The following is a 56,566-nucleotide window of genomic DNA, read 5'->3' as shown; positions in this document are numbered from 1 at the left end:
ACATGACGATCATCGCCCACACCAGTCCCAACGACATGGGCAATTTCGCCCGTGGGCCGGACTACTTCTACGGCTATGACAATGCCGAGATGACCGCCCTATGGGAGCAGATCACGACAGAGGTCGACCCGGCCAAGCGCGATGAATTGCTCAAGCAGGGCCAGCAGATGCTGTCGGATCAGTCAGTTCATGCTTTCCTGTTCCAGCTGCCACTGCTCGGTGTTTTCCGCGAGGGGGTAGAAGGCTATTGGTCCTCTTCGCCCGTGCTCTACATGCCGCTCAAGGGCGTCAGCGTCGCCAATTGACCTAAACCGGCTGCGGTGCCACGCGTGCTGCAGCCATTGGACCTGACCCCGTGGCCTATTTCCTTTTCCGCCGCACGCTTGGTTTCGTGCTGACTCTGCTGGCCGTGTCGGTCGTGGTCTTTGCCGTGATGAACGTGCTGCCGGGCGATCCAGCGCTGACGATCCTTGGGATGGACGCCAGCGAGGACGCGCTGGCGGCGCTGCGCGAGCAGTTGGGACTGAACGCGCCGCTGGTGACGCGCTATTTCTCATGGGTCTGGAACGCGCTGCAGGGGGATTTCGGCCTGAGCCATTCTTTCCGTGTCCCGGTCTCGGAACTGATTTCCGAGCGGCTGCCGATGACCATTTCACTCGCTGTGGCGGGGATGTTGGTGACGCTGGTGCTTGCCCTGAGCCTTGGCATCACAGCGGCGGCGCAGCATGGCCGCGCGGGCGACTGGGGGGTGATGTTCCTCAGCCAGCTTGGCATCGCCGTGCCGGCGTTCTGGCTGTCGATCCTCTTGGTGATGCTCTTTGCGGTGAAGCTGCGTTGGCTGCCCCCCGGGGGCTTTGCGGGCTGGGACGATCCGGTCGCTGCGCTGCGCTCGCTCATTCTGCCCACGGTGGCGCTGGCGCTGGTGCAGTCGGCGGTGCTGGCGCGGGTCACGCGGTCTTCGGCGCTGGAGGTGATGCGGCAGGACTTCGTGCGCACTGCGCGGGCCAGTGGGTTGTCGCGCCGGCGGATACTGTGGAGGCATGTGCTGCCCAATGCACTGGTGCCGATTGTCACCATTGTCGGGATGCAGTTTGCGGCGTTGGTGACGGGGACGATCGTAATCGAGAACGTCTTCTACCTGCCCGGCCTTGGGCGGCTGATCTTCCAATCCATCGCCAACCGAGACCTGCCCACGGTACAGGCGCTGGTGATGCTGTTCGCCGCCATCGTGGTCACGGCGAATTTCGTGGTCGATCTGCTCTATGTCGTGATCGACCCTCGGTTGAAAGCGCGGGCATGAAGCGGCTCCCGGCGAACTTCTTGTTGGGGGCGGTTCTTGTTAGCTTCGTGGTCGGGGTGGCGGCCCTGTCGCTGATCTGGACCCCGCATGACCCGCAGACCATGTCGATCTCGACCAAATTCGCGCCGCCTTCGGCAAGCCATTGGTTAGGCACCGATCAACTGGGCCGCGATGTCGTGGCGCAGCTTATGGCGGCGGCGCGCAATTCGATGACCGTGGCGCTGGTGGCGGTGCTTTTAGGCGGCAGCATCGGCGTAGCGCTTGGGTTGCTCGCCTCGGCGCTTGGCGGTTGGGTCGAGGATGGGGTGATGCGGCTTGCCGATCTCGGCTTTGCCTTTCCCGCGTTGCTCTTCGCGATCATGCTAGCAGCGGTTTTCGGGCCGTCGCTGACCAATGCGGTGCTGGCGATCTCCTTTATCAACATCCCGATCTTCGCCCGCGTCACCCGTGCCTCGGCCAACCAAATCTGGACACGCGATTATGTCGCCGCTGCACGCGCGGCGGGGCGGGGGCGTTTCGCGATCAGCCGCGATCACGTCCTGCCGAACATCGCCGCCGCAATCATCGTGCAGGCAACCATCGAGTTTGCCGTGGCGATTTTGGCCGAAGCGGCGCTGAGCTATCTCGGCCTTGGCGCACAGCCGCCCGCCTCAAGCTGGGGGCGGATGTTGTCGGAGGCGCAGACCTTAATGTATCTCGCCCCGCAACTGGCGATCTATCCCGGTCTTTGTATCGTCATTGCTGTACTGGGCTTTGGCCTACTGGGCGACGGGCTGCGCGACATCACCGACCCCCGTTTGGTGCGGGCGCGATGATTGAACTGAGCAACCTCTCGGTTCAGTTTGGCCATGCCGCCGCCCTGCGCGATGCCAATTTGGTGATCCGGCGCGGCGATCAGCTGGGCATCGTGGGCGAAAGCGGATCTGGCAAGACGCTGTTGGCGCTTTGCCTGATGGGCATGGCGCCTGACAGCGCGCGCCTTACTGGGCGGCTTCGCATTGACGGGCAGGACATGGCCAGCGCAACCGAGCGGGACTGGCAGCGCCTTCGCAGCCGCCGGGTGGCGATGGTGTTTCAAGAGCCGATGGCGGCGCTGAACCCGCTTAGACGCGTGGGCGATACGGTGATGGAGCCGATGTTGTTGCATGATGGCCTGACGCGCCGCGGGGCCCGCGCTCGGGCGCTGAGCCTGTTCGAAGAGGTGGGCATCCCAGACCCCGATCAACGCCTGCGGCAGTTCCCGCACGAGATGTCGGGCGGCCAACGCCAGCGGGTGCTGATCGCGCTGGCCTTGGCCTGCAACCCGATGCTGCTGATCGCGGATGAGCCGACCACCGCATTGGATGCCAATGTGGCGCTACGGATCACCGATCTGTTGCAACGGCTGGCGCGAGAGCGGGAGATGGCGCTGGTTTTCATCAGCCATGACCTCGCCGCCGTGGCGCGTGCCACCGAAGACATCGTGGTGATGTATGCGGGCGATATGGTGGAGCGCGGCCCGACGGCAGAGGTGCTTGGCGCGCCCGCGCATCCCTATACAAAAGGGCTGTTGGGCGCGCGGCCCGATGCCGGTGTGACGGGACGGGATGCGGATGGAAAACGGCGCAGGTTGCCGACCATTCCGGGCACGGTCCCGCCCCTGCATGGTCTGCCCGAAGGCTGCCGTTTCGCAGGGCGCTGTCCGGTCGAACTGCCCCAATGCGCCACGCAGCGCCCGGTATTTACGCAGACAGACGTCGGGCGCGGTGCTGCCTGTCACTTACTGACGGAGGCACGCCCATGAGTGACGTGCCGCTCTTGGAGGTCCGCAACCTCACCCGCCACTACAAGCTGCCACGGCAAAGCCTTCTGCGCCGGGCACCCATGCTGACGGCGCTAGAGGGGGCTGCATTTTCGCTGCGCGCCGGAGAGACCTTGGGCGTGGTCGGCGAAAGTGGTTCGGGCAAATCGACCTTGGCGCGGCTCATCATGGCGTTTGAGGTTCCGGACGCGGGGGAGGTGCTGTTTCAGGGCCGCGATCTGCACGGCCTGACCGCAGAGGAATTGCGTAAGTTGCGGCGCGGCTTTCAGATGGTATTCCAAGACCCTTTTGGCTCGCTCAACCCGCGCCGCCGCATCGCCTGGTCCATTGCAGAACCGCTGCGCGCCAACGGAGAGTCGGAGAATATCACCCATCGCGTCGCCGAAGCCTTGGAGCAAGTCGGGCTGCACCCAGCCGACGCAGGCAAATATCCGCATGAGTTCTCAGGCGGGCAGCGCCAACGTATCGCCATTGCCCGCGCCATCATCACCCGCCCCGCGCTGCTGGTCGCGGATGAGGCGGTCTCGGCCTTGGATGTCTCGGTTCAGGCGCAAATTCTTAATCTTCTGATGGACCTGCAAGATGATCTGGGCCTTGGCATGGTCTTTATCAGCCATGACCTTGCAGTGGTGGCGTCGATCTGTGACCGGGTGCTGGTGCTTCAGCACGGCAAGACGTTGGAAAGCGGTGCCGCCGCTGACGTGTTGCGCGCGCCTAAGCACCCTTATACGAAAACCCTGCTGAAAGCTGCAGGAGTACGCCCATGACCCGCTTTGTTCACCTGACCGACCTGCATATCTCGCACCCCGATCTGAACGACTCGCATCTGCAAAGTGACACGCCCGCCACGCTGCGCCGCGTGGTGGAGGTAATCAACGCGATGGACCCGCAGCCCGATTTCGTGGTGGCCAGCGGTGATCTGACCAACCAAGGCGACCGGGAGAGCTATGAGTTGGTGCGCGACATTCTTGCGCCGCTCCGCGCGCCCCTGGTGATGGCGCTTGGCAATCACGACAAGCGCGCCGGGTTCAACGCGGTCTTTGCGCCGGGGCTGGCCGATGCGCCCTATTTCCACGATGCGCGGCAGGGTGATCTGCATGTCATTACATTAGACAGCAGCGTGCCCGGCAAGGTAGCCGGGGCGCTGGATGACGCGCAGTTTGAATTCCTCGGGGCCGCGGTGCAGCGTCACCCCGAACAGCCGAAACTCTTGGTCCTCCACCATCCGCCGCGCATTGATCCCGAAGCCTTGGCATGGGGCAGTTTAGATGAGGCGAGCAGTGCGCGCTTGGCCGAGATGCTCAAAGGCCAGCGCGTGGCGGGGATCCTTTCAGGCCATGTACATGTGAACCGGGTGAGCCATTGGCACGGCATCCCGGTGGTGATCTCCAACGGGCTGCATTCCACCGTCGACCTGACCGAGACCCGCGATCTACGCATTGTCGAGGGCACCGGATTCGGGATCTGCGAATGGCGGCCAAGCGGGCTAAGCATCTCTTTCGCCCCGCTTGACCCGACGGCGCGTGAATTGGCGCGAATTGACCGGGATCAGTTAAAATCCTTTGAGTAGAACGACATCCACTGAATGTCGCTGCAGCCCTAGCCCCCGTGCCGCAGCGCAGTAAAAAAATTATTGTTGACCCTCAACCTTTTTAATTTCACACAGCGATACATGGAAAGGCTATACCCGGCGTCAGATCGGGTCGCTGTTCACGGGGAGGGTGAATTTGCCAACTGCCAATGGCGATACTGTATCCACGCTTGGCGCACGTATGCGCAAGCAACGTCACCGTTTGTCCCTGACACTGCAGCAGCTGGGCGAAGCCTCCGGTGTGTCGGTCGGCTATCTGAGCCAAGTTGAACGGGGCCGCGCGACACCGTCGCTGGGCACCCTGTCGCAGATCGCCGTGGCGCTTCAAGTTGATGTCAGCTTTTTCATCCACACGCCCAAGACCCAAGACAGCCTGACCCGCGCCGAAGAACGTCCGCGTTTTGCCGTGTCGGGGTCTTCCATCGAATATGAGAAGATCGGCGCTGATTTTCCGGGCCATGAGCTGTCCTCCTACATCATGAACGTGCCGCCGGGCTATGCCTCGGAAGAGGTCGTGCATGAGGGCGAAGAGGTGATCTATATCCTTGAAGGTGAGATCGCGCAGGTCGTCGATGGGGGGGAACATATCATGCGGCCCGGCGACAGCCTGCATTACCTCGGCAGCAGCCCGCATTCATGGTCCAACAAAACCGACAAACCCGCGCGCGTCCTTTGGGTGGGCCGCATGCAATACGAACAGGCCGCTGGCGCCAACAGAATACGTCCGAATGAAGGGGCAATAGCCACCGCATTCGCGTCGTCACGCCCGTAAGGGCGTATCACCTGCGGCGGACAAACCGCTGCCAAAAAACAAACCAATCAGGAGAGTGAAAATTATGTCTTTTAAAACAAAACTGGCCACAGGCGCCATGCTGGCGGCACTGGGTGCCACAGCCGCCTCGGCTCAATCGCTGGTCTATTGCTCCGAAGGCTCGCCCGAGGGTTTCGACCCCGCGCTTTACACTGCAGGCACCACTTTCGATGCCTCCAGCCACCCGATCTACAACCGTCTGGCCGAGTTCAAAGTCGGCACGACCGAAGTCATCCCCGCGCTGGCCGAAAGCTGGGAAGTCAGCGAAGACGGCATGAAGGTAACCTTCGAGCTGCGTCAGGGTGTGAAATTCCACTCCAATGACCAATTCACGCCGACACGTGACTTCAACGCCGACGACGTGATCTTTAGCTTTGACCGTCAGGGCAACGAGGAAAACCCCTATCATACCGTCTCTGGCGGCACATGGGAATACTACGGCGGCATGTCTATGCCCGACCTGATCGAGAGCATCGAAAAGGTCGACGATTACACCGTGGTCTTCAACCTGACCCGCCCCGAAGCGCCCTTCATCGCCAACATGGCCATGGATTTCGCATCGATCGTGTCCAAGGAATATGCTGACGCGATGATGGAAGCTGGCACACCTGAAATGGTGAACCAAGCGCCCATCGGCACCGGTCCGTTCCGGTTCCAAGCCTACCAGAAAGACGCGGTCATCCGTTACCTGCGTAACGACGAATACTGGGGCGACCCAGCCAAAGTCGAAAGCCTGATCTTCGCGATCACGCCCGACGCGTCGGTCCGTTACCAGAAGGTGCAGGCGGGTGAATGCCACGTGACGGCATATCCAAACCCTGCCGATGTTCAGGCGATGAAAGACGCCGAAGACATCGTGGTGATGGAACAGGAAGGCCTGAACGTGGGCTATCTGGCTTACAACACGCAGGTCGCGCCCTTTGACAACGCCAATGTCCGCAAAGCGCTGAACATGGCGATCGACAAACAGGCGATCATCGACGTGGTGTTCCAAGGTTCCGGCGAAATCGCCAAGAACCCGATCCCGCCGACCATGTGGTCCTACAACGACGCCATCGAAGACGACAACTATGACCCCGAGGCCGCCAAGGCGATGCTTGAGGAAGAAGGCGTCACCGATCTGTCCATGAAGATCTGGGCAATGCCGGTTCAGCGTCCCTACAACCCCAACGCCCGCCGTATGGCCGAGTTGATGCAGGAAGACTTCTCCAAAGTTGGCGTCGATGTTGAAATCGTCTCCTACGAATGGGGTGAGTATCTTGAGCGTTCCAAGTCCAAGGATCGTGATGGCGCGGTGCTGCTGGGTTGGACCGGTGACAATGGCGACCCAGACAACTTCCTCGCGGTTCTGCTGGGCTGTGACGGTGTCGAGAAATCCAACCGCGCTCAGTGGTGCAACGAGGAATTCGACGCGCTGATCCAGAAAGCCAAGGTTCTGCCGACCCAAGAAGAGCGTGCGCCGCTGTACGAAGAAGCGCAGCAGATCTTCAAGGATCAAGCCCCTTGGGCCACCATCGCGCATTCGGTCGTCTACATGACCATGCGTCCCGAAGTTGAAGGCTATGTCGTGCACCCGCTGGGGGGCCACATCTTCAACCAAGTTGGCCTGAAGCAGTAACCCTGCCGCTACGACCAAAGGGGGCGGCATTCGTGCCGTCCCCATTTTATTAACTTCGCCAGCCCGAAAGCCAGCCCATGTCCCCTTCACTGAATGATCGCCTCTCGGCCTATGCCGATATCGCCGCTGACCTATCGGTGGACGCCGTGGCGCTGGTGCCCGGCCCGAATTTCACGCGCGCCGTCGACCATGCCTTCATGAGCCACGAGCGCCCTTTTGTTCTGGTCATCCCCGCGCGCGGCCCCGCCGCCGCACTGGTGCCGAACCTAGAGTTGGGCAGCTGGGACTTGGTGGGCTTTGAGGGTGCCGTTTTTGATTGGCGCGACCAGACAGGCTATGACGATGCCTTTGCCGCGCTGACGCAGCATCTGAACATCACCTCGCTGGCCGTTGAGGGCCAAGTGATGCGCGTCTTTGTGCATCACGCGCTGAAGAAAGCGCAGCCCGATTTGCGGATCATCGACGCGGAGCGTGAAATCTCCGCACCCCGCATGATCAAGACCGAGGCCGAAGTCGCCGCCCTGCAAGAAGCCATCGACATTTCCGAACGCGCCCTGCGGGCCACGCTCGACTCTGTGAAGCTCGGTCAGACCGAGAAAGAGATCGAACAGAAACTTGTGCAGATGGTCTTTGCCGAAGGGGCTGATGATCTGTCCTTTGCGCCCATCGTCGCCGCAGGTGACGGCTCAGCCCGCCCGCATGCCAAAGCGCGCGAGGATTACCGCGTCAAAGCAGGCGATGCGCTGCTGATCGACTTTGGTGCGCGCAAGAACGGCTTTGCCGCTGACATCACCCGCACCGTTTTCCTTGGCCACGTCAGCGATGAGGGGCGCGAGGTTTATGACACCGTGCTGCGCGCCAACCTCGCCGGGCTGGAGGCCACCCGCGCAGGCGTCACGGCGCATGAGATCGACGACGTGGTAACGGGCGTGCTCGAAGCCTCGCCCTATGCCGACCGCATCCGTACCAAAACAGGCCACGGCCTTGGCCGCGATGTGCATGAAGCGCCTTATATCATGCGCGGCAACCATATGACTTTACCCGCCGGAACGGTGTACACCAACGAACCCGGTCTCTATGAGATCGGCAACTTTGGGGTGCGCATCGAAGATGACGTGCTGATCACCGAAGATGGCTACAAATCCCTGACCAACTTTCCGAAGGAACTGATGGTGCTCCCGTGCTGAAATATGTCTTGTCGCGCCTTGCGACCTTCATCCCGACCTTTATCGGCGTCACGCTGATTTCATTCGCTTTCATCCGCGTGCTGCCCGGCGACCCTATCGTCGTCATGGCGGGTGAGCGCGGCATTTCTGAAGAACGCTACTTGGAGCTGCAACAGCAGTTCGGCTTTGATCGGCCGATCTATGTGCAGTTCTGGGACTATTTTACTGGGGTTCTGCAGGGCGATTTGGGCAACTCTTTCGTCACCAAACGACCTGTTTGGGATGAGTTCTTCTCGCTCTTCCCGGCGACATTGGAACTGTCTGTCTGCGCGATGATCTTTGCGGTGGCCTTGGGCCTGCCCGCGGGGGTGATTGCCGCCGTGAATCGGGGCAAGTTCTTTGACCGGGCGCTGATGTCGACCGCACTGGTGGGCTATTCGATGCCGATCTTCTGGTGGGCGCTGCTGCTGATTATCGTGTTTTCGGGCAATTTGGGCTGGACGCCGGTCTCGGGCCGGATTGATCTGCTTTATTACTTCCCCGACGCCACTGGCTTTATGCTGATCGACAGTATCGCCTCTGGGCAGAAGGGCGCGTTTGTCTCGGCGGTCAGACACCTGTTGTTGCCGACCATCGTGCTGGGCACCATCCCGCTGGCCGTGATCGCGCGGCAGACCCGTTCGGCCATGCTTGAAGTGCTGGGCGAAGACTACATCCGTACCGCGCGCGCCAAGGGCATGTCTCCGGGCCGGATCAATGGGATCCACGCGCTGCGCAACGCGCTTATTCCCGTCATCACCGTGATCGGCCTCTCGGTCGGAACGCTGCTAGCCGGGGCCATTCTGACCGAGACTATCTTTAGCTGGCCGGGCATCGGCAAGTGGATGGTCGACAGCATTTTCCGCCGCGACTACCCGGTGGTGCAGGGTGGCCTGCTGCTGATCGCCGTCATGGTCATGGTCGTGAACCTCACCGTTGACATGCTCTATGGCATCATCAACCCCAAGATCAGGAAACGCTAATGGACGACGCACTCTCTGCCGAAGCCGAAATGGTACACGCGCGCCCCGGCCGCCTGCGCGAGTTCTGGTTCTATTTCCGCGAAAACCGTGGGGCCGTGATTGGTCTGTGGATCTTTGCTGTCTTCGCATTTCTGGCGCTGTTCGGTCCGTGGATCGCCCCGCATGACGCGACCCAACAGTTCCGCGCAGCCACGCTGCAACCGCCCGTCTGGCAGGACGGCGGCACATGGAGCCACATCCTCGGCACCGACCCGCTGGGCCGTGACATGCTTTCGCGTCTCATCGTCGGCGCGCGCTACTCCTTCTTTGTCGGCATCGTTGTGGTCTCCATCGCCGCCTCCGGCGGGATCATTGTGGGCCTGATCTCAGGCTTCGCGCCGAAATGGCTCGACAGCATCATCATGCGGATCATGGACATCATCTTGGCCTTCCCATCGCTGCTGCTGGCCTTGGTGCTGGTCGCCATCCTCGGGCCATCGCTGACCAACGCGATGATCGCCATCGCCATCGTGCTTCAGCCGCATTACGTGCGCCTGACCCGCGCAAGCGTGCTCTCGGAACGGCAAAAGGACTACGTGACCTCGGCCCGCGTTGTCGGGGCTGGCACCCTGCGGCTGATGGTCGTGACCGTGCTGCCGAACTGCCTTGCGCCGATCATCGTGCAGGCCGCGCTGTCGTTCTCCACCGCGATCCTCGACGCCGCCGCCTTGGGCTTCCTCGGCATGGGTGCACAGCCGCCCACGCCCGAGTGGGGCACCATGCTGGCCGAAGCGCGCGAGTTCATTCTGCGCGCCTGGTGGGTCGTGACCTTCCCCGGCCTTGCGATCCTCGTCACCGTGCTGGCGATCAACCTCATGGGCGACGGGTTGCGCGACGCCCTCGACCCGAAACTAAAGCGGAGCTGATTGATGTCTCTTCTGCGTATCCGCAACCTCTCGGTCGATTTTGCCACCGCCTCGGGCAAGTTCCGCGCCGTGGACTCGGTTGACCAAGATGTCGACACGGGCGAAATTCTCGCCATTGTCGGCGAAAGTGGCTCGGGCAAATCGGTGTCGATGTTGGCGCTGATGGGCCTGCTGCCTTGGACCGCCACTGTCACCGCCGATGAGCTGACCTTTGACGGCCACGACCTGCTCAAGATGAGCAACCGGGACCGGCGCAAGATCGTGGGCAATGACCTTGCCATGATCTTCCAAGAGCCGATGTCCTCGCTCAATCCCTGTTTTCCGGTGGGCTGGCAGATCAAGGAATCTCTGCGCTTTCACCTTGGCATGAACCGGGCCGAGCGGCACAAGCGGGCGATTGAGCTCTTTGAGCAGGTCGGCATCCCGGACCCGGAAAAGCGCCTGTCGGTCTTCCCGCACCAGATGTCGGGCGGGATGAACCAGCGCGTGATGATCGCCATGGCGATTGCCTGCAAACCGAAGCTGCTGATCGCGGACGAGCCGACAACCGCGCTCGACGTGACCATTCAGGCGCAGATCCTCGACCTGCTGACCTCGCTGCGCGAGGAGACCGGCATGGGCTTGGTCCTGATTACTCACGACATGGGTGTGGTCGCCGAAACCGCCGAGCGTGTGAGCGTGCAATATGCTGGCCAAAAGATCGAAGAGCAGCAGGTGCTGCCGCTCTTCCGCAAGCCGCATCACCCCTATACCTCGGCGCTTTTGGACGCGCTGCCGGAACGCGCGACTGAGAAACGCCTGCCGACGATCCCCGGCGTGGTGCCCGGTCAGTTTGATCGGCCTGCGGGCTGCCTGTTCTCGCCGCGCTGCAAGTTCGCCAACGACAAATGCCGCGCCGAGAACCCGCCACCGCTGAGCGAAGACCTCGGCAAGGCGCGTTGTTTCTATCCGCTCAATACCGATGAAAGGGTCGCGTCATGACTGCCCCCGTAATGACCGCCGACGCGCTGGAGCGTCACTATCAGGTTGGTGGCGGCTTCCTGCGCAAGACCCAGACATTGAAGGCCGTCGCGGGCCTCGATTTCCAACTGCACCCCGGCAAAACGCTGGCCGTGGTGGGCGAAAGCGGCTGTGGCAAATCCACGCTGGCGCGCATGGTCACGATGATCGAAGAGCCGACCGCAGGCTCGCTCACGCTCGACGGCAAGCAGGTGCGCCCCGAAGATTGGGCCGACCTGCGCCAGCATGTGCAGATCGTGTTTCAAGACCCCTACGGCTCGCTGAACCCGCGCCAGCAGATCGGCACGATCCTGCAAGAACCGCTGGTGATTAACCGCAAGGACATGTCGAAAAAGGAGCGCGAGGAGAAGGCGCGTGAGATGCTACGGCTGGTCGGGTTGCGGCCCGAACACTACGATCGCTATCCGCATATGTTCTCGGGCGGTCAGCGCCAGCGGATCGCGGTGGCGCGGGCGTTGATGCTGGACCCGAAGGTGCTGGTATTGGACGAGCCGGTCTCGGCTTTGGACCTGTCGATCCAGTCGGCCATTCTGAACCTGTTGGTGGACCTTCAGGAAAAGATGCAGCTGGCCTATCTGTTCATCAGCCACGACCTCAGCGTGGTGCGCCATGTCGCGGATGATGTGATCGTCATGTATCTGGGCCGAGCGGTGGAAAAGGGGCCGAAGGACGAAGTCTTTGAGAACCCGCGCCACCCTTACACCGCGGCGCTGCTCTCCGCGACGCCACGCGCCGATCCCGAAGGCGGCAAGGAACGCATCAAGCTGCAAGGCGAACTGCCCTCCCCACTGGCGATCCCCGAGGGCTGCCCCTTTGCGCCGCGTTGCTGGAAGGTGCAGGACGTCTGCCGGAAAGAGCGCCCCGTGCTTGAGGGGGCACCGCATCCGGCAGCCTGCTACTTCCCCGTCGACGAATGAGGCGTTGCAGGTGGTTCAGACCACCTGCGCCACCACACCGATGCAATCGCCCATCTTGACCAGCCCCGGCACATGCCGGGCGGTCAGGATGCCGCTCAGCTGCGCATGGGCGGTGATTGCGGGCTGACCGCTGCGGTCGCTGGGCCAGAGCCTGGCGATGGGTTGGCCCTCGGTCACTTCATCCCCCAGATCGACCAGCGGCTCCAACAGGGCGTTGGTCTCGCTGAAGGTGAAGCAGCGCCCATCGGGCATGTCGAGCATCACGGTCTCTGCCATCTCGGGCTCGCCAGCTAGAATTCCAGCATGGATCAACAGATTGCGCGCGCCTTTGCGGGCCACGGCGACGCTCTTGGCCGTCGACGTACCCGCGCCGCCGAGTTCGGTGGTGACGAAGACCTTGCCCTGTTCCTCCACTTCCGTGTCGAACATGCCGCGGTTGTCGATCTCTAGCATCTTCATGGAATAGGGCGCGTTGAACGCCTCCATCGCGGCCATGCAGGCGGCCTCCTGTTTCTTGTCGGGCAGGATATGCGCGGCGGCGAAGGGCAGGAAATCCAGCGTGCGCCCGCCGGAGTGGTAATCCAGCACGATATCGGCCAGCGGCACCAGTTCGGTCGCGATGTAATGCGCGATCTTCTGGGTCACCGTGCCGCCGGGGCTGCCCGGAAAGCTGCGGTTCATATTGCCGCCATCGATGGGCGAACAGCGGCGGCCAGCGGCAAAGGCGGGTTGGTTCATCATCGGCAGGATGATGACGCGGCCCGTGACCTGCGCCGGATCCAGCGTTGCCGCCAGTTCCTGCAACGCAATCGGGCCTTCGTATTCATCGCCGTGGTTGCCGCCTGTCAGCAGCGCCGTGGGGCCGTCGCCGCCATGGATGACAGTGATCGGCACCATGACAGAGCCCCAGGCGCTATCATCGCGGCTGTAGGGCAGGCGCAGGAAACCGTGATGCGCGCCGGGTTTGTCGAGCGGGATGGTCGGGGTGATGGGATTGCTGGTCATGCGGAAACAAACAACTTTCGCGGTGTGGTGCAGAAACATTCATGGCCGGTCTCGGTAATGCGAATGGGCTCGGTAATCTCAAGCCCGCCGTCGTCAAGCCAGAGCGCGGGCATGAAATGGAAGGTCATGTTCGGCTCAAGGATCGTCGTATCACCCCGCCGGAAAGAGATTGTGCGCTCGCCCCAGTCGGGCGGGTAGCTGATGCCAATGGCGTAGCCGCAGCGGCTGTCTTTCTCAAACCCGGCCTTGTTGAGCGTTTTGTTAAAAGCGTTGGCGATATCCTCGGCTTTGTTGCCGGGTTTTGCCTGTTCGAGCCCGGCGTCGATGGCATCTAGCACCGCCTGTTCGGCGTCTCGGTATTTCTGCGGCACATCCCCGAAAAAGAGTGTGCGCGACTGTGGGCATTGGTAGCGGCGGTGCGCGCCGGCGATCTCGAAAAACGTCGCCTCATTGGGCTGCATCGGCCGGTCGTCCCATGTCAGGTGGGGGGCGGTGGCGTCCATGCCCGAAGGGGCCATCGGCACAATTGCCGGGTAATCGCCCCAGAAGCCATGCGCGCCGCGGATGCCGGTGGCGTAGATTTCGGCCACGAGATCGTTCTTGCGCATGCCCGGCACGGCGACCTCGAGGATGCGGACGTGCATTTCCTCTACGATGCGGGCGGCGCGTTCCATATATTCGATCTCGCGCTCGGATTTCACGGCGCGTTCCCAGTTCACCAGTGCGGTGGCATCCATAAAGGTCGCCTTGGGCAGCTTGGACTTCAGCGTGTCATGGGCGCGGGCGGAGTAATAGTAGTTGTCCATCTCGACGCCGATGCGCGCCTTTTCCAAACCCATCTCTGTCAAAAGGCCTGAGAGGTCTTCCATCGGGTGTTTCTCGGGGTTTTGGACATAGCTGTCGTCATAGCCGCGGATGCAGTCGTCCTCCATGAATACCGTGCGCCGCGCCCCAAGCGCGTCCATGCCGCGGCCCCACCAAACCGGCTCGCCCTCATGGGTCAGGATCACCGCTTGGTAGACGTAGAAGGACCAACCGTCGTAGCCCGAGAGCCACGACATGTTGGACGGGTCGCTGACCACAATCGCATCCATGTTGCGCGCGGCCATAGTCTTGCGCGTTCGGTCAACCCGGCGCTGGTACTCGCTGTTGGTAAAATTCGCCTCATACGTGGTCATTGGCCAGCCCCTTTCATGTCTGGTTACCCGAATATTGCGATCCGGCCAGAGGGGCCGGGATCACGGAATGATGCCTTGTGCGTGGGCGGCTGGCATGTCGCAGTCGAACAAACGGCCATAGCCATCGGGGCGGCCCGTCAGCCCGCCCATCCGTTGCAAAGCCCAGCACAGCGCTTGGTTGGAGGTCACGACCGGTTTGCCCAAAGCGGCTTCGATCCGGTCGATCACGTCGACGCCGCGCAGGGCCGTGCAGGAGAGGAAGAAGGCCTCAACCTCTGGTCCGTCCAATGCGGCTGCGGCGCTGATGATGCTGTCGTCGTCGATCCGCGCCATGTCACGGTCGTCTTCGAGCCCAAAGGCCCCGTTGCGCATGACCTTGAGGCCCTGTTCCTCAAAATAGGCGGCGAGGGGGGCGGCGGTGTCGGGCAGATAGGGGGTCAGCATCGCCACGCGTTTCACGCCGAGTGCTGCAAAGCCCGCGATGGCGGCAGAGGCGGGGGTGATGACCGGCACGCCGGGGAGCCCTTCGCCGACGGCTTCACGCACCGCAGGATTGCCGATGGCAACAGAGGCAGAGGTGCAGCAAAAGGCCACTGCCGAAAGCTTCACGCCCGGCACCAGCAGCGATGCGGTGCGGGCCAGATCGGGGGTCATGGCGCGCAGGCGGTCGGGGGTGGTGGGGTTTTCAAAGGCGATGCGGGCTGAGTGAAGTGCGGCTTGGTCCGGGTCGATCAACCGCGCCGCGTCGCGCTCGAACGTCATATCGGTCGAGAGCAGGATGACGCCCAGACGCACCGGATCGTCCGCTCGCAAACGGCACTCAAGGCTCTCGCTTTGCACAGGGGGTGTCACCTGAAGATTCCTTTACGCTAAACGACAAGCACGGGGCATTTCGCCAGCCCCGTGACTTTGTGTGACACGGAGCCCAGCAAATAGCTATCGCCCGTGGCCCCCAGCCCGCGCGAGCCGATGACGATCAGATCGGCCTCGTGTTTTTTGGCAAATTCGGTCACCGCCCGCGCGGGCCGGCCCGAGCGGACAAAGGCGCGCACATTCTCAACGCCCGCGTCTTTTAGCAGTTGTTTGCCGTGGTTGATGATCTCGGTCGCATGGGCTTGCATCGCGTCGTCGATGTTACCCGGATCATTCACCCGCACCATTGATAGCGACGCCTCCAACATCGAATGATGCCGATAAATGGTTAGCAATGTCACCTTTGCCCCAGTCAGCTTGGACAGCTCAGCCGCTTTCATCAGCGCACGGTCGGCATTCACCGAACCGTCATAAGGGGCGAGGATATGGGTGAACATGACGCTCTCCTCTTATTTCGCAAAGGCCAGATCGCGCAGGAACAGGGCGATTTGTGGGAAGAAGATCAGCGCGACAGACACGCTCAGCAGCATGATGATGAAGGGCGGGGTGCCGCGGATCACCTCCATATAGGGCCGTTTAAAGACCGCGATGGCGGTGAAGATATCACAGCCGAAGGGCGGCGTGGCCGAGCCGATGGCAACCTGAAGCGTGATGACCGTACCGACCAGCACCGGGTCGAGGCCGACCGATTCCACCACCGGCGCAAAAATCGGCACGAAGACGAGGATCACCACGATCGGGTCCACGAACATACAGCCGATGAAAAAGGCGATGGATATGACGAAAAGCACGCCAATCGGCCCCATGCTGTCGATGCCGATGCCGGTCAGCACCGCTTGGGGGATCTGCGCGAAGGAGATCACCCAAGAGAAGGCCGCGCCCGCCGCAACAAGGATGAAGACCACGGCAGTGATCAGCCCGGTGGATTTCGCCGTCTCATAGATGCCAGCAAAGTCGATCTCACGAAAGACGATCATCTCAAGGAAGATGGCATAGAGCACACAAGCCGCCGCCGCCTCTGTCGGAGAGAAGACACCGCCGTAGATGCCGCCGATGATGATCGCCGGGAAGCCCAGCGGCCAAAGCGCTTGTTGTACCGCGCGGGCACGCTCGCCCCATGTGGCTTTCTCTTCGGTGGGGACGTTGTGGCGGTAGGCGTAGATCACCGAATAGACCGAAAACAGCGCGAGGATCAGCAGGCCCGGCCCGATGCCCGCGATAAACAGTTCTGCAATCGAGGTGTTAGAGACGACGCCATAGATGATCATCCCGATGGAGGGCGGGATCAGGAAGGCGATATCGGACGAGTTGACGATGAGCGCCAACACGAAACTGTCTTTATAGCCCGCCTTGAGCATCCGGGGCCGGAGGGGAGAGCCCACGGCAACAACCGTCGCCTGAGTAGAACCCGACACCGCGCCGAACATTGTACAAGCTGCTGCGGTGGCAACGGCAAGACCGCCCTTCATATGGCCGACGAAGGACATCACCATATCGATCAACCGCCCGGCAGACTGGCCGCGCGTCATAATGTCAGCGGCAAAGATGAACATTGGCACTGCGATTAATGAGGCTGGCCTGATACCTGCCATCATCTGCTGCACCATCGTCTCGAGCTGGCCGAAGCCACCGAAAAGGGAATAGAAACCAACGAATGCCCCGACGATCAGCGGGATCATCATGGGAAAGCCCAAGAGCAGAAGGACGACCATGACAGAGAAAATGGTAATGGCCATTGCTTAGACCTCCCGCTCGTTATCGTCATAGCCTTCAAGCACATTGGTCGAGAGGTAGATGTCCGGCTGAATGATGTTTTTGATCGCCGTCAGCAGATACTGTAGCCCGGTCATGAAAAAGCCGAAGGGGACCCAAACCAATGTCCACCAGACCGGCACTTGCAAGGCGGGCAGCAAGCGGCCACGTCCTGCTTGGGTCATGATGTATTGCAGCGCGTACCACGCAAGGCCGAACATGAAGACGGCGGTGACGAAGGCGATAAAGATCATCAGAACTTTGCGGGGACGCGGGGGCAGGGCGTCGAAAATCGCCGACATGCGGATATGCCGCCCGTGCCGCGCGGCATAGGATATGCCCGCAAAAGTGATGAGAATGATCAGGACGCGGTTCAGCTCTTCGGAGAAGAAGATCGAGCTTTGAAAGATGAAGCGTCCCACGACATTGGCAATGGTGTTGGTCGCCATCAACAAGACACCAGCGGCAAGCATCGCGGACTCAAGCCAGCTGATCGCATTGTCGATCGTGCCTAGAGGGCCGGGTAGGGTGGATTTATAGGGGCCCACAGGGGCGTCGTCGGTGCCGGTGGTATCTGTCTGCGATTGCAGTTGCGAACTGTGGTTGTCTTCCGTCACCGGCGTCATCCCGTGAATGGTTCAAAATGGATCGCGCTAAAATAGGCTCACCCCCCGGCAGTGCCGGAGGGTGAAGGGATGCGTTTATTTGACGGCTTCGAGGTCGGCCTTGAATTGCTCAAGAATCTCTTTGCCGCTGTCGCCTGTCATTTCGATGAAGGCTTCTTCGACGGATGCGGCCTTGTCTTTGAAGGGTTGGCGCTCTTCTTCGGACAGGATGTTGATCTGCATGTCGGGCTTCGCCTTGGCGATGTTTTCCAGCGACTTTTCTTGCAGGCCGGACTGGTATTCGAGGATATAGTCGAATGCCGCGTCAGAGGCGTTCTGCACAACCTCTTTGTCCTCATCGGACAGGCCGTCATAGAAATCCTTGTTGGCCATCACAGCGGTGGTGAAGTTGTTGTGGCCGATGCAGGTGATGACCTCGGTCACCTCATACATCTTGGTGGATTCCAGATAGAAGCCCGGGTTTTCCTGACCTTGGATGATGCCGGTCTGCATCGCGCCATAGACTTCGCCCCATGGCAGCGGTGTTGGCGTGGCACCAAAGGCTTTGTAGCTTTCCACCAAGAGCGGGTTGGTCATGACGCGGAATTTCACCTCGTTGAGGTCTTCGGGCGTTTTGACCGGCTCTTGCGTGGTCATGCAGACTTCGCCTTCGGGGAACATTTTGAGAAGCTCCAGACCCTGCTCGGCATAGAGCTCGGGGAACATCTCGTTGATCGCCTTGGAAGTGCGGAAGAACTCGTTGAGCTGCTCGGGGTCCTGCGGCAGCAGGTAAGGCACGAAGAACACCTGCGCCTCGGGGATCAGCGCGCCGGTGAAGCCGGGGGACTGGTCGACGAACTGAAGGATGCCGGCCTGCGCCTGCTCCATCGTGTCAACGGATTCACCCAAGGTGCCGTATGGGAAAAGCTGAACTTCGTGGTCGGAGTTCGCTTCAACTTCTTCTTTGAACTTCTGGGCGTATTTGCCCTGCACTTCGTCAAGCGCTTCTTCGAATGCATAGCGCCATGTGTCGGCAGAGGCCGCGCCTGCAACACTCGTCACGGCTGCGAGGATACCCCCGGTGATTACGGTCTTGAAAATAGCCATGTTACTCCCTTTCATTTATTGTCCGCGCAGCACAAAGGCCGCAGCGAAACTAATGTCCTGACTATTAGATCATTTAAACCGATCCCAATCATGTCAATGTGAATATTGATCCATGACAATTTGAGGCGCTCTCACAGTCACTCCGTCCTACCCCTGTTGCGTAATCTTGCATCGATCATGCGAATCCCGCGGGCAAATTCAGGAAAGGATTGCCCCCCGACAGCGATACGCAGGCCGGGGTGGCGGTCCGGCGGGCCGATGGCAAAGCTGGCTCCATTGGCCACGGCGACGCCGCTTTCGCGGATGGATTTGACCAGTTCGGCCTCTTCGTAGGTGTCGTGGCAGGGCAGCCAAAGATGCAGCCCGTTTGGGCTGGTGCGCATGTCGAGCCCGCGAAAGACGTTGGCGGCGAAATCGGCGCGGTCGCGCAGGGCCAGTTGCTGACGGTTGAGGAGAGTCTGGGCAGTGCCTTCTTCGATCCAGCGCCCCGCGATCTCGGTCATCATATTAGTGGCCATCCAATTGGTCACCATATGCCGGTTGCCCGCCGATGCCCCAAGGTGATCCGGCACCACCAGATAGCCGACCCGCAGCCCCGGCATCAGACATTTGGTCAGGCTGGTGAAATAGAGTACCCGTTCCGGCGCCATGGCTGCAATCGGCGGTGGCGGCGCGTCTTGCAGCGGCCCCCATGATTGGTTTTCGATGATTAGCAAGTCATGGCGTCTTGCCACCTCGATCACCGCGGCGCGGCGGCTTTCGGTCATGGTAAAGGCCAGCGGGTTGGCCCCGTTGGGGATCAGGTAAACGGCTTTGACAGGCTCTTTCGCGCAGACCCGCTCCAGCGCTTCGGGGCAGATGCCGCCTGCGTCGACGCTCACCCCTTGCACACGGATGCCTAAAAAGCGGGCGAGGGGCCGCAGCGTGTGATGGCCGATGTCTTCGCTCACAATCAGATCACCGGGTTGGGCCGCCGTCATCATCGCCACGGTCATCGCGCTGGTGCTGCCGTTGGTCGGGATCACCGCCATCCCCTCCAAATCCAACCCGCAAAGCGAGAGCCAGCGCCGCACCGCGCTGCTGCTGTCTCCGGCGCGGAGGTCTTGGCGAAACCCGCCCATCATCGCGCGGGGCAAGGAGCGTGCCAATGCGCGGAGCGTCTTTTGCATTGCCTCTTCATGGGCGTGATCCAGCACAGGTTTGAGGATCGACATATCCAGCAACCGCCCGGCGGCCTTGCGGCTGACGAAGGGCATGGAGATATCATCGCTCGCCGCACGCACAAAAGTGCCACGCCCGACTTCGCCGACGATCTTGCCCGCCTCGACCAGCTTGTCATAGGCGCGGCTGACCGTTTGCACGCTGAGCGACAGATCGAACGCCAGTTGGCGCTGCGTCGGCATCCGGTCTCCGGGTTTGAGCACGCCATTTTGAATCGCCGTTTCAATCGCCTGAACGAGTGATCGGTAGGCAGGTCGGGTCAGGGATCCGGGGTCTGGGCGCCATTTTGTCATGATCGGGATGATCACCACAATCATGACAATTGACAAGTCTGACCTGCGCTCGCATGAAACTGCCATGAGCTTTGTCAAACTGGATAAACGCGATATCGCGGTCCTATCGATCCTCTCTCGCGAGGGGCGCATCGCCAAATCTGCGCTTGCCGACAAGGTTCATCTTAGTCCCACCGCTTGCGGCGAACGGCTGGCGCGGCTGGAGTCTGCGGGCATCATTACCGGCTATCAGGCCCATGTCGCCCTGCGCCGCATCGCCCCGCATGTCACCGTCTTTGTGCAGGCCGAACTGGGCAATCACCGGGCCGAGGCGTTTCAGCGGTTCGAGGCCGTGATCGCGCAGCATGATGAGATCGTGCAGTGCTGGGCTTTGGGCGGCGGTTTTGACTATCTTTTGCAGGTCGTCACCCGCGACATCGACAGTTACCAGCGTCTGATGGATGCGCTGCTGGATCAGCAGGCCGGGCTGACGCGCTATTTCACCTATGTGGTCACCAAATCGGTCAAATCGGCACCGCTGCCTCTGTCGCTGCTGCTGCCCGAGGGCGAAAGCTGAGCCGCCGTAGTTTTTCCAGCGCGTAGGGTGCCGCGCCGCAGATCCTCCTGCCGATCGGCTGATATTCGGTCAAACCCGCGCCGCGTCGCACCGTACCTTCGGGGCAATTCATCACAAGGAGTTGCCCGATGACCAAGATGATCCCAACCCCGGCCGATGGTCTGCCCGCGCTGACGCGGGGCGAGTTGGCCCGCCATTTCGCCTATGTCGGCGGCGCATGGGTTGCTGGCGCGCAGAGCGACGACTTTAAGGTGACTGACCCGGCAAGCGGTGCGGTCTTGGGGTCGGTTGCCAAGCTTAACGCCGACGACAGCCGCGCCGCGGTGGATGCTGCACATGCCGCTTTCCCCCATTGGGCCGGGCTGTTGCCGCAAGAGCGTGGTGCCATCCTGCGCCGCTGGCGCGATCTGATGTTGGAAAACCGCGAGGATCTGGCGCGGATCATGACCGCCGAACAGGGCAAACCCATTTCAGAATCGCGTGGCGAGATCGACTATGCCGCGTCCTTCTTTGAGTTCTATTCCGAAGAGGCCCGCCGCCCGAACATCGAAGGCGTCACCTCGCATCTGCCGGATGCCGAGGTGGAAATCTGGCGCGAGCCGGTGGGCGTGGCCGCGCTGATCACCCCGTGGAACTTCCCCTCCGCCATGCTGACTCGTAAGGCGGGCGCGGCGCTGGCGGCAGGCTGTACGGTGGTGGCACATCCTTCGGCAGAGACGCCATTCTCGGCGCTGGCTCTGGCCGAATTGGGCGAACAGGCGGGGCTGCCGAAAGGCGTGTTCAACGTCGTCACCGGCAAAGCGCCGGAGATCGTGCAGCCGTGGATGGAGGACAACCGCGTGCGGGCCATCTCCTTCACCGGGTCTACCGAGATCGGCAAGCTGCTGTATCGTCAGGCATCCGACAGTGTGAAACGTCTGGTGCTGGAACTCGGCGGTCATGCGCCTTTCATCATGTTCGATGATGCCGATATGGACCGCGCGGTCGAAGAGGCGATCAAGGCCAAGTTCGCCACCTCCGGTCAGGACTGCCTCGGTGCCAACCGCTTCTTCATTGCCCGAGACAGCTATGCGACCTTCTGCGAGCGATTCACCGCAGCGACGCAGGCGCTGACCGTGGGCATCGGCGCGGATGATCCCGACATCGGCCCGCTGATGAACGAGAAAGCGGTCGCCAAACAAGAGGAACACGTCAAAGATGCGCTTGACCGTGGGGCGCGGCTGCTCTGTGGTGGCAAACGGCACGCAGCAGGGCCGCTGTTCTTTGAACCGACGGTGCTGGCGGATGTGCCTGCCGACGCGCTGATCATGCGTGAGGAAACCTTTGGCCCCGTGGCCGCCATCGCGGCCTTCGACAGCGAGGATGAGGCGATCACACGGGCCAATGACACGGAGTATGGGTTGGTGGCCTATGTCCACAGCCAAGACCCACGCCGCATCTACCGTGCCAGCCGGGCGCTGTGTTTCGGCATGGTGGCGGTCAACCGCACCAAGGTGACCGGCGCGCCGATCCCCTTTGGCGGCACGAAACAATCGGGGATCGGGCGCGAGGGATCGCGGCTGGGGCTCGAAGCCTTTACGGAAGTCAAATACGTCTGCCGTGACTGGGCCTGAGATTTGAAGATACGGCGCAAAGGCGCGTCGGAAGAAAGGAAAGACCAATGCTGAAGAACGATATGCTCGAACAATGGGACCGTGAGAATTTCTTTCACCCCTCCACCCATCTGGCGCAGCACGCCCGTGGCGAAAGCCCGACCCGTGTGATCAAGACCGCCAAGGGCAGCCATATCACCGACCGCGATGGCAACCAGTTGCTTGACGCCTTTGCGGGCCTCTACTGCGTCAACGTCGGCTATGGCCGGACCGAGATCGCCGAGGCGATTTCCGAACAGGCGCATGAGCTGGCCTATTACCACTCCTATGTCGGCCATGGCACCGAGGCGAGCATCACCCTGTCCAAGATGATCCTCGACCGTGCGCCTGCGGGCATGAGCAAGGTCTATTTCGGCCTTGGCGGGTCGGACGCGAATGAGACCAACGTCAAGCTGATTTGGTACTACAACAACATCCTTGGCCGCCCCGAGAAGAAAAAGATCATCTCGCGCTGGCGTGGCTATCATGGGTCTGGTCTGGTGACGGGCTCGCTGACTGGGCTGGAGCTGTTCCACAAGAAGTTCGACCTGCCGCTGGCACAGGTGGTCCACACCGACGCGCCCTATTACTACCGCCGCCCCGACGCGAACATGAGCGAAGCGGAGTTCACCGCGCATCTGGTAGGTGAGCTTGAGGCGCTGATCGAACGCGAAGGTGCCGACACCATCGCCGCTTTCATCGGGGAGCCGGTTCTGGGCACCGGGGGCATCGTGCCGCCGCCCGAAGGCTATTGGGCCGCCGTGCAGGAGGTGCTGAACAAGCACGACATTCTGCTGGTCGCGGATGAGGTCGTTACCGGCTTTGGCCGTCTGGGCTCGATGTTCGGCTCGGATCACTACGGTATGAAACCTGATCTGATCACCATCGCCAAGGGTTTGACCTCGGCCTATGCGCCGCTGTCGGGCTCCATTGTGGGTGACAAGATGTGGAAGGTGCTGGAGCAGGGAACCGATGAAAACGGTCCCATCGGCCACGGCTGGACCTATTCGGCCCACCCCATCGGCGCGGCTGCGGGGATCGCGAACCTCAAGCTGATCGACGATCTGAAGCTGATCGAGAATGCCTCGGACGTGGGCGGCTATCTGAATGCGCAGATGAAGGCCGCATTGGGCGACCACCCCAAGGTGGGCGACATTCGCGGCGAAGGGATGCTCTGCGCCGTAGAACTGGTTGAGGACCGTGAAGGCCGCACGCAGTTTGATCCATCGCGTAAAGTGGTCCCAACCATCGTTGGCGATATGGTCAAAGCAGGCGTCATCGCCCGCGCCATGCCCCAAGGCGACATCATCGGCTTTGCGCCGCCCTTCTGCCTGACCCGAGAAGAAGCGGATACGGTCGTGGGTGCCACCGCCGACGCGATCAAGGCGACCTTGGGCTGAGGCCTGAAAGAATGGTTTAAAGGACGGCCCGGCGGAAACGTCGGGCCGTTTGCGTTAGGGAATCATTCCCGTGCGGCGAACGGCAAGACGACCGATGAAAACTTAAAATTCGGTAATGACGGGCGTTCATGCGGATAAAATGCTCAGGAATGGAAACAGTGCCCCGGTTTGTCGCCTATTTACTAAAAATTCGCCCAAATTAGGCCACAGTTCACAGGGAAATTAGGGGAAAGCAGCGGCCTGAACAGTTTGGGGCCCAAAGATTTTGATCTGTGGAGAAATGCAATGAGAATTCTGGCGGTGGATGACGATCCGATTATCCTCGAATTGCTCGGGCAATTTGTTGAGATCATCGGCGCGCATGAACTGACGACCGCCTCATCGGCTCTGCATGCGCTTGATATGTTGGGTGATCCGAGCCTTGGGCCAGTGGATTGCTTCATGCTTGATATCCAGATGCCAGGGATGGATGGGATCGAACTGGCGCAGCGCATTCGCAATTCCTCGCGCCACGCTGATACGCCGATCCTGATGCTGACCGCGATGTCCGACAAACGCTACATCGACGCGGCCTTTGCGGCCGGGGCAACCGACTATGTGACCAAACCTTTCGAGATCGCAGAGCTAAAGTCACGCATCGGGCTGGTCGAAGGCATGGTGAAAGAGCGTCAGCAGCGGACAAAGAAAATCTTTGCCGCCAAGACAATCGCCGATCAAGCGACCCATATGGAGCTGTTTGAGCCGATCCCGATTTATGACGTCGACAATGTGATCGACTATACGGCGATGGAGAACTATGTGGCGCAGCTTTCGCGCAGCGCGCTTTTCGGCTCCACGGCCTTTGCCTTTACCATTCGCGAAGTTGACGCCTTCCACGCGACAATGACCTCTTTCGAGTTCTACAGCCTTGTGTCCGACGTGGCTGAGATACTGTCTGATACGCTGGTGGATCATCAAGTTCTGATGTCCTACGCGGGCAATGGCACGTTCGTTTGCATCACGGAAAGCGGCTGGCGTCCGGATATGCGCGGGCTGATGGATGCGGTTAACTTTGAGTTGTCTCAAACGGAATTGTTCGACAATAATGGCGAGCGCGTTCACCCGCGTGTCAGCGCGGGCGAAGGCGTTCGGCTGATCTGGAAGAGCGGCAACTCCGTCATGGACGCGCTGGCGCAAGCCCATGCAAGTGCAGAGGCAGCCAGTGCAGCGCATACGAAATCGCTCAATGACTTTTGGCAGAATGATCAACAGGCATGACTAAAATGTTAGCTGAACTTCCCGGCATAGAGCGCATCCGCAAGCGCTTTGTCGAAATGCTGACCGAGCGTCAGACGTTGATCGCAAGCCATGGACTGGCCGCGTGGGACGGGACGACCGTGGAAGAGATCAAGGGCAATTTGGCAAGCGCGCAGGCCATCCTGCACCAGATCGCAGGCAGTGCAGGGTCGCTGGGGTTTGAAGAGCTTGGCCGTTTGGCGCGGAAATGTGAGACGCAGATCGTCGACCATTTGGCCGGGCCAAGCGCCAACCGAGCGGATTGCCCGATCGAGATCATCTCGGAACTGGATGGGTTCGTCGCCCACTGCCGTCAGGAAATCGACGCCCACGCCTAATGGCGTGGCGAAAGTGCCTTGGCGGGCACGTCCTCATTCATTCAGTATCCCGACTAGCCGCCCTCATAGGCAGGCTGACGAGACGCAGGCTCAGGCGGCCTGCATCGCGGCTTTGACCTGATCAGCCAGAGCGATGGGGTCAAAGGGCTTGCTGATCACATCAGCGGCCCCCAGATCGCGCAGCTCTTCAATTTCGTTATGCTGGGCGCGGGCGGTCATAAAGATCGCCGGAACATCGCGCAGGCTATCCATTTCGCGCATCTTCTCAAGGGTCTGACGACCCGTCATGCCGGGCATCATCATGTCGAGCAGGATTACATCAGGCGTGTAGGACTGAACTTGCTTCAGCGCAGCTTCCCCGGTCTCGCATTGAACGACGTCGAAATCGCCGCTGAGCTCTAGCGCCATCAGCGCAATTTCCCGAATATCCGCGTCATCCTCGACGTGCAGCAGTTTGATCATTCCATACTCTCTCTAGGAGGCTTCGCGCAGCAACGAAGCCGGTTCCTCTGCCGCTACCTGAGAATTTTTCTTCGGCAGGGTAAAGTAAAATGTCGTACCAAATCCCTCGCGGCTGTCAAAACCTATTTTACCGCCAAGATTTTCAACGATTGCTTTGCAGACGCTCAGACCCAGCCCGGTGCCGCCCTTATCCGCCCGGTTGGAGTTGGACAGATCGGCAAACCGCTGGAAGACTTTATGCTCCTCGGAGGCGGGAATGCCCGGGCCGCGGTCCGTCACAGAGATGCGCAGTTCATCCTCATTCTCTTCAGCGCGAATGGTGATCCGCTCTCCGGGTTTTGAAAATTTGGCTGCGTTGGACAGGAGGTTGGTCAGCACCTGAATGACCCGGTTTGGATCCGTGGTGACCTGCATCGGGCTATCGTTATTCTCAACATGAATGCGCACGCCATGCCGCTGTTCAAGCGAGGAATTAGCCGCGCTGGTTTCGCGAAGAAGCTCTGCGATATCAGTTTCTTCGAGATTAAACTCCAACCGCCCGTTTGCGATTTTTTCCAGATCGAGAATGTCGTTGATGATCAACACCAAGCGGTCGGCATTGCGGTGCGATATCTCCAACAATGCGCGCGCCTTGCTGGGCAGTTCACCCGCCGCCCGTGACAAGAGCAGCCCCATAGACCCCTTGATCGACGTGAGCGGCGAGCGCAGTTCGTGGCTGACCATCGAGATAAACTCGGACTTCATCCGCTCTTCGTTGATGATGTCCGAGATGTCGTGCAGCATGATCAGAAAACGCCCCGCCGTACCGCCGATGGGCAGCAGTTTGATGGTAACCTGAAAGTGATTGCCAAACAGTTCGGTGTCAAACTGGGTCATCGTCTTGCCCGCGGTGGCGAGGGAGCGACAGGCATCCAGCACGGTTTGATTGCCGCTTTTCTTAGCAAGGTCTTCAAGCGTTCGCTTTGAGTAGGAGTCACTGTGCCAGCCGGTGCGGCTCATTGCGACGCGGTTCATATAGCTAAAGCAATGCGTCTCGGCATCGACGATCCAGATGTCATCGCGCAGTTCGTAGAGGGTTTCAGACGTGTCACGCTCGGCCAAAAGCTCATTCGCGTGGGTCACATCGGTGCGGGCAGAGATCGACCCGGCCCAAGCCCCTTTCTTGTCGAAAAGCGGCATCACTGTGCATTGCGTTTGGATCACCCGCCCGTCGGCGCAGCGCATCGGGGTCTCGCCCTGCCATGTCTTGCCTTGCATCAATGTCGCGCGAATTTTTGTAGCGAGTTCGCGAAACTCTTCTTGGTAAAGCATCGAAACAGGTTGGCCGATCAGCTGCGCGCGGGTATAGCCCGTCAGTTCGATAAAGCGGTCGTTTACCTGTTCCAGCAAACCCTCGGGATCGACAATGTTGACGATGGCATGGCTGTCAAAAGCCTTAAGCCGTTGTGCCATATAGTGTTTGCCAGAGACCCTATCGTCTCCGGGTCGCAATGCATTCACGGCAAGAGGCGTCAGCCCCGCCAGAACGATAGCGCCGACCACGGGAATAATTTCCCCAGTCTGGCCGGTAATTAGTGCGGAAGTTGCGGTGTACCAGCTGCCTGAAATGGCAGTGCCCAGAAAAAATGTGGCGGCGGTACGCTTGTTAAATGACTTTGACGACACTCGTAGATCCTCGCCCAGAAGCGGACATGCAGCTAATCGTAGCATGACTTATGCATTGTAATTTAATCAAACTGCCAAAGCATGTTGGCAATAATATGGCATGTCGCACTTTAGCGTCACTTCTCTGAGATGCCAGCATTCAAGATGCGCGTGCCGTGTTTCCAGTGATCGAGCTGACCACCGAACTGATGCCGCTCCGCGACTTGATCAGGTTTATCCCGACGCGAGGGTCAGGCTCGCGGTTGTTATCCGCAGATAGGCTGATGATCTTGGCGGCGGGGTGCAGCCGGGTGATGTCTTCCAGAAGGGAGCGGGCGTCTCCATCTGGCAGGGACCAATCAAGGATCACGACATCAAGCTCTTCCCGACCGATCATCTGCCGCGCCTGTGCAAGGTTGTTAACGTTGGTTACGTCCGCGACACTGTCCAACCCGGTGCGGATCACCTCCGCAAAGTCCAAATCGTCTTCGATGTGCAGCACGCGCAGCTTGGTATCCCGTTCACCAAAATGGGAATTGGGTAGGGACGGGGCCTGCGCGGATTCTGCATCGGCGATGGGGCAGGTGAACCAAAAGACGGTAACGCCATTTGGAATGCTCTCAAATCCGATCGTGCCGCCCTGACGTTTGATAATCTGCCGGGTGATGTTCAGCCCCAGCCCGGTGCCGCCCTTGGCGCGGGTGTCTGATCCATCTGCCTGAGAGAAGGCCTGAAAGATCCGCGGGCGGAAGTTTTCGGGCACGCCGGGACCAGTGTTTTGAATAAAGACAATCGCCCGGTCTCCCAACCTCTCCGCCCGAATTTGCACCTCGGACTCTGCATCGGAGTATTTGCAGGCATTGGAAATCAGGTTGGCCAGCACCTGCCGCGTGCGGCTTTCATCCACCCGGACCATCAGCGGGTTGTCGGGCAGTTGTACGCCCAGTGTGTTGTTATGTGTGATCGCAAAGGGCGACATTTCATTGACCGAGTCGTTGATCACGCTGCTGAGATCGACATCGTGAAAATCGAACAGCACTTCACCAGACGAGATTTTTTCAAGGTCGAGAATGTCGTTCACGATATGCGACAGCCGATCGGCATTGCTGCGCGCGATATCAATGAGACGGACATGCGCCGGTAGAAGGCGGGTGTTGTCCGTGGTGTCGATCAGGCCCAAGGCCCCTTTGATTGAGGTGAGCGGCGTGCGCAGCTCATGGCTGACGGTTGAGACAAACTCGCTCTTGATTTGCTCCAGCTTCTTTTGATCCGTAATGTCGTTGATCTGAACGATAAAGACATAGCCGCGGGCGTTTTTGTCGAAAGTCCAAGAGACGTTGAACAGCCCCCAGCGTTCATAGCCGAGCTTATGGGTGATGCGGTATTCTGCTTGATAGTTTTGCGAACTGCGGGATTCGACGAGCCCGCGCACCTCTTTGTAGAGCGTGTCTAGATCGCTCTCGGGCATCAGATCGCCCAGTTTGGTATTCGACAGCAGTTCTTCTTCGCTATAGCCACAAAGCGTGCAGAGCGCGCTGTTGACGCTGTTAAAGACACCGCCCTCGCCCAGGATCGCCATGCCGACGGGGGCCACTGCCAGCACCTGTCGGAAGCGACGTTCGCTGGTCTCAAGTGCGTTGCGCGCATGGACGATATCGGTCACATCCGTTTGGGTGCCGACCATCCGCAGGGCCATGCCATTTTCGTCGCGCCCAGTCACTACCGCGTCAGAGCGCATCCAGCGCCATTCACCAGTGCCGATCTTCATCCGGTATTCGGTCACAGATCGTTTTTGCTGCCCAGAGATGCAGGCCTGATCGGTTTGGGTAAGCAATGGCAGATCGTCGGGGTGAACACGTCGTAAAAATTCCGCCTGCGGGTCGGTCAACCGCTCGTAATCGGCCATCCCCAGAATGCGCCGCCATGTATCCGATACCTCGGATTTGCCGGTGCGCAGGTCGATGTCGAAGACACCAATCTGCGCACCTTCAAGTGCGAGGTCATAGAGCGCTTTGTTCCGCGCCAGCTCATCCTGCACCGCTAGTTCAGAGGTGAGATCGCGCACAATCGCGGTCACACGCCGCTCGCCGGTGTGAGTGGTCCAATTGTTGCGTTGCAGATCAAGCTTCAGTTCCTGGCCAAAGCAGGTCTTGCCCGCAGCATTGACCTGTTCGTGGTCGTGATCTTTAATCAAGTCGGTAACGAGGTCGGCGAAATCCATGCCCTTGAGCGCTTCACGTCCATAGCCAAAGCAGACCAGCGCCGCTTGGTTGGCGAAGAGCACGCGGTCCGTGCTGTCGAGCAGGAACACAGGCGTCACAGAGTTTTCGATGACCGAGCGGTTTTCCTCTTCATGGGCGTCAATTTGGCGTTCGCGCAGGACGGCAAGCTGGCTAAGCGCCGCGCTGCGTTGGCGCAAACTACGGAAAGCGACAAAGAAAAGGATCGCCAGCAATATACCCGAAACGAGCAATATCTCCGGCACGGCACTGTGCATGGCGCTATCGAAACGAGGCGTGCTGACATGGACCACGGTCCAAGGCCGGCCAAAGCGTTCGATCGTCTGGGTGATGCTATGGCGGCCAGTTTCGGCACCTTCCGGCGTGCTATCAAAAATGCGGTTTTCCGGCGCAGTGGTCAGCCCATCGAAAACTTTGATGTCATAGGCCTCTCCCTGCGTTGGAGTCAGCCCGTTCAAAAGGTTTGCACCAACAAAGGGAGCGTAGACCCAGCCGGCAAAGCCCGCCGTGCTCTGAGCTGGGCTGTTGGCGGCGGCAAAGACCGGGCGAAGCAGAAGGAAACCGGGCTGCCGGGTCTTATCCTGTACCAGCAGGATGCGCGGCGTTAACTGCGGCTCTCCAGTATCGCGAGCGCGCAGGGCAGCGCGGCGGCGGTCTTCGTTAAAGCTGATGTCGAGGCCCACGGCCTCCGCATTTGGGCCTTGGGGGTAGATGTATTGGATCACCATCTTCTCGGCATTGCCGGTATTTGGATGGATTCGGAAATTTTCGATGCCGAGCGCGGTAACCTCTTTGACGAAAGCATCCTCGGTCCCTCTGGCCACGGGGGCAACAAAGCCGATGCCATTGATGCCGGGCAAAAAGGTGTCGATCTCAAGCGTGTCGACGTAATGCGCAAAGTCGCGGGCGGTCACCTCGTTAGAGGCGTTCATAAAGGCGGCGATACCGTTGAGGCTTTGCAGGTAGGTATGCATGCGCGCGTCGAGGCTTTGCAGACTTTCTTCAGCAATTCGATCAAAGGCCCGTTCGGCGGCAGCGTCGTTGCTGCGACTGCTATAGAGGAACACCCCAAAGGTGATGGCGAGACATCCGAGAAACAATATAAATTCGGGTCGCCGCAACAGTTTCAACCTTCGTATGTGGCCACCAAAAGGCGACGAAGTTTTCTTCCCCCCGGGAAAAGTCTAGCGCCGTGGGGCAATATGTCCAATCCGGCCATATTCACCTGCGGGTCAAAAAAAGCAACAAACGGATGCAGTTCGGGCACGAAGAGCGAAGATTGTGGCTTTGGAGCAAAAGTCAGGTGGCGCGGGGGGGATAGCGCGAAATTACGGCAGGGATTGTGACCTGCCGCCCGGCGCTCTACCAATGTTGCGGGATATCGGGAGAGGGTCACCATGCACGATGAAACACAGCTAGAAGGTCGCTATGACTATATCATCGTCGGCGCGGGCACTGCGGGCTGTGTACTTGCCAACCGTCTCAGCGCCGATCCCGCCAATAAGGTTTTGTTGCTCGAGGCCGGGGGGGATGACAATTACCACTGGGTCAAGGTGCCGGTGGGCTATCTTTACTGCATCGGCAATCCGCGCACCGATTGGATGATGAAAACCGCCCCTGAGCCGGGGTTGAACGGACGCTCTCTGGCCTATCCCCGCGGCAAGGTGTTGGGTGGCTGCTCTTCGGTGAATGGCATGATTTACATGCGTGGGCAGGCGGCGGACTATGACCATTGGCGGCAGCTTGGTAATACCGGGTGGAGCTGGGACGATGTTCTGCCCTATTTCCTGAAGTCCGAAGATCACCACGCGGGCGATAATGACATGCACCGCACGGGGGGCGAGTGGAAGGTCAGCAAGCAGCGTCTGCGGTGGGACATTCTGGAGGCCGTGCAAGACGGGGCGCGGGAGTTCGGGATCGAACCGCGTGCCGATTTCAATGACGGCGACAACGAAGGATCGGGCTTTTTCGAAGTGAACCAAAAGGACGGCGTGCGCTGGAACACCGCGCGCGGCTTCCTCCGCCCGGCGATGCAGCGCCCCAATCTTCGGGTGATGACCCATGCCCATACCAATGGGCTGATCCTTGAGGGCAAGCGTGTGACCGGCGTACGTTTCACCCATAAGGGCCGCGCCCTGCGGGCCGTGGCCGAGGGGGAGGTGCTCTTGGCCGCCGGGGCGATCAACTCGCCCAAAATCCTAGAACTCTCGGGCATCGGGCAGAGTGAGCTTTTGAGTGGCATGGGGATCACCACGCTGCATGAGCTGCCCGGCGTGGGGGAAAACCTTCAGGACCATCTGCAAATTCGTACCGTCTACAAGGTGCAGAACACCAAGACGCTCAACACGATGACCCATTCGCTGTGGGGCAAGGGACGGATGGGGCTGGAATATCTCATGCGGCGCAGCGGTCCTTTGGCGATGGCACCCAGCCAGTTCGGCATGTTCACCAAGTCCGACCCCGCGTTGGAGACGCCCGATCTGGAATACCACGTGCAGCCCCTGTCGACCGACAAGCTGGGCGATCCGCTGCATCCCTTCCCGGCGATCACCGTTTCGGTCTGTAACCTGCGGCCTGAGAGCATCGGCAGTTGCCACCTGACCAGCCGCGACAGTGCCGTGCAACCCGACATTCGCCTCAACTACCTCTCTACCGAAAGCGACAAGCGCGTGGCGGTTACGGCGATGAAACAAGCGCGGCACATCATGACAGCAAAGGCGCTTCACCCCTACGCGCCCGAGGAAATCTTGCCCGGCCCTGCTGTGCAGAGCGACGAAGACCTGCTCGACAAAGCGCGCGATATTGCCACGACGATCTTTCACCCCGTTGGCACCTGCAAGATGGGCAGTGATCCGATGGCCGTGGTCGATTCCGATCTGCGGGTTCATGGGCTGCGCGGGCTGCGGGTGATTGATGCGTCGATCATGCCCAAGATCGTATCGGGCAACACGGCATCGCCCACGGTGATGATTGCCGAAAAGGCTGCCGACGCGATTTTGGCGGGGCGGTGACGGTATGTTAAGCACGCGATTGACCGAGCGGCTGGGGATCAGCCACCCCATCATCCAAGCGCCGATGGCCTTTGCGGCGGGCGGGCGGCTGGCGGCGGCGGTCTCAGGTGCCGGGGGCTTGGGGATGATCGGTGGCGCTTACGATTCCGGCGAATGGATTGCTGAGCAGCAGGATCTGGCGGGCAATCAGTCGGTCGGCTGCGGCTTCATCACTTGGAAGCTGCGCGAGCATCCGCAGGCGCTGGAGCAGGTCCTCGCCCGCGATCCGGCAGCGGTCTTTCTTTCTTTCGGTGATCCGGCAGAGTTCGTGCCCCAAATCCGCGAGGCAAAGGTACCGCTGATCTGTCAGGTGCAAACGCTGCGCGACGCGGTCCACGCGATTGACTTGGGGGCCGAGATCATCGTTGCGCAGGGGTCCGAGGCCGGGGGCCATGGTGAGAAGCGCGCGACTTTCACGCTGGTCCCCGAGATTGCCGATTACATTGCCCGCCACGCACCTGACACGCTGCTTTGTGCCGCAGGTGGCGTGGGCGATGGGCGCGGGCTGGCGGCAGCACTGATGCTGGGGGCCGATGGGGTGGTCGTGGGCTCACGTTTCTGGGCGTCAGAAGAGGCGCTGGTGCATCCCGCTATGCTTGAGGCAGCGATCAAAGCGAGCGGCGATGACACGCTGCGCAGTACGGTGACCGACATCATGCGCGGCTATGACTGGCCCGAGCGCTATACGGGTCGGGTGCTGCGCAATGCATTCACCGACCGCTGGCATGACGATCCCAAAGGGCTGCGCGCGGCGCTGGATCAGGAGTTGCCGCGCTGGCAATCGGCGGTGGCGAAGGGCGATGCCCGCACTGCCAACGCCTTCGTTGGAGAGGTTGCAGGGCTGATCCGAGATGTAAAACCCGCTGCAGATATCCTGCGTGATATCGTAGGTGGTGCAGAGGCCTCATTAGCGCAGCGCTTCTTGCGCTAGGCGTCCGGGCCGGTGCCGAGGGCACCGACCCGCTCCTTAGCCGACCCGTCGAAAACTGGTTGCCTGCTTAAGAAGCAATGTGGCTCAGTTCTCTACTTCCTCCCGGCCCGGCACATGCTCTCGGGCGGGGGCGGTTTCCCAATTGTCGATCACTTCCATCGCCTCATCCGCGCTTTCGACAAAGCGGAACAGGTCGAGGTCTTCGGCAGAGATCGTTCCGGCATCGGCCAGCGCGTCCCAGTTAATGATCTTTTCCCAGAACTCACGCCCGAACAGGAGGAAGGGCACGCGATTCATCCGGCCTGTCTGGATCAGGGTCAGCGCCTCAAACAGCTCGTCCATGGTGCCGAAACCACCGGGGAAGACGCAGATCGCGCGGGCGCGCATCAGGAAGTGCATCTTGCGGATCGCGAAATAGTGGAAGTTAAAGCAAAGCTCCGGCGTGACATATTCGTTGGGTGCCTGCTCAAACGGCAGCACGATGTTCAGGCCGATGGAATGGCCGCCTGCATCCAGCGCGCCGCGGTTGCCCGCCTCCATCACACCCGGTCCCCCGCCGGTGACGATGACGTTCTCCACGCCGCCGGTCTCCATAGACTTTTCGGTCATCAACCGGGCAAAGGTGCGGGTCTCATCATAAAAACGCGAAAGATCGGCCAGCGTCTTGGTGCGGGCGGTGTGTTTCTGTGCGGGTTCGGGAATGCGTGCCCCGCCGAACAGCACAATGGTTGATTGGATGCCATGGGCATCGAGCAGCAGTTCGGGCTTGAGCAGTTCCAGTTGCAGACGCACCGGGCGCAGCTCTTCGCGGCACATGAAGTCGTCGTCGGTAAAGGCCAGGCGATAGGCAGGCGCGCGGGTCTGTGGCGTGTCGGGCGCGTCTTCGGCCTTGGCACGGTCAACGGTGGCGCGGCGCAGCGGGTGGCGGTGGTCCTCGTTCATCCTCGGGTCTTTCCTTGGTCTAGGGCTTGGCTCAGGTGGCGCGATGGGCGTTCAGGTCAACATGCCTTGTTGGTCGCAGAATGACCACGCCTCACTTTGCCCGGCAATTGCACCCTTGGCGGTGCAAGGCTATAGCCCTCAAAAGGCCTTTTCACATTCGGAGACTTGCCCATGTCCAACGCCCAACTTGAAACCGCCATCGAAGCCGCTTGGGATACCCGCGACCAGATCACATCCGCCACCACCGGAGAGACCCGCGACGCCATCGAAGAGACGCTGAACGCGCTCGACAGCGGCAAGCTGCGCGTGGCCGAAAAGCAAGACGAGGGCAACTGGAAGGTCAACCAATGGGCCAAGAAGGCCGTGCTGCTGGGCTTCCGCATCAAGGATATGGAGCATCAAGAGGGCGGCCCGCAGGGCGCTGGCTGGTGGGACAAGGTCGACAGCAAGTTCAAAGGCTGGGGCGATGCCGAGTGGAAAGAGGCCGGTTTCCGCGCCGTGCCGAACTGCGTCGTGCGCCGCTCGGCCTTTATCGCACCGGGTGTGGTGTTGATGCCGTCTTTCGTGAACATCGGCGCCTATGTGGACAGCGGCACCATGGTTGACACATGGGCGACCGTTGGCAGCTGCGCCCAGATCGGCAAGAACGTTCACCTCTCGGGCGGCGTCGGCATTGGCGGCGTGTTGGAGCCGATGCAGGCAGGCCCGACCATCATCGAAGACAATTGTTTTATCGGCGCGCGTTCGGAAGTCGTCGAAGGCTGCATCGTGCGCGAAGGTTCGGTGCTGGGCATGGGCGTGTTCATCGGCCAGTCGACCAAGATCGTGGACCGCGAAACCGGTGAGATCATGTATGGCGAAGTGCCCGCAGGGTCGGTTGTCGTGGCGGGCTCCATGCCCTCCAAGAACAACGTGAACCTTTATTGCGCCGTGATCGTCAAACGGGTGGATGCCAAGACCCGCTCCAAGACCTCGATCAACGAGCTGCTGCGCGACTGATGGAACCAAATGCCTGGTCATGGCGTTGATCCCTGAATTTAAAGGAGATTAACGACATGACAGGTATCGGTTGGTTTGCCGCAATCATCGTAGGCGGCCTCGCAGGCTGGATCGCAGAAAAAATCATGAAGTCGGACATGGGTCTGATCATGAACATTATCCTCGGCATCGTTGGTGCCTTGGTCGCGAACTGGCTCTTGGTTCTGATCGTCGGCAGCACGCTGGGCGGTTGGTTCGGTCAACTTGTAGTGGGTATCATCGGTGCCTGCCTGTTGATCTGGGTCACACGATTGGTTCGCGGCAGGACCTAACGGCGGGGGGCGCGGCCCCTTTCCAAATCTGAGCGAAAAGGTTAGGGCTGCCGAAAGCAATCGGCGGCCCTCATCATGTCTGAACCCAAGAAAAACAAGAAACCCTCGCGCCAGCAGGTCTTTACCCTATTGGTTCAAATCGGCCGCAAGGATGGCGATGGCCTGCCCGACAAGGCGACAGGTGCTGCGCTGATGTGTTTCGCCTCTGGCATAGATGAGGCCGAGGCCGTGCGCGAGACCGTTGCGATCCTGAAACAGGCCGACACCAATCCGCTTGACGTGACCGGCTATGGCACGCTCGAAGAGCGTGAGGCCGAGGGTCAAGAAATAGACGCCGAAGAGCGTGAGCTGATGCAGCGCGCATTGGAAGAAAACTCAGTCATCGTCGCACAGATGACCCCGTTTTTCGATTGACGATAGCAATACACAGTGAATTGCATAGCGCCCCCTTGGCATCGGCGCGATTTGCCCACACAAGTTACCGGACAAGCGATAACCCCTGAAAAGGAGCCGATATGTCCGGTCTCGACCCTGTTGATCTCACCGCAAAACTGGTGCGCTGCGCCTCTGTCACCCCCGTTAACGATGGTGCGTTGGAAGTGCTGGAAGAGGTGCTGGGCGCGGCTGGGTTCGACTGCACGCGCGTGGACCGGGGCGGCATTTGCAACCTTTTTGCCCGCTGGGGCAACAAGGGCAACACCAAGTCTTTTGGCTTTAACGGCCATACCGATGTGGTCCCCATCGGGGATGAGGCTGATTGGTCGATGCCCCCTTTCGGAGCCGAGATCAAAGACGGCATCATGTATGGCCGCGGCACCACGGATATGAAATCCGGCGTGGCGGCCTTTGTTGCGGCGGCGGTTGATTTCGTCAAAGACACACCGCCTGATGGCTCCATCGTGCTGGCGATCACCGGGGATGAAGAGGGCGACGCCCTCGACGGGACCACGGCGCTGTTGGACTATATGGCCGAAAACGGCGAGCGGATGGATGTCTGCCTTGTGGGGGAGCCGACTTGCCCCGAGACCATGGGCGACATGATCAAGATCGGGCGGCGCGGGTCGATGAATGCGCATTTCAAGGTGACGGGCAAACAGGGCCACGCCGCCTATCCGCACCGCGCCAACAACCCGCTGCCCGCGATGATGCGGCTGATGGACCGTTTGGCGAGCCATGAGCTGGATCAGGGCAGCGATCACTTTGATCCTTCGACGCTGGCTGTGGTTACTGTCGACACCGGCAACAAGGCCACCAATGTGATCCCGGCGCAGTGTCGTGGCGCGGTGAACATTCGGTTCAACGACCACCATTCGGGCGCAAGCCTCAGCGATTGGCTGCGGAGCGAGGCGGATAAGATTGCGAAAGAGTTCGGTGTTCAGCTGGATGTGGAGATCACCATCTCGGGCGAGAGTTTCATCACCCCTCCCGGTGCGCTGTCAGATCTCGTCGCAGGCGCGGTTGAGGCGGAAACGGGTGTAAAGCCGGAGCTTTCTACCACGGGCGGCACCTCAGACGCACGCTTCGTCAAGGCACACTGCCCGGTGGTAGAATTCGGTCTGGTCGGCCAGTCCATGCACCAAGTTGATGAGCATGTGCGGGTTGAGCATATCGAACAACTCAAATCCATCTACACCCGCGTGCTGCAGAATTATTTCACGTGAAACCAACGCTCATCGTCATGGTGAAAGAACCGCGCCCCGGTCGGGTGAAAACCCGGCTGGGCCGCGACATCGGTATGGTGGGCGCGGCGTGGTGGTTTCGTCATCAAACGCGGGCGCTGCTGTGCCGGATCGAAGATCCGCGCTGGCAGGTGGTGCTGGCTGTGGCACCGGACGTCGAAGGGCTGCAAAGCCGCATCTGGCCCGCACATCTGCCACGATGGCCACAGGGCAGGGGCAATCTGGGAGACCGTATGGCCCGGATGCTGCGCGCGGCACCCGGCCCGGCCTGTGTGATTGGCGCGGATATTCCCGGTATTAACCGCAAGGAACTTGCGCGGGCCTTTGCCGCCCTTGGCAATCACGACGCGGTGTTTGGTCCCGCGCCGGATGGGGGCTATTGGCTCGTTGGCCTGAAGCACCCACGCCGCGCGCCGCCCAGCCTGTTTGACGCTGTGCGCTGGTCCGGGCCACATGCGCTGACAGACAGCCGCGCGACCCTGCCGGGCTACCGGATTGCCGAAGTCTCAAACCTGCGCGACGTAGATGAAATTCACGATTTGCCATGACGACAGGGGGGCTGCGTGCTACCTGCTGAATTATGAGCAAGATACCCAGCAAATCCGAGATCCTTAACTGGATCGAACAGAACCCCACGCTGACCGCCAAGCGCGACATCGCCAAAGCCTTTGGCATCAAAGGCGCGGCCCGGATCGATCTGAAGCGCGTGCTGAAAGAGCTGGAGGCCGAAGGCCATCTGGAGAAGCGCAAGCGCAGCTATCAGGATCCGGATCGCTTGCCGCCGGTCTCGGTGCTGTTGGTCACGGGGCCGGACAAGGATGGCGACATCTTTGCCAAGCCGATGGAGTGGCACGGCGAGGGGACAGAGCCTGTTGTGCTGCTGATCCCGCGCGACAGTGATCCCGCTCTTGGCGAAGGCGACCGGATTCTGGCGCGGCTGACGCTGGTGAAGGGCGAAGACCACCATTATGAAGCGCGGCTGATCCGCCGCATTGGCAGCAACCCGAAAAAGGTGCTGGGCATCTTCCGCAAGGCTGCCGAAGGCGGGCGGATCGTGCCGATCGACAAGGGCGCAGACCGCGAATGGCGCGTCGGTGCGGATCACACCCACGGGGCCAAGGACGGCGAATTGGTCGAGGCCGAGCAGGCCGGGCCAAAAGGCCGCATGGGCTCCCCCCGTGCACGGATTGTCGAGCGGTTGGGCGACCCGTCAGAGCCGCGCGCGGTGTCGCTTATCGCGATTCACCAGCACGGCATTCCGGACGATTTCCCCGATGACGTGGTGGCTGAGGCCGATGCCGCCAAACCGCAGGGCCTCAAGGGCCGCGAAGACCTGCGCGATCTCCCCTTGGTCACCATCGACCCGTCGGATGCGCGTGACCATGATGACGCCTGCTATGCCCATGCGGATGAAGACCCCAAGAACGAGGGCGGCCACGTCGTTTGGGTCGCCATTGCCGATGTGGCCGCCTATGTCACGCCCGGTTCAGCGCTGGATATCGAAGCGCGCAAACGGGGCAACTCCACCTATTTCCCCGATCGCGTTGTGCCGATGTTGCCTGACCGCCTGTCGGGGGATCTGTGCTCTCTGCATGAAGGCGTCCCGCGCGCCTGTATCGCCGTGCGCATGGTGCTAGACGCCAAGGGCAATAAGCTCGGCCATACGTTCCACCGAGGTCTGATGCGCTCGCCCGCGTCATTGCATTATGAAGAGGTGCAGGACGCCATCGACGGCAACCCGAACGACCGCACCGGTCCTCTGTTGGAGCCGGTGCTGAAACCACTTTATGCCGCCTACGCCGCGCTGAAAACCGCGCGGGCCGAGCGGCAACCGCTGGAGTTGGACCTGCCGGAACGCCGGATTGAGTTGGGTGACGACGGCAAGGTGAAATCGGTCAACTTCCGCGAACGGCTCGACGCGCATAAGCTGATCGAAGAGTTCATGGTGCTGGCCAATGTCGCCGCCGCCGAGACCTTGCTGAAAAAGAAAACCCCGCTGCTGTTCCGCATCCACGAGGAGCCCTCGCCAGAGAAGCTGGAATCCCTGCGCGAGACGGCGCAGGCGGCTGGCTTTACGTTGGCCAAAGGGCAGGTTTTGCAGACCGCGCATCTGAATCGGCTTTTGGATCAGGCCGCGGGGACGAATGACGCGGAGCTGATTAACCTCAGCACCCTGCGGTCGATGACACAGGCCTATTACGGCCCTGCGCATATCGGGCATTTTGGCCTCGCCTTACGGTCCTACGCGCATTTCACCTCCCCGATCCGGCGCTATGCCGACCTCATTGTCCACCGTGCGCTGATCACGGCGCATGGCTGGGGCAAAGACGGGCTGACGGTGGAAGAAATTGAAGGGCTGGAACAGACCGGCGCGCATATCTCGGACACCGAGCGGCGCTCGATGGTGGCGGAGCGGGACACGACCGACCGCTACCTCGCTGCCTTTCTGTCAGAACGTGTGGGCAATGAATTCACCGGGCGCATCAGCGGCATCGCGCGGTTCGGCGCGTTCGTGAAGCTGGACGAAACCGGCGCCGATGGGCTGGTGCCGATGCGCTCTTTGGGGCGCGAGTATTTCCACCACGACGCCGAGGCGCAGACGCTGATGGGCTCCGATACCGGCATGATCATCGGCATCGGCCAGCGCGTGACCGTGCGCTTGGCCGAGGCGGTCCCGGTGACAGGGGGCATCGCGCTGGAACTGCTTGAGATCGAAGATCAGAAGGTAAAACAAGGCGGGAGCGCTGGTCGGCGTAGCCCGGCGGGTCGCAACCCGCGCGGCAAGGCCGTGAAGGCCAAGCGCAAGAAAGACAAGATCAAACGCAAAGTGACCCGCACCCGCCGCTGAGGCGGCAAACCGGCGGAGCTTCGCGGATGGCCCCGCCCCGCCCTTCCCACCGGGGCGGGGCGCGCATAGGATTTACCGCAACTCTATGAAGTGAGGCGATTATGATCCGGCATTACGCGATGATTTCAGGTATTCTGGCGACCGCGGGCATGGGGGCTCCGGCCTTTGGGGCGGGTCCGGTTGACTCCACACGGCCTGCGCCGCGCGCGGGACAGGCCGTGCTCGTTTCCGCGCCCCCGGCTGAGCAAACCACCCCGGCAGAGGCCAGTGGCGATGATGCCGGGCTGCGCGTCTGGGTGACGGAATTCCGCCCCCGCGCCCTACAGCAGGGCATCGACCCGGATATTTTTGACCGCGCGCTGGATACCGTAAGTTATGACCCCGAGGTGATCCGCCGCGATCGCAACCAATCGGAGTTCACCAAGACGATCTGGGACTACCTCGATACGGCCACCTCGGACCTGCGGGTGCAGAACGGGCAGAAGGCGCTGGCGCAATGGCAGCGCACGCTGGAAGATATCGAAGCGAAATACGGCGTCGAGAAAGAGATCGTCACTGCGATCTGGGGGTTAGAGAGCGCCTATGGTAGCTTCCGGGGCGGCGATAGTGTGCTGTCTTCGCTGGCCACCCTTGCCTATGACGCGCGGCGGGCCGAGTTTTTTGAGGGCGAATTAATCGATGCGCTGCGCATCCTTCAGGCGGGGGATACCGATGCCGAGCAGTTGCGCGGCTCTTGGGCGGGCGCGATGGGGCATACGCAGTTTATGCCGTCATCCTTCCACGCCCATGCCGTTGACTGGGATGGTGACGGGCGGCGCGACATTTGGGGCGATGACCCCGGTGACGCGCTAGCGTCGACCGCAGCCTATCTCAAGCATTTCGGTTGGACCGAAGGTCAGCCTTGGGGCGTCGAAGTGGCCTTGCCCGAGGGGTTCGACTATCTGCTGGCCGACCGTGAGGTCACCAAATCCCCCGCGGAATGGGCTGAAATCGGCGTGACCGGATTGAATGGCACGGTGGTGGCGGATCACGGGCCGGGGTCAATCTTGCTGCCCGCAGGGGCACAGGGTGCCGCCTTTATGATCTTCCCGAATTTCGAGGTGATCGAGCGCTATAACACCGCGGATGCCTATGTGATCGGGGTGGGCCATTTGGCAGACCGGATCGGTGGCGCGGGGGAGATAAAGCAAGAGTGGCCCCGCGAAGACCGCGCGCTGAGCTTTGATGAGCGGATCGAATTGCAGACCCTGCTGACCAAGGCGGGCTTTGATACCCAGAAAATCGACGCCAAAATCGGGCCGCTCACCGTCAACGCCGTGCGCAGCTATCAACAGGCCGAGGGCATCGCACCGGATGGCTATGCCTCGCCCCGGCTGTTGGCGCGACTGCGCAAAGAGTGAGGGCCCCCCCCCGGTTTGGGGGCAGCCCAATCGTTCAGGACTCTGCCTTCAGCATGTCCTTGGCTTTCAGATCAGCGTAGGTCGCATCGAGCGCCTTGGTCGCCCGTTCAGCAAAGATTTTGATCTCTTCGGGCGTGATGACTAGCGGTGGAGAGATGATCATCCGGTCGCCGACGTGGCGCATCACCAGATTATTGGCAAAGCAATGCTCGCGGCAGGTGTAGCCCGCTTTGCCCGGATCCGCGAATTTCGCGCGGCTTTCCTTATGCGGCGTCAGGGGCAGGGAGGCCATAAGGCCCGAAACATTGACCCCGCCCACCAGCGGATGCTCCCCCAGTTTGTCCAGCGCCTCTTTCAGCGCGGGGGCGGCAACCTTTTGCACATGCTCGACGATATTCTCTTCCTGCATGATCCGCAGATTTTCCAATGCCACGGCAGCGCAGACAGGGTGGCCGGAATAGGTGTAGCCGTGATTAAATTCGCAAGCGTTGATGACCTCGGCCACTTCGTCACAAACGATCGACCCGCCAATCGGCGCGTAGCCCGAGCTGAGCCCCTTGGCGATGGTCATGATATGCGGCTTGATACCCATGGTTTGCGAGCCGAACCAGTTGCCTGTCCGGCCAAAGCCGCAGATCACCTCGTCGGCAATGAGCAGAATGTCGTGCTTTTCACAAATGCGCTGGATTTCAGGCCAGTAGGTGCTGGGCGGGATGACAACGCCGCCTGCGCCCTGGACGGGTTCGGCAATAAAGGCGGCAACCTTATCGGCGCCCAGTTCCGTGATCTTCGCGTCCAACTCCTGTGCGCGTTTCAGGCCAAAGTCCTCGGGCGACATATCCCCGCCTTCAGCATACCAATCAGGTTGTCCAATGTGGTGGATGCCGGGGATCGGCAGGCCGCCTTGTTCATGCATATAGGTCATGCCGCCCAGACTGGCCGACCCGACCGAGGAGCCGTGATAGGCATTCTTTCGGCTGATGATATGGCTCTTCTCTGGTTTGCCCTTTTGCGCCCAATAGGTGCGGACCATGCGCAGGTTGGTATCGTTGGCCTCTGACCCGGAGCCGGCGAAAAAGACGTGGTTCAGATCACCGGGGGCGAGGTCGGCCAGTTCCTTGGCCAGCGCGATGGCGGGCACATGGGTCGTCTGGAAGAAGGTGTTGTAATAGGGCAGTTCGTTCATCTGCCGCGCTGCCACCTTACCCATTTCTTCGCGGCCATAGCCAAGGTTCACGCACCACAGCCCCGCCATCGCATCGAGGATCTCGTTCCCCTCGCTGTCGGTCAGATAGATGCCCTTGGCCCGTGTGATAATCCGCGCGCCCTTGTCGCCCAACTCATCATTGGTGGTGAAAGGGTGCATGTGATGCGCCGCGTCCAAAGCCTGAAGGTCCGCGGTGGGGAGGTGATTCGTAATGGGCGGCATGGGTGTGCACCTTCTATCTGCGTGAAAAATGAGCTTTGGTGCAGAATATGATCAAATTATACCATGTCAATCTAATCAACGTGGAACCGGCAAACCATCGAGCGCTGCGCGAATTTGGGTCATCCCTTGGGCCACGTCACCTGTCATGACCTCACCCGCGAGGGCGGCATCTCCGGCAGCAAAGGCAGCAAGAAGTTCTGCATGTTTATCGGGCAGATTGCTGGTGCCATAGCGCCCGCAAACCACGCGGAGAGAAGGGCCAAAACGCAGCCACAGCCGGTCCACCGTAGCGGCCATAATCGGTGCCTCGGCAAGGTCATAGATCATTGTGTGGAAGTTATAGTTCTGCATCAGATAGCCACCGACATCGCCCCGATCAATGGCGTGGTTCAGCGCTGAATCACAGTCTTTTAAGGCATCTAGGCGCGCTTCTGTCATCCGGTCGGCGGCGCGTTTGGTCAGTTCGGGCTCAAGTGTTTCACGCATGAAGCCCAGCTCTTCCAAGCCCGTATGGGTCAGCTCCGGTACGGTGACGCGACGGTTGCCCAAATGGGTCAGCGCCCCTTCGGATGTCAGGCGGCGAATGGCTTCCCGCACGGGGGTCATGCCCGCATCAAGCGCGGTGGTCAGACCCTGTATCGTAACCCCCTGCCCAGGGGCCAGATCACCAAAGAGAATCATCTTGCGCAGGCGCTCGTAAACATGCTGATGGATGGGTGTCTTAACCGCCGAGTCGGCGGGGGGAAGCAGTCTCGAATCGGTTTTTTCTGAACCCATGGGAGCGGTCTTTCCGTCTTGTTTCGCCGTAACTTGCAGCATTTCATTCTACATAAAAGCATAAACCATCTTGCCCGGAGAGGCAAAACTTGATCAAATTGACGAAAGGTGGGGATCAACCCGACCTGTCTAACGGGAGTATGAAATGAAACATGCGATACTAAGCAGCGTCGCCGTTGCCACCTTGATGGCAGGTGCCGCCTCTGCCGAAACGGTCCGGGTTTACAATTGGTCCGACTATATCGACGAATCCCTGCTGGATAAATTCGAAGAAGAGACCGGCATCGAACTGGTCTATGACGTATTTGACAGCAACGAAGTGCTGGAAACTAAAATGCTAGCCGGTGGGTCGGGCTATGACGTGGTTGTACCGTCGGGCACCTTCCTGCAGCGCCAGATCAGCGCCGGGGCCTTCCAGAAGCTGGACAAATCCAAACTGTCGAACATCGACAACGTGTGGGATGTGATTGCCGAGCGGGTCACCAAATATGACCCCGGCAACGAATATGCGATCAACTACATGTGGGGCACCACCGGCCTTGGCGTGAACGTCAATAAGGTCAAAGAGGTGCTTGGCGAAGACGCGCCAACGGATTCGCTGGCACTGGTTTTTGAACCAGAGAACATGAAAAAGCTGCAAGACTGCGGCGTGCATTTCCTTGACGCCCCGGTTGAAATGATCCCGGCTGCGCTGGCCTATATTGGCGAAGACCCCGACAGCCAAGACCCCGAAGTGCTGGAAAGGGCCGAGCCGGTGCTAAGCGCCATCGCACCCTATGTGCAGAAATTCCACAGTTCCGAGTATATCAACGCGCTGGCCAACGGTGACATCTGCGTGGCTTTCGGCTGGTCCGGTGACATCTTGCAGGCCCGCGACCGCGCCGCCGAAGCCAAAAACGGTGTGGAAATCGCCTATAACGCGCCGAAAGAGGGTGCACTGATGTGGTTCGACAATATGGCGATCCCGGTGGATGCGCCGAACCCCGATGGGGCGCATAAGTTCCTCGACTTCATTCTGAACGCCGAGAACATGGCGGCGGCCTCGAACTATGTGTATTACGCCAACGGCAACAAGGCGAGCCAGGAGTTCCTTGTTGAAGACGTGATCGGTGATCCGGCGATCTACCCTGATGAGGCAACGCTGGAGAACCTCTACACCACCAGCCCCTATGGCCCGAAAGTGCAACGGGTTGTGACCCGCATGTGGACTAAGATCAAGTCCGGTACCTGATCTGAGACAAGGGGTGCGGCCAGTCTGGTCGCGCCCCTTTTTCTTGCCCTCCGCGACCTGATCAAAGGATGTCTCAATCGTGAGCCCAACCGTTTTCGCCCCCTGGAACAACCCTGACGAAAAGCCGCTCATTCGCTTTAAGAATGTGACCAAGAAATTCGGTGAATTCGTCGCCATCGATGATCTGTCTTTGGACATCTACGCACAGGAATTCTTTGCCCTGCTTGGGCCTTCTGGCTGTGGCAAGACCACGATGATGAGGATGCTGGCGGGGTTTGAAAACCCGACATCGGGGCGGATCGAATTGGCAGGGCAAGACATCGCGCCGGTGCCGCCGAACAAACGTGCAGTGAACATGATGTTCCAGTCCTACGCGCTGTTCCCACATCTAAGCATTTGGGACAATATCGCCTTTGGCCTGCGCCGCGATAAGATGAGCAAAGACGCGATTGAGGCCCGCGTGGCCGAGATGCTCAAGCTCACCCGTCTTGAGAAATTTGCTCGCCGTAAGCCCCATCAGATTTCCGGTGGCCAACGGCAGCGTGTGGCGCTGGCGCGGTCTCTGGCAAAGGCACCGAAGCTTTTGCTGCTGGATGAACCCCTGGGCGCGCTCGACAAAAAGCTGCGCCAAGATACGCAGTTTGAGCTGATGGATATCCAAGAATCCACCGGCACCACCTTCGTCATCGTGACCCATGACCAAGAAGAGGCGATGACCGTTGCCTCCCGCGTGGCGGTGATGGACGAGGGCCGCGTCATTCAGGTGGCCACCCCGGCCGAGATCTATGAAGCACCCAATTCCGTCTATGTGGCCGACTTCATCGGTGACGTGAACATCATCGAGGCCAACACCAAGGCCATCGGTCAAGATCAATACCATTTGAACTGGATCGAGGGGCAGCCGCCGCTGACCGCGACCTCCGCCGTGCCATTCAGCGAAGGCCAGCAGGCCCATCTGGCGATCCGCCCCGAGAAGATCCGCATCACGACCGACCGACCCGAGGACGCGCCCAATGCGCTACAGGGCAAAGTGCTCGACATTGCTTATCTGGGGAACCTCTCTACCTATCACGTAGAACTGCCCGGTGGTCAGGTGATCAAGGCGCAGACTGCCAACACCCGTCGCATTGCCCGACGTGACATTACATGGGAAGACCCGGTCTGGATTTCATGGAGCGCCACCGCAGGCGTTTTGCTGGGGCAATGAATATGCGTCGCTTTGCCCTGATCGCGGTCCCATACTTCTGGTTGGTCGCGCTGTTTTTGGTGCCTTTCCTCATCGTCTTCAAAATCTCATTGTCTGACACGGCTCTGGCAATCCCCCCTTATACGCCGACCATCAAGGACGGCATCAGCGCGTTGATCGCGCAGCTGGATTTCGAGAATTTCGCCTTCCTCGCTTCCGATGATCTTTATTGGAAGGCCTACCTCAGTTCGCTCCGCATCGCGCTGATTTCGACAGCCTTTACGCTGCTGGTCGGCTATCCCATTGCCTATGGCATGGCCCGCGCACCAGAAGAGTGGCGCGCCACTTTGATGATGTTGGTGATCCTGCCGTTCTGGACCTCCTTCCTGATCCGCGTCTATGCGTGGATGGGCATCCTCAGCAACGAAGGGCTGCTAAACCAACTGCTGATGTGGGTGGGTGTAACCGCAGAGCCTTTACAAATCCTCAACACCAACACGGCAGTCTATATCGGCATCGTCTATACCTACCTGCCCTTCATGATCCTGCCGATCTACGCCGCGCTGGACCGGCTGGATGAATCGCTAAATGAGGCGGCTGAGGATTTGGGCTGTTCGCGGCTGCAAGCCTTCTGGCTGGTGACCATCCCGCTGTCGCGCAATGGCATCGTGGCGGGCAGTTTTCTGGTCTTCATCCCCGCTTTGGGCGAATTCGTGATCCCCTCGCTTTTGGGCGGTTCGGGCACGCTGATGATCGGCAAAGTGCTCTGGGAAGAGTTCTTTAACAACCGCGACTGGCCGGTGGCGAGCGCCGTTGCCGTGATCTTGCTGCTGATCCTGATCATTCCGATCATCCTGTTCCAACGTAACCAGCAGAAACAGGCGGAGGCCGAACAATGAAGCGGATGACATGGTTCAACGTGACCTCGCTGACGCTGGGGTTTGCTTTTCTTTACCTGCCGATGATCATTCTGGTGATCTACAGCTTTAACGCCTCTAAACTGGTGACGGTCTGGGCTGGCTTTTCGACCCAGTGGTATGGCGAATTGCTGCAAAACGAGGCCTTCTTGAACGCCGCTTGGGTGACGATCAAAGTCGCCGTGGTGTCGTCTTCCATCGCCACTGTCTTGGGCACAATGGCCGCCTATGTGCTGGTGCGCGGCGGACGATTCATGGGGCGGACGCTGTTTTCGGGGATGATCTACGCGCCACTGGTGATGCCCGAAGTCATCACCGGCCTGTCGCTGCTGCTCTTGTTCATTGGCATCGGGCTGGACCGGGGGGTGCTGACCATTGTGCTGGCGCATACGACCTTTTCGATGTGCTATGTCTCGGTCGTCGTGTCGTCGCGGTTGGTGTCCTTTGACCGCTCGCTAGAAGAGGCCGCGCTTGATCTGGGTTCGTCCCCTTGGGAAGCGTTCCGGCTTGTCACCCTGCCGATCATCGCGCCTGCGGTGATCTCAGGCTGGCTTTTGGCATTCACGCTCAGCCTTGATGATCTGGTGATCGCCTCCTTCACCGCAGGGCCATCGGCCACAACGCTGCCGATCAAGATCTTCTCGGCAGTGCGGCTTGGCGTCTCGCCAGAGATCAATGCGCTCTCGACGATCATGATCGCCATCGTCACCGTGGGGGTCATCACCGCCTCGCTGGTCAGCAAGCGCTCAAGCCTACGCGCACAGGAGGAGACGCGTGCGGCGGAACGGCCTGCCACATGAGGCGCATCTACCCGGCCTTCGCCTATTCCGAAGCACCCCGCGCGGGCTGCTGGTGGGATGAAACCTGCGCCGCGCCGGATCGTCCGGCGCAGCAAGGGGACGCGCAGGCCGATGTGGTGATCATCGGCGGCGGGTTCACCGGCCTCAACGCGGCGCTGCATTTGGCGCAGGCCGGGGTAGGGGCCACGGTGCTGGAGGCCGAGCGCGTGGGCTTTGGCGCATCTGGCCGCAACGGGGGCTTTTGTTGTCTCGGCGGCGGGATGTTGGATGACGCCACGCTTGATCGCAAATTCGGGCGGGAGGAGCGGCTTGCATGGCGGCAGGCCGAATTGGCCGCGGTCCGGCAAGTGGAGGATTTTATCACCACCCGCGGTGTCGATGTCGACCGGCATTCCCAAGGCGAAACCCAGCTTGCCCACCGCCCCCGCGATTTCGATGAGATGCGCGGCAAGCTGGACTATTACGCAGAGAATTACGGCGTCACGGCGCGGCTGACCGAAAAGACCGACCTTGCTGCCGAAGGGCTGAATGCGGATTTCGAAGGCGCGATCACCGTGCCGATTGGCTTTGGCCTGAACCCCCGTAAGTATATCACCGCCTTGGCGCAGGCCGCCGAGGAGGCGGGAGCGGTGATCTATCAAAACAGCCCAGCCCTCGACGTGACCCGGCGTGATGGTGCATTCGATGTCACCACCCCCACGGGCCGCATCCGCGCCGAGCGCGTTATCATCGCCACCAACGGCTATTCCTCCGAAGACCTGCCGCCATGGCTTGCCGCGCGCTACATGCCGACGCAGTCCAGCGTGATCGTCACCCGCGCGATGACCGAAGCCGAGCTGGCTGCCCAAGGCTGGACGAGCCAGCAAGCCTGCTATGACAGCCGCCACTTGCTTCATTACTTCCGCCTGATGCCCGACAACCGCATGCTGTTCGGCGTGCGCGGTGGGCTGCTGTCTAACCCGGCGTCCGAGGCGCGCGCCCTGCGCCGCGCACGGGCGGATTTCGAGGCGATGTTCCCCGCGTGGCGCGATGTAGAGACACCGCACGGCTGGTCGGGCATGGTCTGTATCGCGCGCAAACGGATGCCCTTTGTGGGGGAAGTGCCAGATCAGCCGGGGATGTTCGCGGGCCTGTGCTACCACGGGAACGGCGTGGCGATGGCGAGCTATTCCGGCGCGCTCTTGGCCGATTTGGTGCGCGGAAAGACGCCAGGCCGGCCCTATCCTGCCCCAATGCGCGCCCCCTTGGCGCGGTTCGAGTTGGGCCGCTTTCGCCGGGCGGTCATGCCTTTTGCCTATGCGGGGTTCGCGCTGTCGGATCGTTGATGGCTTTTAGCCCTGCTCCCGCGCGGCACGTTCTTTCGCCAACATGATCTGGCGCTGACGTTCGCGGAATCGTTCCTTGTCAGCCTCCGAAGTCTCTTCCGCACACTGATGACAGGACACCCCAGCCTCATAAGCGGCATGTTTCGTGTCTTCAGGCAGGATCGGGCGGCGGCATCCATGGCAGAGCATATGAGGCCCTTCGCGCAGCCCGTGGCCGACGCTGACGCGGTTGTCGAAGACAAAACAATCGCCTTCCCAAGTACTTTCCTGTTCGGGCACTTCTTCGAGGTATTTCAGAATGCCGCCTTTGAGGTGAAAGACATCCTCAACGCCCTGATCAATGAGGTAATTGGTCGATTTCTCGCAACGGATGCCGCCAGTGCAGAACATCGCGATCTTCTTGTTGTGGAAACGGTCTTTGTTCACCTCCCACCACTCTGGGAATTCGCCGAAGCTTTCGGTCTGCGGATCGACCGCCCCTTCAAAGGTGCCGATGGCAACCTCGTAGTTGTTGCGCGTGTCAATCACCGCCACATCGGGAGAGCGGATCAACTCGTTCCACTCTTTGGGATCGACGTAATGCCCAACCTTGACGCGCGGATCGACATCGGGCTGGCCCATGGTGACGATCTCGCGTTTGATGCGGACCTTCATTTTGCCGAAGGGCGGCTTGTCGCTGGTGGCCTCTTTCCACTCTAGATCTGCGCAGCCGGGAAGGGCGCGCAGATGGGCGATCACCGCGTCGATTCCGGTGCGCGGTCCGGCGATCGTGCCGTTCACCCCTTCGGGGGCCAAAAGCAGCGTGCCCATGACCGATTGCGCCTCGCAAAGCGCCAGCAGCGCAGGCTTGAGCGCGGCGGGATCTTCAAAACGGGTGAAGTGATATAGGGCGGCAATGGTATACATAAGCGTCAAATAAGCGCTTCGGGCGCAAAGCTCAATCCGGGGCGTGCCATTGACCTACCCCATGCACAGCCCTACCCCTTTGAACGAAGGAGACTGCCCATGACCCATGCCCTGATCGTGATCGATGTCCAAAATGATTTCTGCCCCGGTGGCGCGCTGGAAGTGCCCCAAGGCGATGAGATTTTGCGCGGCATCAACGCGCTGATGCCCGAGTTTGACGCGGTTGTTCTGACGCAAGACTGGCACCCGGCGGGGCATTCGTCATTCGCGTCTTCGCATGACGGCAATGCGCCTTATGAAGTTGTCACCATGCCCTACGGCCCGCAGGTACTCTGGCCCGATCACTGCATCCAAGGCAGCATCGGCGCACAGTTCCATCCTGATCTGCAAACAGACCGGGCCGATCTGATCATCCGCAAGGGCTTTAACCCCGACATCGACAGCTATTCGGCGTTTTTTGAGAATGATCACAGCACCCCCACGGGGCTTGAAGGCTACCTGCGCACGCGCGGGATTGAACGGCTGACCATGGTCGGGCTGGCGCTGGATTTCTGCGTGAACTTCTCGGCTGTGGATGCGGCGAAGCTGGGGTTCAAGGTAGACGTCCGCGAAGAGCTTTGCCGCGCGATTGATCTGGACGGATCGCTTGGCCAATCCCGCGAAGGGATGCGCGCCGCCGGGGTCACGCTGGCCTGATCCGCCGCTTTCCCCTTGCCCATCTGCCCGCCCCCTTGGCATGAAGGGGCATGCAATAAGGAACCTCCCATGGTCGACATCGCCACCCGCGTCTATAACCACAAGTGGAAGATCGACCCCATCGTGCGGTCGCTGATCGACACGGATTTCTACAAGCTGCTGATGTGCCAATCGGTGTTTCGCAACAAGCCGGACACACAGGTCACCTTTAGCCTGATCAACCGCTCCACGCATATCCCGCTGGCCAATCTGATCGACGAAGGCGAACTGCGCGAGCAGTTGGATCACATCCGCTCGCTTAGCCTCAGCCGCGGCGAAAGCACTTGGCTGCGCGGCAATACCTTCTACGGCAAGCGGCAGATGTTCCGTTCCGATTTCATGGAGTGGTTTGAGGGCATGCGCCTGCCGCCCTATCATCTGGAACGCAAGGGCGATCAATATGAGCTGACCTTTGAGGGCAAGTGGCACGAGGTCATGCTGTGGGAGATCCCTGCGCTGGCCGTGCTGATGGAACTGCGCAGCCGTGCAGCACTGGACCCGATGGGAAAGTTTGAGCTTCAGGTGCTTTATGCCCGCGCCATGACCCGCGTCTGGGAAAAGATCGAAGCGCTGCGCGAAGTGGACAACCTCTCGATCGCTGATTTTGGCACCCGGCGGCGGCATTCATACCTGTGGCAAGACTGGTGCGTGCAGGCGATGCACGAGGGGCTGGGAAATGCGTTCACCGGCACCTCTAACTGCCGCATTGCTATGATGCGTGAGCTTGAGGCGATTGGTACGAACGCGCATGAGTTGCCGATGGTTTATGCCGCGCTGGCCGATGATGATGCTGAACTCGCCCGCGCGCCCTATGACGTGCTGTCGGACTGGCACGATGAACACGACGGCAATCTGCGGATCATCTTGCCCGACACTTACGGCACCAAGGGTTTCCTTGATCACGCGCCGGATTGGCTGGCGGGCTGGACCGGCATCCGCGTCGACAGCGGTGATCCGGCCGCGGCGGCGCAAACGGCCATCGACTGGTGGCGCACGCGGGGGGAGGATCCGACGACAAAGCGGGTGATTTTTAGCGACGGGCTCGACGTGGACAAGATTAAGGAGTTGCACGCGCAGTTCGCGGGCAAGGCCAAAGTCTCCTTCGGCTGGGGCACCTTGCTGACCAATGACTTCCGCGGATTGGTGCCGAAGGATGCGCTGGCGCCGTTCAGCCTTGTCTGCAAAGCGGTCAGCGCCAACGGGCGGCCTACGGTCAAACTCTCGGACAACCCGAACAAGGCGATGGGCCCGGCGGATGAGATTGCGCGCTACAAGCGGGTCTTCGGTGTGGGGGAACAGACCGCGCAGCAGGTGATCGTCTAACGGTCAGCCGTCCGCCGTGGCCGTCATCGGAAATTCCGCCGTGGCGATCAATCCTTTGGGCTGCCAGTCATAATGCAAAGTGCCACCGACCGCGCGGGTCAGCGATTGGATGATCCGCGACCCGCTGTCGCGATCAGACTTGGTCACCTTCGGCCCCCCGATTTCCTGCCAAACGAAACGCAGACGTGCAGGCGCTTGAAGGATCGCGATGTCCAGTGATACCTGCCCGCTCTCCGTGCTGAGCGATCCATGTTTCACCGCATTTGTCGCCAATTCATGCAGGGCCAGCGTCAGGGGTGAGACAAGCCGATGCGATATCAGCGGGTTGTCTCCAGAGAGGGTGATCTGCTCTTCGGTTGCTGAGGTATATGCCCGCATGATCGGCCCCATCAACGTCTCGAAATCCACCTCTTGCTGGTCACTGCGGCCAATCGTGTCGAAATGCGCAGCACCCAAGGCTGACAGCCGATCAATTACTTTATCGGCAAAGGCTCCGGGCTTGGGCTCCTCTCGGGCGGTAATGCGGACCATGGCAGTCATAACATTAACGATATTACGCAGCCGGTGCAGCAGTTCATCGTCTGCCAGTTGGCGGTGTTCGCGCTCCACCCGGCGACGCTCAGAGACATCAAGCTGGGAGCCGAAGAAATAGATCAGCTTGCCGTCTTCATCATTGATCGGGCCAAGCTGCAGCGCGTTCACAAAGCGGCTGCCGTCTTTGCGGTAGTTCACGATTTCCACCGTATCAACCCGGCGGTCCAAGAGAATCTGGCGCACCGTCTCCACGCTTTCGGGTGTCGTGTCCGGGCCTTGCAGAAACCGGCAATTCTGACCGACGATCTCTTCCATGCGGTAGCCGGTAAGGTCGGTGAAAGCCTCGTTGACATAGACAATCGGATTGTCCGGCTGCGTCGGGTCGGTGATGCACAATGGTAAGCGGGCATAGCGCACGACCTTGCCAAGAACGTCTTCGTTCAGAGCCGGCCGACTGACGGAGACCGTATCATTGTTCATAAAGCGCCGCCCTTCGTCCGAAACTAGCCGATAATGTGCCCTGTGCGTGGCTTCTGGGTCAACCCGCATACTGGGTTTAAGCAATGTTTATCTACTAGATACGGTATGCCTCGTGGCGTTTCGCGCGGCAGTGGGGGTGAGGGGCCAAATGCGGCTTGTCAACGCGGGTCGAAAATGCGTAATTGAACCCGCTTGGTGTCCCGAGAAGCGCCTTTGGGTGTGGGACCGAAAAGGGAATTCAGTAAGGGGTCGCAAGACCCCGAAGCCGAAGCCGCCCCCGCGACTGTAAGCGGTGAGCCAATGCCCCTCGTGCCACTTGTCCTTTTGGACGGGGAAGGCGGGCAAAGGCCACGACCCGCGAGCCAGGAGACCTGCCAAGCGAATGAAACGCTAGATGCCGTCGGGTGTGACGGTAAGGAGAATGAAGATGACGACAATGATTAAGACCGCCGGTGCCACGCGCAGCAAACTCGTACCGGCGCTGTTTGCCGCCGTATTGGGTGTGGCTTTGATGGCGCTGACCGGCCATGTGCAGGCCGCAGCACTGCATGATGCCGCCCATGACGTGCGCCACGCGACAGGCTTTCCCTGCCACTAAGCGCCCGTGTTCGGTATCACAGGGTCCGGGCTGCCATCACGCAGTCCGGTTATCTGTGATTCTGCCTTTCTATCAATGCCTGCCTTTCGCTGTTTTGCCCGCGCCCGCCGTTCGCCGCGTCGGGAGGGCTTTGGCACATCTTGAGGCTGGGTAATGTCCTCGGCCCGCGTTTCGCGCGGCGCTGAGTATCATTTCGCATCCAAGGATCATTGCGATGTTTTCACGTTTTCTGACTTCCGCCCTATTTGCAGGGGCCTCTGCCGGTTTGCTGACCGGCCTGCTACAACTCTATTTCGTGCAGCCCGTTCTGCTTCATGCCGAGCTTTATGAGACCGGCGCGCTGGTGCATTTGGGGGCCGACCCCGTCAGCGCGCACCCCGATCTGCCCGGTTTCGACGCCGTACGCGATGGGCTGAGCCTGATCTTCACCATGTTGACCTATACCGCCTATGCGCTGATCCTTTTGGCCGCGATGAGCCTTGGCGAAGAGCGCGGCGCGGTGATTGATGGCCGCTGGGGCATCCTTTGGGGCGTGGCGGGTTTCGTCGCTTTCCACCTCGCGCCGGGGTTCAGCCTTGCGCCGGAGGTGCCCGGTGTGGCCGCAGCGGACATCACCGCACGGCAAATCTGGTGGTTTGCCACAGCCGCCGCGGCGCTGGTTGCGCTTTGGCTGCTGGCCTTCGGCACTGGCTGGGGCGCGTGGATCGGCGCGGCGGTGCTGCTGATGGCCCCGCATATCGTCGGCGCACCCGAGCCCGAAAGCTTTAGCGGCCCGGTGCCCACCGAGATCGGCGCGCTGTTTGCTGCCCGCGCGCTTGGCATCGGCCTTGCCGCATGGGTGCTCCTGGGCAGTTTCGCCGGGTTCTTTTGGCAACGTGAAGGCGCACGCAGCGCCTGAGGGAGGTCAAGATGGACAGATCACTGGCGCTTTTCGCCATCGGGTTGGTCTTTGGCGGTGGCATCGGTTTTGCCATCGCCGCAAGCAACGGCGTGACCTTCGATGGCCATGACCACGGCGACCCTGCCGCCCATGGCGGGATGGACCACGGCAGCGCGGATCACGCGCGGATGCACGGCCAACCCATCGACATTGCCGCAGGCGATGCCCCCAGCCTCGCGATCCGCGTGAAACCTGACCCAATGTCGGGCCATAATCTTTACGTGGAAACCGACGGCTTCGCCTTTGCGCCGCAAAACGCCAGCGGCGACCACAAACCGGGCGAGGGCCATGCCCATGTCTATGTTAACGGTGCCAAGATCGGGCGGCTCTACGGCCCATGGCTGCATCTGCCTGATCTGCCCAAGGGCGAGGTCACGGTTGAGGTCACGCTCAACGCCAATGACCACCGCCCCTTGGCGGTAAACGGTGCGCCGATTACCGCGCGCGAGGTGCTGACAGTTGAATAATCGCCTCGCTTCCCCTTTTCATAACGGGCCGGAGCGCATACCCGGCACGCATAACCCGATGGGACCAGATCGATGAGCACGACCCTACATGTCTGCATGACCTGCCGCGCAGGCGAGGTGCTGGAAGAAGACGCACCGCGCCCCGGCGCGCAGCTTCATGCCGCCCTCGACGCCGCAGGCGCGCCCGAGGGCGTAATAATCGTGCCGGTGCAATGTCTTTCGGCCTGCTCGCAGGGCGCCGCCGTGGCGCTTTCTGCGCCGGGCAAATGGTCCTATGTCTATGGCCGCTTGACCAAGGAAGACGCCGCCGACATCCTCGCCGGAGCCGCCGCCTATGCCGCCACCCAAGACGGGCTGGTGCCATGGCGCGAACGTCCGGTCATCTTTCGCAAGCAAAGCCTTGCGCGTATCCCCCCTCTGACCCTGCCGCAGGAGCCTTCCTCATGAGCGATCTCGCCAAAATCCCCGTTACCGTCATCACCGGCTTTCTTGGGTCAGGTAAAACCACGCTGATCCGCCACCTGATGACCAATGCAGGCGGGCGTCGCCTTGCCGTTCTGGTCAATGAGTTCGGCACCGTGGGTGTGGATGGCGACATCCTGAAATCCTGCGCCATCGAGGATTGTCCGGCCGAGAACATCGTCGAGCTGGCCAATGGCTGCATCTGTTGCACCGTGGCGGATGACTTTATCCCGACCATCGAGGCGCTGATGGCCCTGCCGACGCGCCCCGATCACATCCTGATTGAAACCTCTGGGTTGGCCCTGCCGAAGCCGCTGCTCAAAGCCTTCGACTGGCCCGCGATCCGCTCCAAGATCACCGTCGATGGCGTGATCGCGCTGGCCGATGCCGAGGCCGTGGCGGCGGGTACTTTTGCCGCCGATGTCGCTGCCGTTGATGCGCAACGTCTGGCTGATGACAGTCTCGACCACGAAACTCCGCTGTCCGAAGTCTTTGAAGATCAAATCTCCTGCGCCGATATCATCCTGATGTCCAAGGCCGACCTGGCCGGCCCAGAAGGCCTCGC

General features: G+C 60.6%; 55 protein-coding genes and 1 riboswitch (2 of these 56 only partly in view). Of the genes, 39 read left to right on the top strand and 16 right to left on the bottom strand.

Annotated features, from left to right (window positions below; genetic code table 11):
* The 13 genes from K3759_RS16400 to K3759_RS16340 all read left to right on the top strand — a co-directional run.
* Positions 1–305, top strand: the 3' end of a protein-coding gene (locus tag K3759_RS16400) for an ABC transporter substrate-binding protein (RefSeq protein ID WP_259983418.1). 1,183 nt of this gene lie to the left of the window's left edge; only the last 305 of its 1,488 coding nucleotides appear in the window; its start codon lies beyond the left edge, outside the window; the stop codon is at positions 303–305.
* A gap of 50 nt (positions 306–355) precedes the next feature.
* Positions 356–1,300 (top strand): ABC transporter permease, encoded by a 945-nt coding sequence (locus K3759_RS16395; protein WP_259983416.1) that lies wholly within the window; start codon positions 356–358, stop codon positions 1,298–1,300.
* Positions 1,297–2,115 carry an ABC transporter permease gene (locus K3759_RS16390; protein WP_259983415.1) on the top strand — a complete coding sequence of 273 codons (819 nt, stop codon included), beginning with the start codon at positions 1,297–1,299 and terminating at the stop codon, positions 2,113–2,115. Before K3759_RS16395 ends, K3759_RS16390 begins: the two co-directional genes overlap by 4 nt.
* The gene (locus K3759_RS16385) at positions 2,112–3,083 is read left to right on the top strand and encodes an ABC transporter ATP-binding protein (protein WP_259983413.1); all 972 of its coding nucleotides are present in this window, start codon (positions 2,112–2,114) and stop codon (positions 3,081–3,083) included. The genes K3759_RS16390 and K3759_RS16385 overlap by 4 nt, the downstream gene beginning before the upstream one ends.
* Positions 3,080–3,868, top strand: coding sequence for an ATP-binding cassette domain-containing protein (locus K3759_RS16380; RefSeq protein ID WP_259983411.1), 789 nt, complete (start codon positions 3,080–3,082; stop codon positions 3,866–3,868). Before K3759_RS16385 ends, K3759_RS16380 begins: the two co-directional genes overlap by 4 nt.
* Positions 3,865–4,671: a metallophosphoesterase gene (locus tag K3759_RS16375; RefSeq protein ID WP_259983409.1), complete on the top strand. Its 807-nt coding sequence runs from the start codon at positions 3,865–3,867 to the stop codon at positions 4,669–4,671. Before K3759_RS16380 ends, K3759_RS16375 begins: the two co-directional genes overlap by 4 nt.
* A 202-nt stretch (positions 4,672–4,873) precedes the next feature.
* Positions 4,874–5,464 (top strand): XRE family transcriptional regulator, encoded by a 591-nt coding sequence (locus tag K3759_RS16370; RefSeq protein WP_259985673.1) that lies wholly within the window; start codon positions 4,874–4,876, stop codon positions 5,462–5,464.
* A 64-nt stretch (positions 5,465–5,528) separates the two neighbouring features.
* Positions 5,529–7,121 carry an ABC transporter substrate-binding protein gene (locus tag K3759_RS16365; protein WP_311199010.1) on the top strand — a complete coding sequence of 531 codons (1,593 nt, stop codon included), beginning with the start codon at positions 5,529–5,531 and terminating at the stop codon, positions 7,119–7,121.
* A 77-nt stretch (positions 7,122–7,198) separates the two neighbouring features.
* Positions 7,199–8,308 carry a Xaa-Pro peptidase family protein gene (locus K3759_RS16360; RefSeq protein ID WP_259983407.1) on the top strand — a complete coding sequence of 370 codons (1,110 nt, stop codon included), beginning with the start codon at positions 7,199–7,201 and terminating at the stop codon, positions 8,306–8,308.
* Entirely contained in the window at positions 8,302–9,309 is a 1,008-nt protein-coding gene (locus K3759_RS16355) for an ABC transporter permease subunit (RefSeq protein WP_259983406.1), read from the top strand. Before K3759_RS16360 ends, K3759_RS16355 begins: the two co-directional genes overlap by 7 nt.
* Entirely contained in the window at positions 9,309–10,214 is a 906-nt protein-coding gene (locus K3759_RS16350; protein WP_243261746.1) for an ABC transporter permease subunit, read from the top strand. Before K3759_RS16355 ends, K3759_RS16350 begins: the two co-directional genes overlap by 1 nt.
* A 3-nt stretch (positions 10,215–10,217) precedes the next feature.
* Positions 10,218–11,195, top strand: a complete 978-nt coding sequence (locus K3759_RS16345; RefSeq protein WP_259983403.1) for an ABC transporter ATP-binding protein — start codon at positions 10,218–10,220, stop codon at positions 11,193–11,195.
* Positions 11,192–12,151, top strand: a complete 960-nt coding sequence (locus K3759_RS16340) for an ABC transporter ATP-binding protein (RefSeq protein WP_120352070.1) — start codon at positions 11,192–11,194, stop codon at positions 12,149–12,151. The genes K3759_RS16345 and K3759_RS16340 overlap by 4 nt, the downstream gene beginning before the upstream one ends.
* Positions 12,152–12,166: 15 nt before the next feature.
* Here the strand turns inward: K3759_RS16340 and doeB are convergent, their stop codons facing one another.
* From doeB to K3759_RS16300, 8 genes are all read right to left on the bottom strand, one after another.
* Positions 12,167–13,156, bottom strand: coding sequence for a N(2)-acetyl-L-2,4-diaminobutanoate deacetylase DoeB (gene doeB, locus K3759_RS16335; protein WP_259983399.1), 990 nt, complete (start codon positions 13,154–13,156; stop codon positions 12,167–12,169).
* Positions 13,153–14,334: an ectoine hydrolase DoeA gene (doeA, locus tag K3759_RS16330; protein WP_259983397.1), complete on the bottom strand. Its 1,182-nt coding sequence runs from the start codon at positions 14,332–14,334 to the stop codon at positions 13,153–13,155. The genes doeB and doeA overlap by 4 nt, the downstream gene beginning before the upstream one ends.
* Positions 14,335–14,394: 60 nt before the next feature.
* Positions 14,395–15,186 (bottom strand): aspartate/glutamate racemase family protein, encoded by a 792-nt coding sequence (locus tag K3759_RS16325; RefSeq protein WP_259983395.1) that lies wholly within the window; start codon positions 15,184–15,186, stop codon positions 14,395–14,397.
* Between the two features lie 17 nt (positions 15,187–15,203).
* Positions 15,204–15,644, bottom strand: coding sequence for a universal stress protein (locus tag K3759_RS16320; protein WP_259983393.1), 441 nt, complete (start codon positions 15,642–15,644; stop codon positions 15,204–15,206).
* Positions 15,645–15,656: 12 nt separating this feature from the next.
* On the bottom strand, positions 15,657–16,943 hold the full coding sequence (locus K3759_RS16315) for a TRAP transporter large permease (protein WP_259983391.1): 1,287 nt from the start codon (positions 16,941–16,943) through the stop codon (positions 15,657–15,659).
* Positions 16,944–16,946: 3 nt separating this feature from the next.
* Positions 16,947–17,585 (bottom strand): TRAP transporter small permease, encoded by a 639-nt coding sequence (locus K3759_RS16310; protein WP_259983389.1) that lies wholly within the window; start codon positions 17,583–17,585, stop codon positions 16,947–16,949.
* Between the two features lie 75 nt (positions 17,586–17,660).
* Entirely contained in the window at positions 17,661–18,671 is a 1,011-nt protein-coding gene (gene dctP, locus K3759_RS16305; RefSeq protein WP_259983387.1) for a TRAP transporter substrate-binding protein DctP, read from the bottom strand.
* 137 nt (positions 18,672–18,808) lie between these two features.
* Entirely contained in the window at positions 18,809–20,185 is a 1,377-nt protein-coding gene (locus K3759_RS16300; RefSeq protein WP_259983385.1) for a PLP-dependent aminotransferase family protein, read from the bottom strand.
* 22 nt (positions 20,186–20,207) lie between these two features.
* Between K3759_RS16300 and K3759_RS16295 the strand changes: the two genes are divergently transcribed.
* The 5 genes from K3759_RS16295 to K3759_RS16275 all read left to right on the top strand — a co-directional run bounded on the left by K3759_RS16295 (position 20,208) and on the right by K3759_RS16275 (position 25,385).
* On the top strand, positions 20,208–20,741 hold the full coding sequence (locus K3759_RS16295) for an Lrp/AsnC family transcriptional regulator (protein WP_259983383.1): 534 nt from the start codon (positions 20,208–20,210) through the stop codon (positions 20,739–20,741).
* A gap of 128 nt (positions 20,742–20,869) precedes the next feature.
* Positions 20,870–22,354: an NAD-dependent succinate-semialdehyde dehydrogenase gene (locus K3759_RS16290; RefSeq protein ID WP_259983380.1), complete on the top strand. Its 1,485-nt coding sequence runs from the start codon at positions 20,870–20,872 to the stop codon at positions 22,352–22,354.
* Between the two features lie 47 nt (positions 22,355–22,401).
* Positions 22,402–23,772: an aspartate aminotransferase family protein gene (locus K3759_RS16285; RefSeq protein ID WP_259983378.1), complete on the top strand. Its 1,371-nt coding sequence runs from the start codon at positions 22,402–22,404 to the stop codon at positions 23,770–23,772.
* A gap of 285 nt (positions 23,773–24,057) precedes the next feature.
* Positions 24,058–25,029 carry a PleD family two-component system response regulator gene (locus K3759_RS16280; protein ID WP_259983376.1) on the top strand — a complete coding sequence of 324 codons (972 nt, stop codon included), beginning with the start codon at positions 24,058–24,060 and terminating at the stop codon, positions 25,027–25,029.
* Positions 25,026–25,385, top strand: a complete 360-nt coding sequence (locus tag K3759_RS16275) for an Hpt domain-containing protein (protein ID WP_259983374.1) — start codon at positions 25,026–25,028, stop codon at positions 25,383–25,385. Before K3759_RS16280 ends, K3759_RS16275 begins: the two co-directional genes overlap by 4 nt.
* 90 nt (positions 25,386–25,475) lie before the next feature.
* Here K3759_RS16275 and K3759_RS16270 read toward each other — a convergent pair whose 3' ends face one another.
* The 3 genes from K3759_RS16270 to K3759_RS16260 form a co-directional block, all read right to left on the bottom strand.
* Positions 25,476–25,847, bottom strand: a complete 372-nt coding sequence (locus K3759_RS16270; protein WP_007118281.1) for a response regulator — start codon at positions 25,845–25,847, stop codon at positions 25,476–25,478.
* 12 nt (positions 25,848–25,859) lie between these two features.
* Entirely contained in the window at positions 25,860–27,512 is a 1,653-nt protein-coding gene (locus tag K3759_RS16265) for an ATP-binding protein (protein ID WP_259983370.1), read from the bottom strand.
* A gap of 139 nt (positions 27,513–27,651) precedes the next feature.
* Positions 27,652–30,852: a CHASE domain-containing protein gene (locus tag K3759_RS16260; RefSeq protein WP_259983368.1), complete on the bottom strand. Its 3,201-nt coding sequence runs from the start codon at positions 30,850–30,852 to the stop codon at positions 27,652–27,654.
* 276 nt (positions 30,853–31,128) lie between these two features.
* Between K3759_RS16260 and K3759_RS16255 the strand changes: the two genes are divergently transcribed.
* Entirely contained in the window at positions 31,129–32,742 is a 1,614-nt protein-coding gene (locus K3759_RS16255; protein ID WP_259983366.1) for a GMC family oxidoreductase, read from the top strand.
* A gap of 4 nt (positions 32,743–32,746) precedes the next feature.
* A complete protein-coding gene (locus K3759_RS16250) occupies positions 32,747–33,712 on the top strand; it encodes a nitronate monooxygenase family protein (RefSeq protein WP_259983363.1) in 966 nt (321 codons plus the stop codon).
* An 84-nt stretch (positions 33,713–33,796) separates the two neighbouring features.
* On the opposite strand, the gene K3759_RS16245 is transcribed toward K3759_RS16250, so the two are convergent.
* Entirely contained in the window at positions 33,797–34,654 is an 858-nt protein-coding gene (locus K3759_RS16245; RefSeq protein WP_259983361.1) for an LOG family protein, read from the bottom strand.
* 171 nt (positions 34,655–34,825) lie between these two features.
* Here K3759_RS16245 and dapD point away from each other — a divergent pair, with 171 nt between their 5' ends.
* The 7 genes from dapD (at position 34,826) to K3759_RS16210 (ending at position 41,891) form a co-directional block, all read left to right on the top strand.
* Positions 34,826–35,653 carry a 2,3,4,5-tetrahydropyridine-2,6-dicarboxylate N-succinyltransferase gene (gene dapD, locus K3759_RS16240; RefSeq protein ID WP_259983360.1) on the top strand — a complete coding sequence of 276 codons (828 nt, stop codon included), beginning with the start codon at positions 34,826–34,828 and terminating at the stop codon, positions 35,651–35,653.
* 56 nt (positions 35,654–35,709) lie between these two features.
* Positions 35,710–35,964, top strand: coding sequence for a GlsB/YeaQ/YmgE family stress response membrane protein (locus tag K3759_RS16235; RefSeq protein WP_259983359.1), 255 nt, complete (start codon positions 35,710–35,712; stop codon positions 35,962–35,964).
* 75 nt (positions 35,965–36,039) lie between these two features.
* Positions 36,040–36,378, top strand: a complete 339-nt coding sequence (locus K3759_RS16230; protein WP_259983358.1) for a hypothetical protein — start codon at positions 36,040–36,042, stop codon at positions 36,376–36,378.
* A 101-nt stretch (positions 36,379–36,479) separates the two neighbouring features.
* A complete protein-coding gene (gene dapE / locus K3759_RS16225; RefSeq protein WP_259983357.1) occupies positions 36,480–37,625 on the top strand; it encodes a succinyl-diaminopimelate desuccinylase in 1,146 nt (381 codons plus the stop codon).
* Entirely contained in the window at positions 37,622–38,191 is a 570-nt protein-coding gene (locus K3759_RS16220; protein WP_259983355.1) for a TIGR04282 family arsenosugar biosynthesis glycosyltransferase, read from the top strand. The genes dapE and K3759_RS16220 overlap by 4 nt, the downstream gene beginning before the upstream one ends.
* A 32-nt stretch (positions 38,192–38,223) precedes the next feature.
* The gene (rnr, locus tag K3759_RS16215; RefSeq protein WP_259983353.1) at positions 38,224–40,491 is read left to right on the top strand and encodes a ribonuclease R; all 2,268 of its coding nucleotides are present in this window, start codon (positions 38,224–38,226) and stop codon (positions 40,489–40,491) included.
* A gap of 101 nt (positions 40,492–40,592) precedes the next feature.
* On the top strand, positions 40,593–41,891 hold the full coding sequence (locus K3759_RS16210; protein WP_259983351.1) for a lytic murein transglycosylase: 1,299 nt from the start codon (positions 40,593–40,595) through the stop codon (positions 41,889–41,891).
* A gap of 34 nt (positions 41,892–41,925) precedes the next feature.
* Here K3759_RS16210 and K3759_RS16205 read toward each other — a convergent pair whose 3' ends face one another.
* Together K3759_RS16205 and K3759_RS16200 are read right to left on the bottom strand one after the other, a co-directional pair.
* The gene (locus tag K3759_RS16205; protein WP_259983349.1) at positions 41,926–43,320 is read right to left on the bottom strand and encodes an aspartate aminotransferase family protein; all 1,395 of its coding nucleotides are present in this window, start codon (positions 43,318–43,320) and stop codon (positions 41,926–41,928) included.
* 75 nt (positions 43,321–43,395) lie between these two features.
* Positions 43,396–44,097 (bottom strand): GntR family transcriptional regulator, encoded by a 702-nt coding sequence (locus K3759_RS16200; RefSeq protein WP_259983347.1) that lies wholly within the window; start codon positions 44,095–44,097, stop codon positions 43,396–43,398.
* 145 nt (positions 44,098–44,242) lie between these two features.
* On the opposite strand from K3759_RS16200, the gene K3759_RS16195 reads away from it, so the two are divergent.
* The 5 genes from K3759_RS16195 to K3759_RS16175 all read left to right on the top strand — a co-directional run bounded on the left by K3759_RS16195 (position 44,243) and on the right by K3759_RS16175 (position 49,556).
* Positions 44,243–45,328, top strand: a complete 1,086-nt coding sequence (locus tag K3759_RS16195; protein ID WP_259983345.1) for a polyamine ABC transporter substrate-binding protein — start codon at positions 44,243–44,245, stop codon at positions 45,326–45,328.
* A gap of 79 nt (positions 45,329–45,407) precedes the next feature.
* The gene (locus K3759_RS16190; protein WP_259983343.1) at positions 45,408–46,535 is read left to right on the top strand and encodes an ABC transporter ATP-binding protein; all 1,128 of its coding nucleotides are present in this window, start codon (positions 45,408–45,410) and stop codon (positions 46,533–46,535) included.
* Between the two features lie 2 nt (positions 46,536–46,537).
* Positions 46,538–47,413, top strand: coding sequence for an ABC transporter permease subunit (locus K3759_RS16185; RefSeq protein ID WP_259983341.1), 876 nt, complete (start codon positions 46,538–46,540; stop codon positions 47,411–47,413).
* A complete protein-coding gene (locus tag K3759_RS16180) occupies positions 47,410–48,231 on the top strand; it encodes an ABC transporter permease (protein WP_243261723.1) in 822 nt (273 codons plus the stop codon). Before K3759_RS16185 ends, K3759_RS16180 begins: the two co-directional genes overlap by 4 nt.
* On the top strand, positions 48,228–49,556 hold the full coding sequence (locus K3759_RS16175) for an FAD-binding oxidoreductase (protein WP_259983339.1): 1,329 nt from the start codon (positions 48,228–48,230) through the stop codon (positions 49,554–49,556). The genes K3759_RS16180 and K3759_RS16175 overlap by 4 nt, the downstream gene beginning before the upstream one ends.
* 6 nt (positions 49,557–49,562) lie before the next feature.
* Here the strand turns inward: K3759_RS16175 and K3759_RS16170 are convergent, their stop codons facing one another.
* Entirely contained in the window at positions 49,563–50,462 is a 900-nt protein-coding gene (locus K3759_RS16170; RefSeq protein WP_259985669.1) for a rhodanese-related sulfurtransferase, read from the bottom strand.
* A gap of 99 nt (positions 50,463–50,561) precedes the next feature.
* On the opposite strand from K3759_RS16170, the gene pncA reads away from it, so the two are divergent.
* Both pncA and pncB read left to right on the top strand, forming a co-directional pair.
* Complete coding sequence (gene pncA, locus K3759_RS16165) at positions 50,562–51,158, top strand: bifunctional nicotinamidase/pyrazinamidase (protein ID WP_259983337.1); 597 nt, start codon at positions 50,562–50,564, stop codon at positions 51,156–51,158.
* A 69-nt stretch (positions 51,159–51,227) separates the two neighbouring features.
* Positions 51,228–52,520 carry a nicotinate phosphoribosyltransferase gene (gene pncB, locus K3759_RS16160; RefSeq protein WP_259983335.1) on the top strand — a complete coding sequence of 431 codons (1,293 nt, stop codon included), beginning with the start codon at positions 51,228–51,230 and terminating at the stop codon, positions 52,518–52,520.
* Between the two features lie 3 nt (positions 52,521–52,523).
* On the opposite strand, the gene K3759_RS16155 is transcribed toward pncB, so the two are convergent.
* Positions 52,524–53,534, bottom strand: coding sequence for a PAS domain-containing protein (locus K3759_RS16155; protein WP_259983333.1), 1,011 nt, complete (start codon positions 53,532–53,534; stop codon positions 52,524–52,526).
* Positions 53,535–53,710: 176 nt separating this feature from the next.
* Positions 53,711–53,928: riboswitch (cobalamin riboswitch) on the top strand.
* A gap of 33 nt (positions 53,929–53,961) precedes the next feature.
* On the opposite strand from K3759_RS16155, the gene K3759_RS16150 reads away from it, so the two are divergent.
* From K3759_RS16150 to cobW, 5 genes are all read left to right on the top strand, one after another.
* Positions 53,962–54,132, top strand: coding sequence for a CbtB-domain containing protein (locus K3759_RS16150; RefSeq protein ID WP_082849519.1), 171 nt, complete (start codon positions 53,962–53,964; stop codon positions 54,130–54,132).
* A gap of 214 nt (positions 54,133–54,346) precedes the next feature.
* Entirely contained in the window at positions 54,347–55,030 is a 684-nt protein-coding gene (locus tag K3759_RS16145) for a CbtA family protein (protein WP_259983332.1), read from the top strand.
* Between the two features lie 11 nt (positions 55,031–55,041).
* Positions 55,042–55,539, top strand: coding sequence for a hypothetical protein (locus K3759_RS16140; RefSeq protein ID WP_259983331.1), 498 nt, complete (start codon positions 55,042–55,044; stop codon positions 55,537–55,539).
* Between the two features lie 72 nt (positions 55,540–55,611).
* Positions 55,612–55,986 (top strand): DUF1636 domain-containing protein, encoded by a 375-nt coding sequence (locus K3759_RS16135; RefSeq protein WP_259983329.1) that lies wholly within the window; start codon positions 55,612–55,614, stop codon positions 55,984–55,986.
* Positions 55,983–56,566, top strand: partial view of a cobalamin biosynthesis protein CobW gene (gene cobW, locus K3759_RS16130; protein WP_259983327.1) — the 5' portion only. Its footprint extends 451 nt past the window's final position; only the first 584 of its 1,035 coding nucleotides appear in the window; it begins with the start codon at positions 55,983–55,985; the stop codon falls past the right edge of the window. The genes K3759_RS16135 and cobW overlap by 4 nt, the downstream gene beginning before the upstream one ends.

The organism is Sulfitobacter sp. W027 (assembly GCF_025143985.1).
In the GTDB taxonomy this organism is placed as follows: Bacteria; Pseudomonadota; Alphaproteobacteria; order Rhodobacterales; family Rhodobacteraceae; genus Sulfitobacter.
This window is presented reverse-complemented; position numbering and strand designations above follow the sequence as displayed.

What these genes read in the sequence shown, in the direction of transcription:
- K3759_RS16390 (WP_259983415.1), top strand. Translation starts at nt 1,297, where the DNA reads ATGAAGCGGCTCCCGGCGAACTTCTTGTTGGGGGCGGTTCTTGTTAGC.
- K3759_RS16385 (WP_259983413.1), top strand. Translation starts at nt 2,112, where the DNA reads ATGATTGAACTGAGCAACCTCTCGGTTCAGTTTGGCCATGCCGCCGCC.
- K3759_RS16380 (WP_259983411.1), top strand. Translation starts at nt 3,080, where the DNA reads ATGAGTGACGTGCCGCTCTTGGAGGTCCGCAACCTCACCCGCCACTAC.
- K3759_RS16375 (WP_259983409.1), top strand. Translation starts at nt 3,865, where the DNA reads ATGACCCGCTTTGTTCACCTGACCGACCTGCATATCTCGCACCCCGAT.
- K3759_RS16370 (WP_259985673.1), top strand. Translation starts at nt 4,874, where the DNA reads ATGCGCAAGCAACGTCACCGTTTGTCCCTGACACTGCAGCAGCTGGGC.
- K3759_RS16365 (WP_311199010.1), top strand. Translation starts at nt 5,529, where the DNA reads ATGTCTTTTAAAACAAAACTGGCCACAGGCGCCATGCTGGCGGCACTG.
- K3759_RS16360 (WP_259983407.1), top strand. Translation starts at nt 7,199, where the DNA reads ATGTCCCCTTCACTGAATGATCGCCTCTCGGCCTATGCCGATATCGCC.
- K3759_RS16350 (WP_243261746.1), top strand. Translation starts at nt 9,309, where the DNA reads ATGGACGACGCACTCTCTGCCGAAGCCGAAATGGTACACGCGCGCCCC.
- K3759_RS16345 (WP_259983403.1), top strand. Translation starts at nt 10,218, where the DNA reads ATGTCTCTTCTGCGTATCCGCAACCTCTCGGTCGATTTTGCCACCGCC.
- K3759_RS16340 (WP_120352070.1), top strand. Translation starts at nt 11,192, where the DNA reads ATGACTGCCCCCGTAATGACCGCCGACGCGCTGGAGCGTCACTATCAG.
- doeB (WP_259983399.1), bottom strand. Translation starts at nt 13,156, where the DNA reads ATGACCAGCAATCCCATCACCCCGACCATCCCGCTCGACAAACCCGGC.
- doeA (WP_259983397.1), bottom strand. Translation starts at nt 14,334, where the DNA reads ATGACCACGTATGAGGCGAATTTTACCAACAGCGAGTACCAGCGCCGG.
- K3759_RS16320 (WP_259983393.1), bottom strand. Translation starts at nt 15,644, where the DNA reads ATGTTCACCCATATCCTCGCCCCTTATGACGGTTCGGTGAATGCCGAC.
- K3759_RS16315 (WP_259983391.1), bottom strand. Translation starts at nt 16,943, where the DNA reads ATGGCCATTACCATTTTCTCTGTCATGGTCGTCCTTCTGCTCTTGGGC.
- K3759_RS16310 (WP_259983389.1), bottom strand. Translation starts at nt 17,585, where the DNA reads ATGACGCCGGTGACGGAAGACAACCACAGTTCGCAACTGCAATCGCAG.
- dctP (WP_259983387.1), bottom strand. Translation starts at nt 18,671, where the DNA reads ATGGCTATTTTCAAGACCGTAATCACCGGGGGTATCCTCGCAGCCGTG.
- K3759_RS16300 (WP_259983385.1), bottom strand. Translation starts at nt 20,185, where the DNA reads ATGACAAAATGGCGCCCAGACCCCGGATCCCTGACCCGACCTGCCTAC.
- K3759_RS16295 (WP_259983383.1), top strand. Translation starts at nt 20,208, where the DNA reads ATGACAATTGACAAGTCTGACCTGCGCTCGCATGAAACTGCCATGAGC.
- K3759_RS16290 (WP_259983380.1), top strand. Translation starts at nt 20,870, where the DNA reads ATGACCAAGATGATCCCAACCCCGGCCGATGGTCTGCCCGCGCTGACG.
- K3759_RS16285 (WP_259983378.1), top strand. Translation starts at nt 22,402, where the DNA reads ATGCTGAAGAACGATATGCTCGAACAATGGGACCGTGAGAATTTCTTT.
- K3759_RS16280 (WP_259983376.1), top strand. Translation starts at nt 24,058, where the DNA reads ATGAGAATTCTGGCGGTGGATGACGATCCGATTATCCTCGAATTGCTC.
- K3759_RS16275 (WP_259983374.1), top strand. Translation starts at nt 25,026, where the DNA reads ATGACTAAAATGTTAGCTGAACTTCCCGGCATAGAGCGCATCCGCAAG.
- K3759_RS16270 (WP_007118281.1), bottom strand. Translation starts at nt 25,847, where the DNA reads ATGATCAAACTGCTGCACGTCGAGGATGACGCGGATATTCGGGAAATT.
- K3759_RS16255 (WP_259983366.1), top strand. Translation starts at nt 31,129, where the DNA reads ATGCACGATGAAACACAGCTAGAAGGTCGCTATGACTATATCATCGTC.
- K3759_RS16250 (WP_259983363.1), top strand. Translation starts at nt 32,747, where the DNA reads ATGTTAAGCACGCGATTGACCGAGCGGCTGGGGATCAGCCACCCCATC.
- K3759_RS16245 (WP_259983361.1), bottom strand. Translation starts at nt 34,654, where the DNA reads ATGAACGAGGACCACCGCCACCCGCTGCGCCGCGCCACCGTTGACCGT.
- dapD (WP_259983360.1), top strand. Translation starts at nt 34,826, where the DNA reads ATGTCCAACGCCCAACTTGAAACCGCCATCGAAGCCGCTTGGGATACC.
- K3759_RS16235 (WP_259983359.1), top strand. Translation starts at nt 35,710, where the DNA reads ATGACAGGTATCGGTTGGTTTGCCGCAATCATCGTAGGCGGCCTCGCA.
- K3759_RS16230 (WP_259983358.1), top strand. Translation starts at nt 36,040, where the DNA reads ATGTCTGAACCCAAGAAAAACAAGAAACCCTCGCGCCAGCAGGTCTTT.
- dapE (WP_259983357.1), top strand. Translation starts at nt 36,480, where the DNA reads ATGTCCGGTCTCGACCCTGTTGATCTCACCGCAAAACTGGTGCGCTGC.
- rnr (WP_259983353.1), top strand. Translation starts at nt 38,224, where the DNA reads ATGAGCAAGATACCCAGCAAATCCGAGATCCTTAACTGGATCGAACAG.
- K3759_RS16210 (WP_259983351.1), top strand. Translation starts at nt 40,593, where the DNA reads ATGATCCGGCATTACGCGATGATTTCAGGTATTCTGGCGACCGCGGGC.
- K3759_RS16205 (WP_259983349.1), bottom strand. Translation starts at nt 43,320, where the DNA reads ATGCCGCCCATTACGAATCACCTCCCCACCGCGGACCTTCAGGCTTTG.
- K3759_RS16200 (WP_259983347.1), bottom strand. Translation starts at nt 44,097, where the DNA reads ATGGGTTCAGAAAAAACCGATTCGAGACTGCTTCCCCCCGCCGACTCG.
- K3759_RS16195 (WP_259983345.1), top strand. Translation starts at nt 44,243, where the DNA reads ATGAAACATGCGATACTAAGCAGCGTCGCCGTTGCCACCTTGATGGCA.
- K3759_RS16185 (WP_259983341.1), top strand. Translation starts at nt 46,538, where the DNA reads ATGCGTCGCTTTGCCCTGATCGCGGTCCCATACTTCTGGTTGGTCGCG.
- K3759_RS16180 (WP_243261723.1), top strand. Translation starts at nt 47,410, where the DNA reads ATGAAGCGGATGACATGGTTCAACGTGACCTCGCTGACGCTGGGGTTT.
- K3759_RS16175 (WP_259983339.1), top strand. Translation starts at nt 48,228, where the DNA reads ATGAGGCGCATCTACCCGGCCTTCGCCTATTCCGAAGCACCCCGCGCG.
- K3759_RS16170 (WP_259985669.1), bottom strand. Translation starts at nt 50,462, where the DNA reads ATGTATACCATTGCCGCCCTATATCACTTCACCCGTTTTGAAGATCCC.
- pncA (WP_259983337.1), top strand. Translation starts at nt 50,562, where the DNA reads ATGACCCATGCCCTGATCGTGATCGATGTCCAAAATGATTTCTGCCCC.
- pncB (WP_259983335.1), top strand. Translation starts at nt 51,228, where the DNA reads ATGGTCGACATCGCCACCCGCGTCTATAACCACAAGTGGAAGATCGAC.
- K3759_RS16155 (WP_259983333.1), bottom strand. Translation starts at nt 53,534, where the DNA reads ATGAACAATGATACGGTCTCCGTCAGTCGGCCGGCTCTGAACGAAGAC.
- K3759_RS16150 (WP_082849519.1), top strand. Translation starts at nt 53,962, where the DNA reads ATGACGACAATGATTAAGACCGCCGGTGCCACGCGCAGCAAACTCGTA.
- K3759_RS16145 (WP_259983332.1), top strand. Translation starts at nt 54,347, where the DNA reads ATGTTTTCACGTTTTCTGACTTCCGCCCTATTTGCAGGGGCCTCTGCC.
- K3759_RS16140 (WP_259983331.1), top strand. Translation starts at nt 55,042, where the DNA reads ATGGACAGATCACTGGCGCTTTTCGCCATCGGGTTGGTCTTTGGCGGT.
- K3759_RS16135 (WP_259983329.1), top strand. Translation starts at nt 55,612, where the DNA reads ATGAGCACGACCCTACATGTCTGCATGACCTGCCGCGCAGGCGAGGTG.